Genomic DNA, 57,671 nt, shown 5'->3' on the forward strand with positions numbered 1-57,671 from the left:
GCACAGCTGGGTAGCTAAGTGCGGACGGGATAAGCGCTGAAAGCATCTAAGCGTGAAGCCCCCCTCAAGATGAGATTTCCCAATTAGTAAGACCCCTTGAAGACGACGAGGTTGATAGGCCTGAGGTGGAAGTGCAGCAATGCATGGAGCTGACAGGTACTAATCGGTCGAGGGCTTATCCAAAACTCTACCCACCAAAGTGACGTGAAGCTTCGAAGCTGAGTCCGAGTACTTTGGCGGGGCCCAAAAATATACCCCAAAAAGTGACGCGAGGCTTCGTAGGTAATTCCGATTACTTTTCGGGGACCCCGGGAACTGAATAGGGGCTAACACGCAAATCAAGTTTCGTATCCAGTTTTCAAGGATTAACCTTGAATCGTTTGGTGGCGATGGCGGAGGGGTTCCACGCGTACCCATCCCGAACACGGCCGTTAAGCCCTCCAGCGCCGATGGTACTTGGACCGAAGGGTCCTGGGAGAGTAGGACGCCGCCAAGCAATGTTCCCTGATAGCTCAGTCGGTAGAGCACTCGACTGTTAATCGAGTTGTCACAGGTTCGAGTCCTGTTCGGGGAGTTATCCCGGAAAGCAAGCGGATCGACATTCCGGTGCTTTCCGGGGAGACCAACTCTTATGGAGAGGTGTCCGAGTTGGCCGAAGGAGCACGATTGGAAATCGTGTAGGCGTCACAAGCGTCTCGAGGGTTCGAATCCCTCTCTCTCCGCCAGCTTGGATTTATATTGCGGCCCGTTGGTCAAGGGGTTAAGACACCTCCCTTTCACGGAGGTAACAGGGGTTCGAATCCCCTACGGGTCATTGCTTTCATTAATGCTTAGTGCATCAAGTAGGGAAAACTAAAGTATCCCATGGAGGCTTAGCTCAGCTGGGAGAGCATCTGCCTTACAAGCAGAGGGTCAGCGGTTCGATCCCGTTAGCCTCCACCATAAGAACATTTTTATCGACGCGGGGTGGAGCAGCCCGGTAGCTCGTCGGGCTCATAACCCGAAGGCCGCAGGTTCAAATCCTGCCCCCGCAACTTATCCCCAAAAAGTGAAGCAATGCTTTGCAGCTTATTCCGATTACTTTCCGGGGACCCCATGTTATTATCCAAGTGTGGAGCCGTGGTGTAGAGGCCTAACATGCCTGCCTGTCACGCAGGAGACCGCGGGTTCGAATCCCGTCGGCTCCGCCATTTCATCCTTGAAAAGGGATGAGAAATTTGTTTTGTACGAGCCATTAGCTCAGTTGGTAGAGCACCTGACTTTTAATCAGGGTGTCGAAGGTTCGAGTCCTTCATGGCTCACGTTAATTTGATATGCGGACGTGGCTCAGCGGTAGAGCATCGCCTTGCCAAGGCGAGGGTCGCGGGTTCGATTCCCGTCGTCCGCTCCATGATTTGCGCCCTTAGCTCAGCTGGATAGAGCGTTAGACTACGAATCTAAAGGTCAGGAGTTCGAATCTCTTAGGGCGCGTATTTTTTGCCGGTGTGGCGGAATTGGCAGACGCGCGCGACTCAAAATCGTGAGGGAAACCGTGGGGGTTCGAGTCCCTTCACCGGCATCATACTTCATCCATAATTAGTTCATTTAGAGAATTAAATTCTCTGATGAGCTTTTTTTATTTTATATTTAGTTTTCCGGCCATCGTCTGAGCGGAAGACATAGACATTTTGCGCTATACCCCAAGTAGGGGGATTTATTGGCTGTTTTTTGCGAGATGTGTCTAAAGCGTAAATTAGGATGGGGATAGATGGTTCATCCATTGCCGAAGCTGCCGAATTTTCTGTCCGAACTATTGAAGATTGACATAAGCAAGCTTACTAAATTCCGTTCCTTTGGAGCGGTTTTCTTTTTTATCAGGGATCAGTGTTCCATTCTTTCGGATTTACCCAAATTTTCAGCTTGTTGCTTATCCTCCGGCTCATCCCGTACTGCTTGCTCCTGCAATTCCTTAAACTCCAATACGGAGTTAATCTCAGACTACCGTGCTACGAATAAGACTTAGCTGATCTTCAAATTCAAAAATCTTCCCGATTTCTCTTTTCACAGTTTTGATCTGGCGGAGGGTATCTTGCTGCTGTTGTTTGGTCGGTTCATTCTTGGCAGGAGACCTGCCTAACAGAAGGACGTTGGTGGTGAAACCGAAGAAATACGCTCCCTTGGCGGGCCGATGACAATGATAACGAACCAATGAAAAACGTCTTCAGAATTTTGTCTTACGGAACACAAATGATATTGATTATCATTATCATATATGCTAATATAAATTTTGTTCAGTACTGAACAAAAAGGATAACAGTCTGGTGCTGTCACTGAACTTGGTCTGCTAACTATAAGAGAGGGGGATTGCGAAATTGGAGTTTCCAAATAATTTTAAAGGTCATCTTTACGAGCAGTATATAAAAATGCTGCATCTGAACGAGTTGTATACGGAACATGAAATTGACCTGTTTCGGCAACAAGCCAAAGAGCACCAGATCGACATGCTTTCTAACAATATTACAAGTGTACACGTTATCGATTGCATTGGTGATTATGAACCTATAAACCATACCGGAATTGTGAAGAAAATGGATTTGTCCAAAGCAAGCATTACTAATATTTGTTCAAAGCTGCTGGAAACGGACTTTATTATGAAAAGTCAACTGAACAACAATCGGAAGGAGATTTATTTTAGCTTAACGGATAAGGGAAGACGTGTTTATCATTTGCATAAAAAGCTGCATCAAGAGAAAGAAGAGGGGTTCTACCGATTTATCGAATCCTATTCTGAGACGGAGTTACAGACGATCGGAAAATTTATGAGTGATTTGCTGGCGCGTGCCGAACAACTCTACGGAAGGGAAGTTAGGGAGAATGACGACCTTAAAGATTGAGGATTTGAGATCCAAGATTGAAGGGAAAGAGATTTTAAAAGGGCTCACACTGGAGATTCATGGCGGAGAGATTCATGCGATTATGGGACCTAATGGGACGGGAAAAAGCACATTGGCTTCGGCCTTAATGGGCCATCCCAAATACGAAGTTACGGATGGCAAGGTGACGCTGGACAATGAAGACCTTCTGGAGATGGAGGTGGATGAGCGTGCCCGGGCGGGCTTGTTTCTCGCGATGCAATACCCTAGTGAAATTGCCGGCGTAACGAACTCGGACTTTCTCAGAAGCGCCATCAATGCACGGCGTGAAGAAGGCGATGAGATCTCCCTAATCCGTTTTATCCGTGAAATGGAGAGCAAAATGAAAGGGCTGGAGATGAATCCGGAATTCGCGCATCGTTATTTGAATGAGGGATTCTCCGGCGGCGAAAAAAAGCGGAATGAAATTTTGCAAATGATGCTGCTTGAACCCAAGTTTGTGATTCTGGACGAAGTGGATTCCGGGCTTGATATTGATGCTCTGCGTATTGTGGCTAATGGTGTTAATGAGATGCGCAGCCCGGATCGAGGTTTTTTAATCATTACCCACTATCAACGCCTGTTGAATTATATCACTCCGGATTTTGTGCATGTCATGATGCAAGGCCGGATTGTCAAATCCGGCGGCCCGGAGCTTGCCCATCGTCTGGAGGCTGAAGGGTACGATTGGGTCAAAGAGGAGCTTGGGATTACGGATGAGACAGTGGCAGAAGAAGTTTAAAAGCTGAGGAGGAAAAGCAAGTGGGGACACAAGCCATAAATTTAATGAACGCGAACGCTTTACGTGCTTGGTCAAGTGCTATAGGTGAGCCTCATTGGCTGCTGGAACGCCGGATTCAGGCACTCAAGCTGGCAGGGACGCTGGAGCTGCCTAAAGTGGAGAAAACGAAACTTGAGAAATGGGATCTCTACGAAACCGGAGATTACAAAGCGGAGAAGCCGTGGTCAAGTTTGGAAGAGGCGCCGGAGGTTGTTCGAGGTTTGGCTGCTTCTCCAGTGAAAGGCGGACTGATCGTTCAGGCCAATTCGGATGTAGTGTATACGGAATTGGCCGAGAGCTTAGCCGCCCGGGGAGTTATTTTAACGGACCTGCACACTGCGGCAAAAGAGCATGAGGAATTGGTTCAACGTTATCTCTATCAGGCAGTGAAGCCGGAAGAGCATCGTTTATCTGCTGCACACAGCGCCTTATGGAGTGGCGGCGTTTTCCTATATGTCCCGGACGGTGTCGAGGTTGAAGCGCCGATTCAGGCGATCTTTCTTAACGATACCAGCGGGGTGCGTTTCGCTCCTCACGTCTTAATTGTGGCCGGGAGCAACAGCAAGGTCACTTATGTGGATCATTGTTTGTCGAGCGGGGATGATGTTAAGGCGTTGCATAACGGTGTGGTTGAAGTCTTCGCGGGGGCAGGCTCAAAGGTGCAAGTCGCTTCGGTTCATCAGCTTGCTGCAGGAACAACGGATTTCACCGAGCGGCGAGCGGTTGTTCTTGCCGATGGCGCGGTGGAATGGATTATCGGCGAAATGAATAAGGGGAATACCGCCAGCGATACCAAGACATTGCTTCAAGGCAATGGGTCGGTATCCGACACGAAGGTGATTGCGATTGGCACGGGCATTCAAAAATCGAGCTACACCACGCAAGCCCAGCATTTTGGCAGAAGCTCGGTGAGCCAGATGATTACGCGTGCCGTCATGCTTGAGGAAGCTACCGCCATTATCAACGGAATTACAAAGATTGAAAAAGGCGCTACCCATTGCGATGGTCAGCAAACCGAACGCGTGCTTATGTTAAGTCCTAAAGCGCGCGGCGATGCCAATCCGATCCTGCTGATCGATGAGGATGATGTAACCGCTGGCCATGCTGCATCCGTGGGGCAGGTCAATGCGGAACAAATCTATTATCTGATGTCGCGCGGGATATCACGGAGTGAAGCTGAATATCTTGTTATTTTCGGATTCCTCGCTCCTGTCATTTCGGAAATTCCGCTGGAGGGAGTTCGCGGTCGTCTGCAAGATTTGGTGGAGAGCAAGCTTGGCAGATCCTAGCAAATCAAATGAGTCCTGAAAGGTTAAAAGGAGTGTTACTAATGGCTAAAAAAGCGCCGGATATGGGCGAATATAAGTATGGGTTTCGAGACCAGCACCAGTCTATTTTTCAATCCGGAAAAGGCCTGACTGAAGAGATTGTCCGGGAAATTTCCCGAATCAAGGAAGAGCCGGAATGGATGCTCGATTTTCGGCTGAAAGCTTTGAAACAATTCTACAAAATGCCAATGCCTGGGTGGGGAGCGGATTTGGCCGGGCTAAATCTGGATGACATCCAATATTACGTTCGCCCTTCTGAAAAACAGGGGAAGACCTGGGAGGAGGTTCCTTCCGAGATTAAAGCCACCTTTGACAAGCTGGGGATTCCTGAGGCGGAGCAAAAGTTCCTGGCGGGCGTATCCGCTCAATACGAGTCGGAAGTCATCTATCACAGTATGCGGAAGGAACTGGAGGAGCAGGGCGTTATTTTCCTTGATACGGATACTGCCTTAAAGCAATATCCTGAAGTGTTCAAGCAATATTTCGGTACGATCATCCCGCCCGCCGACAATAAATTTGCGGCGCTTAACAGTGCGGTTTGGTCGGGCGGCAGCTTTGTATACATTCCGCGGGGCGTTCAGTGTGAGGTTCCGATACAAGGGTATTTCCGTATCAATTCCGAAAATATGGGCCAATTCGAGCGGACATTAATTATTGCCGAAGAGGGGAGTTTTGTCCATTACGTTGAAGGATGTACAGCACCTATTTATAGTACCAGTTCCCTGCATAGCGGAGTTATCGAAATTATTTGCCGGAAAGATTCCCGTGTCCGTTACACAACCATCCAGAATTGGGCTCCTAATATCTACAACTTGGTAACCCAAAGGGCTGTGGCAGAGGAAAACGCCACAATGGAATGGGTGGACGGCAACATCGGCTCCAAGGCAACAATGAAGTATCCGGCTGTAATCTTGAAAGGACGGGGAGCCAAGGGGTCCATCCTTTCCATTGCCGTAGCCGGTAAAGATCAGCATCAGGATGCCGGCGCGAAGGTCATTCACCTTGCTCCCGAGACAACCTCTACGATCATATCCAAATCTATCAGCAAACAGGGCGGCAAAGTCAACTACCGGGGGTTGTCCAGCTTCAGCCGCGATTCCGCAGGGTCCAAATCCAATATTAAGTGCGATACGTTGATTTTGGATAATCTCTCAACATCAGATACCATTCCGTACAATGAAATTAAAAACGATCAGATTACTTTGGAGCACGAGGCAACCGTATCCAAAGTGTCCGAGGAGCAATTATTTTACTTAATGAGCCGAGGGCTTACAGAACAGGATGCCACACAAATGATTGTAATGGGCTTTATTGAGCCGTTTACCAAAGAATTGCCAATGGAATATGCCGTTGAAATGAATCGGCTGATTCAATTTGAGATGGAAGGAAGCATCGGTTAATTTATTCCTTACACCCATCAAGCGTTTTACTTATTAGGAGGCATGGGGTGTGTTTTAATGAAGAAAAATAACTCGGACATCTCAGAATTAGAGCAAATTACTCGCGAGAAAAAGAAAATTCAATTCTATCTGAATATGCTCCTAGGACTGAGTGCCAGTTGTGGTGTGATGATACCTACGGATCCCATTTATAAGATTTTAATGGAACTTTCAGATCAAGAGGCCTCTCTTACCAAAAAGGCAAAGGATCAATCCGACCATCCGGAACGATAAAGGCATGAATTCATGTTGTTAAAACAATGAGAGGAGCTGGCATTATGGAGGATAACGGGATTTTGTTCGACGAAGTATCGGAAGTGCTTTTCAAGCTACGTCCTTTCTTATTGCGTGACGGGGGAGACGCAGAATTGGTCGAGGTTGAGAACGGTGTAGCCAAATTAAGATTTTTGGGAGCTTGTCACGGTTGCCCAAGTGCGACGATCACATTAAAGGCTGCTATTGAACGCGCCATTCTTGAGGAAATTGATGATATTAAAGAGGTTGTACAAGTATTCTAAATTTCAATGAACGATAAGAAGGTATCGTCGAAAGAGAACTCTTCTTCATCATGAGATGACATTCAGGAGGAAAAAATGCCGAATCCAATCAAGAAAGTTAGGAAAAATCAAGCCGCTACGACATGGCTGATGGTTCTGGGGATTATTGTTATTGCAGCTAATTTACGCGCACCGTTAACCTCAGTCGGTTCTTTAGTGAGCTTTATACGGGACGACATTCAGATTTCAAATACTCTGGCAGGTTTGATTACGACGGTACCCTTACTTGCTTTTGCCTTATTATCGCCTCTAGTTCCTAAATTGGGACGGAAATTTGGAGCTGAGCTCCATCATATTGATTGCCCTCCTATTCTTAATCGTTGGCATTGTAATACGTTCTTTATCAGGGGCAGCAGACTTATATCTTGGGACAGCCATACTTGGATCTGCAATTGCAGTTTGTAATGTATTATTACCCAGCATCATCAAACGTGATTTCCCCAATCAAATCGGGGCCATCACAGGCGTATATTCGATTTCAATGAGCTTATGCGGAGCCATCGCTTCAGGAATCAGTGTGCCCTTAGCAGTTGGAGCAGGTTTGAAATGGCAAGGTGCGTTGGGAATTTGGGGGATCCTCTGTGTTGTGTCCATCCTCTGTTGGTTACCGCAGTTAAGAAATCAAACCAAGCCAACAACGATTTCCGGTGAGCACACGGTGAAGAGAGAGGTGAATGTTTGGCGTTCCTCCCTTGCTTGGCAAGTAACGATGTTTATGGGCATTCAGTCCATGATATTCTATGTGCTTATCGCGTGGTTGCCTGAAATTTTACATGGGCAGGGGATTGACTCCAGTCGATCTGGATGGTATCTCTCGATCATGCAATTATCTCCTCTTCCATTTTCCTTTATTGTGCCCGTTATTGCTGGTCGCATGTCTAACCAACGATCGTTAGTGATCATCACGGCGATTTTGCTTATAACGGGAATACTCGGGCTGCTTTACGGAAGTTCTTCTATTCTTTTGTTATGGGTCATCATGCTCGGAGTTGGCGGAGGATTCGCCTTTGGTTTGGCTATGATGTTCTTTGGCTTACGTACTGAGAATGCTCATCAGGCTGCTGAACTATCCGGTATGGCGCAATCGATCGGATATCTCTTTGCGGCAAGCGGGCCGGCCCTCATTGGTTTTTTGCATGACATAACGAAGAACTGGACCCTGCCACTCCTTATATTACTGAGTGCTTCTGTCTTCCTATTTGTGTTTGGGATAGGTTCAGCACGAAACCGATTTGTAGGTGAGCTCAATAATCACTTATAATTTCAGTAATAGTTGGAGGTGTAGAAAAATCAATGAACGTATTTTCTAAAGGAACAAAAATGGTATTTGGATTGCTCCTTTTACTAGTCACGATTACAGGATGCACCACCCCAATGCCGATATCTTCAAATGAAAATCAATCTCTATCTCATCAACCTCAAGATACGAAACCTGTAGAAAATGCTGTGCCTGAAACACCAGTTGCCGAAGTGAAGAACATCCCCCCAAACAAACCGGTTGAATATGATCCTGCCTGGCCGGATCGTTCGGTGAAGTCTTCTAACGGGCATCTTGTGAATAGTTGTGTTCCGGATGAGCTGCGCGATAAAGCAACTACCTTAACAACCAGTGATGGGGTGTATCTGTCTGCACTTGTGCTTGGCAGCGGAGATAAAGGAGTCCTGCTTGCACACGAGCAAGGCTATAACATTTGCTCTTTTCTTGACATGGGAACTGAACTGGCTGACAGCGGGTATCTGGTGGTTATTCCTGAATATCGTAATCATGGTGCCTCACAGGATTTTCCGGAGGATAATCAGAATATAGATCGTGATGCAGATGCTGCCTTAAGTGAACTCGAACGATGGGGTGCAAGAAGAGTGTTTTTGGCGGGAGCATCATGTGGCGGTAGTACAGCAATCATTGCAGGCGTTCGTCAGGCGCTGCCTATTGAGGGGCTGATTATTCTTTCTTCTCCTGCACAATGTGGGCCCCTTGATGCCATTCCGAGCGTGGAGAAGATTAAAGCACCATCCATGTTTGTTTTTTCACCTGGCGATTATGGAGGCTCAATTGAACAAGAAGTGCGCAAATTATATCAAGCATCCGGAGCAACGGATAAAGAGCTAATTGTGGATGAGAGTGGTTATCACGGAACAGATATGTACCATAGGGGAGAGCACGGTGATGCCTTGAAGTCCAAGCTTATTGACTTTGTTAAGAAGGAATTTAATTAAAGTAAATAACTTTTGTAAGGTCAAGAGAAAGCCGCTCGTTTCCCGACAGGGGAACTGAGCGGCAACATGATGCAGGGTCAGGGAAGATCATGAAGCAAACGGGTAATCCATAACCTATTAATTCTCTTGTAGTAATGCTTTTAATCCTGCCGTATTTATTACATTCCATGGTGTGTTTAATTCTGGCTGAAAGAAGAAGTCGGCATAGGCCAATTGTTCTAATGTGCATCCGGTTTGAATCGCAAGGGAGACCGTATTGATATTAGCAGTCAAATCAACTTTAGACATGATTTGTCCCCCTAAAATCTCTAAAGTTGTTGGATCGTAAACCAGCTTGAACATAACGGTCGTCCCCGGAGAAAACAGGGCTGTCCCTTGTTCCAAGTAGACGGATTTTATTTCAATGCCAAGCTTTTTTGCCGTTTTATCATTCAAACCAACTGTAGCGAAATAATAATCGAAAATATGCGCACCTGAAGAGCCTTGTACACCAGGAAGCGGATGAATGGCTTCGTATAAGTTTTTTACTGCATAATGTGCTTGACGACGCGCGTTGGTTCCTAATGAAACATTCATCCGCATTTTACCGGGATTGTACCAAACCGTTGTTGCATCCCCAATGGCGAAAATATCGGGATCACTTGTACGCATGTATTCATCTGTTTTAATTCTGCCATCCGGCAATAATTCCACTGCGCCTCGCAACCATTCCGTGTTGGGACGATTGCCGGCAGACAAGATGACCAGGTCAGCTGAATAGGTGCCTTTTTTAGTTACAACCTCGATGACTCGATCATTTTCATCACCGACAAATTCGATGATCGAGTTGCCTAGTGCCAATTCCACATCTCGATCTTTCATTTCTTTTTCAAGTACATCCGTAAATTCTTGATCTAAATAGGAGCTTAAAGGACGATTGTTGATGTCCATTAACGTAACCTTTTTCCCTGATTCGGCAAATAATGAAGCTGCTCCCGTCCCAATGTATCCTGCGCCAACAATTACAACGTTTTTAATATCTGGATCTGCAGCATGTTTTCTCATATTGAATAGATCTTGTCGACTGCTCATCGTACCGATGTTTTTTAAATGCTGTCCAGGGACAGGAAGAATAAATGGCTTTGCACCAGGACTTAAAATGATTTTGTCATAACCCTCCGTTCGCGTATCCCCTGTCATATGATTGAATATTTCCACTTGGTGTTTGCCAGGTTCTACTTTAGTTATTTCAGTGTTGCTGAAGATGGATACTCCTTGTTGTTGAATGGCTTCAAGATCCTTGGCCGAAGTGGAGGAGAAGTCTCCTTTGTCATACCATTGAACGTTCGCTTTCGGACACATCAACCGTAACGCTTCAACCGCTTCAATCCCCCCGTGCGATGCTCCTAAAACAATAACTTTCATGATTATCTCTCCCTTAAATACATGACTGTATCTTATTTTATAATTAGGATACATTAATGTATCTTAAAAAGTCAATTAGATACACGTTTGGATCTTATTTATTTAAGATACAGTTTGCTGTATAATGAACGTACAAGGAGAGAAAGAGTGATGACGAAATCAAATAAAAGCCGCCGCCGCGGCGACCAATTACAAAATGATATTTATGCAGCAACGTATCGTCTGCTGGAGACGGAAGGGTACAGTGCGATTAATTTTGCGCGTGTTGCTCGTGAGGCGAATACCAGTCGCTCGGTGGTTTATCGTTATTGGGAAACTCCGTTTGATTTAGTGTTTGCAGCTGTCCAACAACGGATGCAACAATCGGAAGGGATATTCAAGAGTCTGGATTTCGACAGGGGCAGTCTCCGTGATCATTTAGTATCTGTTGGTCAGCATTTTATTTTGGAGTCCGACAATGGACCGTTTAAATTATTTAAAATGCTGTTTTCCGAGATGATTAGCCAGCAGGAGCGAGAACGGACAAGCCAGATGTTGGCCGAAGCAACGGATTCCAATATTAAGATTATGGATTACGTTCTTCAACAGGCCGTACAACGGGGAGAAATCACAATGCTCCCACCTAAAGCGACCAAACTCATTCTTTTTGAGCAAATTCGCTATACGTTTATGCTTGAAAATGGATGGGTGTCGCATCAGAAATTGGAAGAGATTGTTGATCATGTGGCGTTGCCGGCAATTTTATATTTTTCGAAACCGTGAATTCTCATCTGGAGCATGAATGGGTTTCGTCCCAGTATGAGCTGACTGGACTGTGCTATGATTTTACGGTTTTACAATCGATCAGCTTAAGGGGCACCTTTTTTAACGGTTATTCTATTGACACGTCCCGCCTTATATTTTGATCACTTGTCTTTTATTTATGTTGAAAGTCATCTTTGGCTTTGCGGTTGACCACTATAGCCAAAAACTATAGGAACAAATGGCATGAGCGCGTCAAGAGGGAGTGAACAAATGGTAGAACGTGAAGATCTGCTTGCTCGTCAATTTCAGCTGCAAGCGGAGGCCGCTGCAGTGGCGGAAGAATTGAACCTTATCCAGTCGCTAAAAGCAGCCGGCATGCCGGTCAAAGTTGGAAGTGCGGCACTCGGTTTAATGACTTGGAGAGACCTTGATATGACGGTCGTTTGTTCCAAGTTGGACATTGCTGTAATCTCTCGAATTGCTTCGCAATTGATATTGAATCCCCAGATTCGGCGGATGAAATTTATGAACGATACCGGTAGCTGGAACACCGATCCGGCTTACCCGGACGGGTATTTTATTGGATTGGATTACTTATCTAAAAGCGAGAACCAATGGTCACTGGATATTTGGTTCGTTGATGATCCTGAGAAACAACCTGATCTGCGGCATATTCGTACGTTGCCCGGTCGTCTTCATGAAGAGGCGATTCTCTCTATCCTGCGGATCAAAACCGTCTGGGCATCGAGAGCCGAGTATGGTAAACAGGTGAAAAGCTTTGATATCTATACGGCTGTATTAGACCATAAAGTGAGCACACCCGAAGAATTCGAACAATGGTTGCAAAGCCGTAACAATATCTCACTTTGAGTGCTTTTGAAGGGGGAGGCCCGATGCCGGATTTTTCAACGTTATTGGCATATGTTATCGTTGTCATTCTTCTATTTTTAATTCCAGGACCAGCCGTTCTTCTTACCATTACTCGTACAGTTCAAAACGGGCGAAAAGGAGGCATTATGGCAGGGCTTGGCATCGCAATCGGGGATTTTCTTCACACCTTATTTGCTACTGTCGGGCTTTCCACTATACTGATGACCTCTGCTCTAGCTTTCAATATTGTTAAATATGCAGGAGCGGTATACCTACTATATTTGGGAGTTCGCGAAATGATGAGTAAGCCATCAGATCCGCAACTTCCAATGGTTAAAACGGCAGGAGCTTTAAAGTCATTCTTTTCGGCAACTGTTGCAGAAGTTCTTAATCCAAAGACGGCTCTGTTTTTTCTGGCGTTTTTGCCTCAATTTGTTCATCACGAACGAGGTCAAGTCACCACGCAGTTTTTGATCCTTGGTGTCGTCTTTGTGATCTTAAGTGCATTGTATACAACCTCAATTGTACTAAGTATCTCTGCGCTTGGAAAACTGGTTAAACGGAAGACATGGATAAGCCGGATAAGCCGGATAAGCCGGCTAAGCAGCAAATTCGTCGGAGCAATCTATATCGGACTTGGCCTAAAGGTCGCATTCCAAAGACAGTAATGATGGGATAACGTCAAGATTGAATGCCGTCCTTTAGTGATATCGTCAAGTAGACGGTGGAATAAAACAAAATGTCAGCAGCCTTAGCTCGAGTTTCTCATCGGGCTAAGGCTGTTTTAGTCTAGCATACGTCTCCCATCATTGAGAAAGGCACATCACGTCCAGCAGGATCGAGGGCGACGCAAGGCTGCCCGGATAGACAAAGCGCCCTTTGGCGTTCTCTTTATTACGTAGCTCCTCACCATTTTTTCATAGAATATATCAAAAAGATATGTTTACTTATTATATTATTTTGATATAATAAAATCGATCAAACGAATAAGGAGGAAATATAAGATGTTCAAAAGCGGCAATGTGACTGTAATGGTAGCGGATATGAAAAAGGCGGTAAAATTTTACGCCGAAACCTTGGGATTGGAGCTGCAGCACGGTGACGGGCATTTTGCGCAAATCGCGGCACCTGGATTGACGATCGGTCTCCTGCATCTTGCCGGAGAACAAGGTTCCCTTCCGGAAAAATCGGGCAGCATGTCCATAGGATTTGAGGTGGAGGACATGGAGTCAGCCATCGAAACGCTGAAATCCCGCGGCGTTCAATTCCACGATTCCGTGGAAGGCAAGGCGGCCAATGTCGTGCATTTCAACGATCCTGAAGGCAATACCCTTTACTTGGTTTGCAATCGTTAAACCAAAGGGCGGCATAAAGAAAATGTAAGGAGGCGTTTTCCGCATGGCCTCGAAAACCAACGTCAACATGGTTGTCGCCGGACTGCTGGCGGCGATGTTTATTGGCGCTTTGGATGCGACCGTCGTCGCCACCGCTACCCCGCATATGATCAAGGATTTGCACGGCGAGACGCTGTTTAGTTGGGTGTTTGCGATTTATACGTTGACCACCTGCGTGGCGACGCCCATTTTCGGCAAGCTCGCCGATTTGTTCGGGCGCAAACCCGTGTTCGCCGCCGGCATCGGTTTATTCGTGCTCGGTTCCATCTTGTGCGGAGCCGCGCAATCGATGACGGGGCTCATTGGGTTCCGGGCTTTGCAAGGATTTGGCGCCGGGGCGCTTGCGCCCGTGTGCTTTACCGTCATCGGCGATTTGTTCTCGGGCAAGCAGCGCGGCAAAATGATGGGTGTCTTTTCGTCCGTTTGGTCCGTGGCTGGCCTTCTCGGCCCGCTAATCGGAGGTTACTTCGTCGATCAAGTTTCCTGGCGATGGATTTTCTACATCAATGTGCCGATCGGCATCATCGCCCTGCTGCTGGTCGTCGTATTTTTGCACCAGCCGATCGAACGTCAGGCGAAAAAAATCGATTACCTCGGCGCGATTATGTTTACCATTGCCTTCTCCGCGCTGTTGTATGCGCTACTGAGCGGCGGGTCCCGGCATACCTGGGATTCCCCGGTGATCGTGGGGCTGTTCGCGGCATCGGCCGTATGTTTTATGTTGTTCCTCTGGATTGAAAAACGGGCGGAGGAACCGATGATCCCGTTATCGATTTTCCGGATCCGCGTATTGAACGTCACCAATGTCAGCGGTTTTCTGACGTTCAGCATTACGACGGGGTTGACGGTGTACTCGCCGATCTGGATTCAATCCGTGCTCGGCAATTCCGCGACAAGCTCGGGCCTGATCGCTATGCCGATGTCGCTGGCCTGGCCGCTCGCCTCCAACATCGCCGGCCGGCTCATGTACCGGGTCGGGGTGAAGGCATCGATCGTATTCGGCTCTTCGCTGGTCATGGCAGGCTCCATCTGGCTGATTGCGCTTCAGATGAACTCGCCCTACGTATTTTGGATCGGTATCCTCGTGCTAATCGGACTGGGAATGGGGTTCGTTGCGACGCCCTCCACCGTTGTCGTGCAATCGGTCGTCGGCTGGGAAAAACGCGGCGTCGCCAACGCTTCCAGCATGCTGGCCCGTGCGCTGGGCCAAACGGTCGGCATCGCGGTATTCGGCATGATTTACAACCAGTATGTAACCATAATCGGCTCCAAAACGGAGCTGACTGCCGGAATGCATGCCGTTTTTCTGCTCATGTTGGGGATCGCGATTGCGAACCTGCTCGCCGTATCATTCTTGCCGAAACACCGCCAAGTGATGGCGCAGCAGCATTCGGCGTAACGGCAGGGTAATAAAGCGAAATACCGGAACCGGCCGCAAACGGATGCGGCCTGGAAAAGCCGCGACCTGCGGCTTTTCTGTTTTTTCAGGCAGCCGTATGTTATACTGTTGTTTGCTTAAAAGCAGTAAACTTACAAGGGGGGGCCTTTCGTTTGTACGAATTGTTCATACTCGGCGAATTGATGAATAACCCGATGCACGGCTATTTGCTGCATCAGATTTTGAACGGGATCGTTGGTCCTACGCGAAAAGTCAGCTGGGGGGCGATTTATCCGCTGATCCACGGCATGCTTGCGGATGGGCTGATCGAACAGGTTCCCGATGAGCAACCGGAGGGTGCCAAACAAGGAAAAGGAAAAAAAATAAAGACTTATAAACTTACGGACGAAGGCAGAATACGTTTTTTTCGGTTGATGGAAGAACCGATTCCATATTCGCCGGATTACGAACTGCATTTTTATACGAAACTGAAAAATTTTGAACTGATCAGCAAGGAATTGCAGTTTTTAATTTTGCATCAATACAAAGATTACCTGCGTTATGAAATCCGCCACGAGGAAGAACGGTTGGAATATGCGAGCAAAGACGAACGGATTCCCGGCGGGGAGCAGAAATATATTCAGATCTTTTTCCGGCATCGGCTGGATAAGCTTCGATTTGATGAAACGTGGGTTATGCAGTTAATCGAGAGCCATCGCGTGGATGGACAAGGGCTTGAGCGGGAGTGAAATTGAAAGGCTTAAGGATAGCAGATCATTAATAGGGTGGGGGGCGCGAGCTAAAAAGGCTTGGCCCCTTTGTTTATTCCTCACGCAGCTTTTATTTTCTGGCTCTTCGGAAAATTTGGTTGAAAGTCATTCAATATAACATAGTGATCTAAAATCGGAATATATGATTTTCTGTCGATGACTTGTCAGTGATCTACTCGGAATGAACCGGGTGGCCTCACCCGTACGCTTAGGCTATAATCAGAAGAATTAAGGGTCTCACGGTCTCCGTGGATGAATGCAATTGGACATTGTCCTTGGAGGTCGATTACCAACTATGAACGCTCCTTCTGTAGACCGAATCAAGATTGCGCCGGATTTCTGGACCAGCCTGGGGGGAATAGGGGGAGAACCCATTGCGGTAGCGCGCCAAGCACGTCTGCCGCTAACCGTCATCACCGAACCGTTCGTCACGACCGCACAATATTATTCCATCTGGCAAGCCTATTCCGAATTAGTCGGGAACATCGCTAAGGGAACGTTAAACTTGCGACCGCGTACGAGACCGCTCAGTATCCGCCGGCTGCTTTGGCGACCTTTCACGCCCGCGACTACCGGGATGCGCTGAACCGAATGGTGCGTTATAAGCAAATGTGCCCTCCGGAAACCTTGCGGATTCAGGAAGAAGGCGAGCAATGCTCGATTGAATTGGAGTGGCGGCATGCCGAACTCCCCGGACCGCAGGTGCTTGTCGGCATTACGCTCGCTCCGGAATGAAAAAGGAATTGACTGTTGTTAAAACAATGAGAGGAGGGTGGCATAATGGAGGAGAATGGAATTTTATTCGATGAAGTCTCGGAAGTGCTTCTCAAATTACGTCCTTTCTTACTGCGTGACGGTGGAGATGCTGAACTGGTTGAGGCTGAGAACGGTGTAGCCAAATTAAGATTTTTGGGAGCTTGCCACGGTTGTCCAAGTGCTACGATTACGTTAAAGGCCGCTATTGAGCGCGCAATTCTTGAGGAAATCGATGATATTAAAGAAGTTGTACAAGTATACTAGGCTGTTATATAAATCCGCATAGAAGGTATCTTCGGAAAGGAACTCTTTAAGGGTTCCTTTTTCAATAATCATACCATTTTTCATCATGAGGATGACATCCGCAGAATTTTATCGGGGAAAGCTGATGAGCAGCATTTCGTGGCCCAATCTGTTTTTTTGTAAACTATTTAAATTTGCAAATATACAAAATGCAGTGATGGGTGTAAAATGGCATTACTTGAGGCTACTGGACGAATGGTCTATTTGTAATACTGCTTGTGAATAAAAGTGCAAGTTAGCGGGAGAGGTCTCAAGTAAAGCGGGCATATCGCTATGCCAAATCTACATAGACATATAGGGGAGATGGGACAACCATGAAGTTTGGGGCAACAAGAAAAATGATGATGTTGTTGGCGCTGGTGCTTGTCGTCAGCATAGTGGGCGTGGCGTGCGGAAGCAAGACGAAGAATGCCAACACGGGCGGCGCGGGCAACGCCGCGGCGGCGACGGGGAATACGGGAGATACAACGGCGGAGTTGCCGGAGCTGTCGCTGGGCCTCCTGCCTTCGATTGATGCGATTCCGTTTATTATTGCCCATGAGCAGGGCTTTGATCAGAAGCGTGGGGTGAACCTGAACATTCAGACGTTCAAAAGCGCCAAAGACCGCGACGTAGCTTTTCAAGCAGGGAAAGTTGACGGGCTAAGCGCCGATTTGGTCGCCATTTCGATCTACAATGAAGCAGGGCTGAACGTAAAAATCACCAGCACGACCTTCGGGGAATTCGATCTGCTGACCGGCAATAACAAGATTCAGGATGTGAAAGATCTGAAGGGGAAAACCGTGATTCTATCCAAAAACACCTCCACGCAGTACACCGTTGCCATGATGCTGAAGCAGGCCGGTCTGACGGAGAAGGATATCCATATAACGGAGGTGCCGCAAATTCCCACCCGGCTGGAGCTGCTGAAAAATAACAAAGCGGACGCCGCGATTCTGCCGGAGCCGTTCGTCACGATGGGGAAAGCGTCAGGCTTACGCGTGCTTAGCTCCACGAACCAGGCCCAGGTGAACCCGTTTGTGCTGGCTTTCCCGCAAAGCGCGATTGTTGCTAAGCCGGAAGCGATCCGCGCCATGTACGCGGCCTATGACGATGCGGTAGCGTATATGCAATCCCATGACCAGAAGGATTACATCGACCTGGTGATCAAAGAGGTCGGCTACCCGGAAACCTTGAAGGACCAAATCGAGGTGCCGGCTTACATCCCGGCCAATCAGGTCGATGTCAAAGAGGTCGAGGCGGCGTTTGCCTGGGCCCGCGAGCAGGGCCTGCTGACCAAAAACATCACCCCCGAAGAAGTGATCTCCGATGTCCAGTTCAAGAAATAATAACGGACTGTGCGTAAAGGAGCTTGAGGTTGAATACAAGAGCGGGGAGCTGGCGCTTGGCAGAGTGGATTTCACCCTGCCGGAGCATGGGATTTATACCATTCTGGGGCCATCCGGGAGCGGGAAATCCACGCTGCTGCGCGCCGTGTCCGGCCTCCTGCCGGAATACCGGGGCGAGCTGCTGTTCAATGGACAGTCCCTGCGCGGACAGGACGTTCTGATCGGTCTGGTGCCGCAAAATTACGGCCTCCTGCCCTGGAAGACGGTGAAGGCCAACATCAGGGTAGCGATGAAGATCGCTAATCCTAAGGGGCAGGACAGGCAGGCCCAAGAGGCGCAGATTGACCGCTGGTTGTCTGCGATGGGCATTCAGGAGCTGGCGGAGCGTTATCCGCTGTCGCTGAGCGGGGGCCAGCAGCAGCGGGTGGCCATTGCGCGGGCGTTTGCGATTGTGCCGTCTATTTTATTGCTGGACGAGCCGTTCTCTGCGCTGGATGCCATGACGCGGGAAACGCTGCAGCAATTGTTCCTGGAGCATTGGCAGGCGAACCCGGCCACAGCGTTGTTCGTGACGCATGATGTGGATGAGGCCATTCTGCTGGGGCAGAAAATCATCGTGCTCCCGTCAAGCAAGAGCGAGGCGCCGGAGATGATTGACAATGAGGCGGTATTTGGGCTGGAGCATGGGGAGAAGCGGGCTAGTGATGCCTTTTTTACCCAGATCAAGAGAATCAGAAAGGTAATGCAGGAGAAATGGTGAATAAACGGCGGCTCAACTATATTTTTAGAATATTGCTTGTGTTCTTGGGAATGAATGCGGTCTGGTACGCGGCGTATTTGCTGGTGCATCATCCGATGCTGCCCAGTCCGCTGGGGGTCTATCAGGCGATGGGACAACTCGGCGGAAGGGATATTGTGCTGAATGTCGGCTATAGTCTGATGCGTATTTTTGCCGGAGTCCTGCTGGCGCTGGTCGTCGGCCTGATGATCGGGCTTCTGATGGGGCGTTCGGCGCTCTGGAACAAGCTGCTGGACCCAGTGGTGTATTTGACCTATCCGGTGCCCAAGATCGCCTTGCTCCCGGTGGCGATGCTGTTCTTCGGGCTTGGCGAGACTTCTAAGATTCTCATGATTATGCTGATCCTGCTTTTCCAGATTATCATTTCCGTACGGGACGGGGTAAAAGCCATTCCGGCGAGCACCTATGATGTCCTGACAAGCATTGGCGCAGGGGCAGGTCAGAAATTTTGGCATATTACCCTGCCCGGCGCGTTGTCCGTGATCCTCAGCACGATCCGCATCTCGCTTGGCACGGCCATTTCGGTCCTGTTCTTTACTGAAATCTACGGCACCGAACATGGAATGGGCTTCTTTATTATGGATGCCTGGCTGAGGCTGGATTATCCGCAAATGTACGCCGGTATCCTGCTGTTCAGTCTGGTGGGCTTCGTCCTGTTCCTGCTGGTGGACCTGCTGGACTACCGATTCATGAAGTGGCGGACGTAGGATGAGGCGCTGATAACCCGTTGTGTTTTGATATAAAAAGTCGTGAATAGCACCTCAACCTAAAACAGGCGGGGGTGCTATTTTTTTGTTGGTTCCTGTTACGGCCGGGATCATCTGCAAGGGAGCTATGTTTTACCGGGGGCTGGGACATCGCCTTTGTGGTAGACAAGAAATAATGATTGACACTAATAATAGTAATAATTACAATTAAGTCGTTAAATCGTAATTATTACTATTATGGAGGGGGCAACAGAATTTCTGCGTCTTTGACCATGCCGGCTCTACAAAAATTTATCCCATGGAGGAAGATATGAGAATATTGGAAAGAAAGTTCCTTGGAAGAAGGGCGTTGCCTGATTTCGCGTACTTATTGATTATGTTATTGCTTGTTACTGCTTGCTCTTCCGAACCAACCGGGCATGAAAATGCGTCTGCGCGCCCCAATGATTATACGGTCAAGGAGGAATTAGTGTTAGCTGTAGGAAAAGTGGATATCGGGATGTTCGACCCGAAGAAGGGCTGGGGAACGCACGCCCAGATTCGTCTGACTCACAGTTCATTGCTGACCATTGATTCCGAGTTGAACTTCATTGGAGATCTGGCCAAATCCTATTCCGTCAGCGCGGATGGACTAACGTGGACTTTTCCGCTCCGTGAAGACGTGAAATTCTCCAATGGCGAATCCGTAACGGCCGAGGATGTCAAGTTTACGTACGAAATGCTCAAGGAAGACGGCATCAAATTCGATTTGTCTTTCGTCAAGTCGATCGAAGCCGCGGACGGGAATACCATCGTCATTCATCTGAACGAGCCGCGATCCACCTTTGTCAGCCAACTTACCGAGATCGGGATTGTTCCCAAGGCTCACTATAATGACCGATATTCCGACAATCCGATCGGTTCGGGGCCCTATAAGGTCGTTCAATATAATGACGGTCAACAAATCATTATGGACTATAACCCGTATTGGTATGGGAAAGAGCCTCAGTTCAAAAAACTGACCTTTCTGCTGCTGGAGGAAGACGCGGCTCTGGCCGCGGCAAAAGCCGGGCAAGCGGACATTGTTTATGTCCCGCCAACCTTTGCGGAACAACAGGTTCCAGGGATGACGCTTCGCACATTCGAAAGCATCGATTCCCGGGGAATCATGCTGCCCACCGTGCCAAGCGGCGGCAAGGGAAAAACGAATGACAAAGAAGTGGAAGCCGGGAATGATGTAACTTCCGATCTGGCTATCCGCCAGGCGCTGAATATCGGGCTTGACCGCCAGAAATTGCTGGATGTAGCGCTGGGCGGATACGGTCAAAAAGCATACTGCCTGTGTGATAATATGCCCTGGTTTAACGAAGAGACGGTTGTAGAAGACGGCGATATTGAAGCGGCGAAGCAAATTTTGGGCCGCGGCGGCTGGGCGGATGCCGATCAGGATGGCATTGTGGAAAAAGACGGCCTGAAGGCGGAGTTTGACATGTTCTACAGTTCCGGCGACCAGCTTCGCACCGACCTTTCGCTGGCCGTTGCCGACCAGGCCAGGGAACTGGGCATCAAGATCAATCTGATCGGCGCCACCTGGGACGAAATTTACGTTAAAGGCAAAACCGCCGCAGTAGCATGGGGAGGCGGAAGGCATCATCCTCACCAGCTGTATACCATGAATTCCTCCAAGGTCATCGACACGGGCTACAACAATATGTCCAACTACCGCAATGCCAAAGTGGATGAGTACCTGGATCATGCGCTTACGGCAACCACGCAGGAGGAGGCCAATAAATACTGGAAGCTGGCGCAATGGGACGGACAGACAGGTTTCAGCGGAATCGGGGACGCCCCGATCGTTTGGCTGCTCCGTGTAGACCACTTGTATCTGGCCGATGAAAAGCTGGATCTCGGCAAACAGCCGGTTCACTCTCATGGTCATGAATGGGCGTTGTTCGGCAATATAACCGAATGGACATGGGGGAACTAGTCCGCTGCCGATGATCATCTGTAAAGAAGGGGGATTCGCTTGATCAGAAGTATATCTATTCGTTGCATTCGTGTAGTTACCCTGCTGATTGGATTATCCATTTTGACCTTCTCGCTTGTCCAACTTTCGCCGATCGATCCCGTGAATGCTTATATCGGCGGGGACAGCTCGGCATCACCGGAGCAAATCGAGAAGTTCAAAGCTTATTGGGGCGTCGACCAAAGTCCGGTGGAGAAGTATTTCTCCTGGGCGGGGGCGTTATTGCAAGGCAATTTCGGCACTTCTTTGCTGTATCGCAGCCCGGTTTTCGATATCATTCAAAGCCGCTTTTTAACATCGCTGGCGCTGATGGGAACGGCGTGGGTACTGTCCGGAGTCATCGGATATGCTCTGGGCAGCATTGCCGCCATGAACCGAGGGAAAATGATTGACAGAGCGATCAAATGGTACAGCTATACGCTGGTGTCAACGCCCATTTTCTGGATGGGTCTGATTCTGATGATCGTTTTTGCGGTTTGGCTTCATTGGTTTCCCGTTGGTCTGGCTGTGCCGGCGGGAGTTATGGAAAGCGAGGTGCGGTTCATCGATCGGCTGCATCACTTTGTTTTGCCGGCGGTAACCTTAAGCATTTTGGGCGTAGCCAATGTCGCCATGCACACGCGTGAGAAAATGATCGACATCCTGAATTCGGAATACGTCGTGTTTGCCAGGGCCAGGGGAGAGAGCGGGTGGCAAATCTTCAAAAACCACGGCTTCCGCAACTCCATTCTTCCGGCGGTTTCGCTCCAGTTTGCCTATTTTGGCGAGCTGTTCGGAGGTTCTATGCTTGCCGAGCAGGTATTCGCCTATCCCGGGCTCGGCAGCACTTTAACGACGGCGGGTTTGAAGGGCGATCTTCCGCTGATGGTGGGCATCATTCTTATCAGCTCCTTGTTTGTTTTTGCCGGAAACCTGATTGCCGATGTACTGAACAATGTAATCGATCCCCGAACGAAGGAGGCGCGATAATGAAGTCCGTACAAGCAGGATTTAATGCTCGCAAAAAAATGATCCGGATGTTCGCCGCCTCGATCGGTTTTCTGTTTGTGCTGCTCTTGCTCAGCTTCCTGCTGAGTAACGACAATCTTCGTTTGGGCGCAGGCGGTAAAAACCTGGCTCCAAGCTTCAATCATCTGTTTGGAACCGATTGGCTGGGAAGAGACATGTTCACGCGGACGATCAAAGGCTTGCGTCTGTCGCTGACGCTCAGCGCGTTTACTTCCCTGCTCAGTGTGCTGATTGCCGTAGTCGTGGGGATTTGTGCGGCAACGTTCGGTAAAGGTGTGGATGCGGTCATTTCGTGGGTCATCGATTTGTTTATCGGCATGCCCCATCTTGTCTTTATGGTGCTAATTTGCTTTATTGCCGGCGGGGGCATGTATGGCATCGTATTGGGGATTTCGCTGACGCATTGGACGGCGCTGGCCAGAGTCGTCCGAGCGGAGGTGCTCCAAATCAAAAACGCCGAATATATTCAAATCTCCAAAAGCTACGGGAAATCCCCTTGGTATATAGCCAGAAAGCATATGCTGCCGGCGATTTTTCCGCAAATGATGATCGGCTTTCTGCTCATGTTTCCTCACGTGATCCTGCATGAAGCGGCACTGACCTTTTTGGGCTTTGGCCTGTCTCCGCAAACGCCGGCTGTAGGCATTATTCTGTCGGAAGCGATGAACCATATATCAACCGGAAAATGGTGGTTGGTCGTGTTTCCCGGCTTGCTGCTGGTCACGGTCATCAAAAGCTTTGACAGTATCGGCGAACAGTTCCGTATTTTAACGGAACCGGTCAGTTCCCACGAATGAGCCGACGCTTCCGAAGCGAGTCTTGTACGAAGTTGATCAGGGAAGTAACGCTCACAAAACTTTTAGGAGGTTATCATGGGAGGCGCTCAGAAAAATGTTTTGTTGAAAGTGGAGGATTTGTCGATTGGATTTTCACAATATTTGAAGGGGGCACAAAAGCGAATTATTCGTCCCATAGCGAATATGCATGTGGAAATTGGCGAGGGGGAAATCGTGGCCGTTGTCGGAGCTAGCGGCTCCGGCAAAAGCTTGCTGGCTCACGCCGTGTTGGGGATATTGCCCGGGAATGCGATCTGCAGCGGAACAATCTTGTACAGAGGGGAAGCATTGACGGAAGAAAGAAAGAAGCGCCTGAGGGGGAGTGAAATTTCGTTCATCCCGCAATCCGTTAATTATCTCGATCCGCTGATGCGCGTAGGGCGGCAGGTTCAGATCGGGCTCGACCGGAAAACCGCAAAGAAAAAGCAGAAGGAATTGTTCGCGCAATACGGCCTGCAAGAAAGGGACGGGCGCCTTTTTCCGTTTGAATTGTCGGGTGGCATGCTGCGCAGAGTGCTGTTTGCTACAAGCGTTCGTGAGGGAGTCAAGCTGGTGATCGCCGATGAGCCCACACCGGGAATCCATCCGCAGGCTCTCTCCGAAATCTTGCGGCAATTGAAGCAATTCGCGATCGACGGGGCGGGTGTGATGCTGATTACCCATGATATCGTGTCGGCGCTGGAAATCGCGGATCGGGTGGCGGTCTTGAGGGACGGAACGACGGTGGAAATTTCGGATGCGGCGGCATTTGCCGGTCGCGGGGAACTTCTCCAGTCCGAATATACGCGCCGGCTTTGGAGGGCTTTACCGCAGAATGATTTCGATCTGGAATGGAAGGAAAGGGGAGTTGAGCGAGCTTGGCTTTAGTTGGAGAGAATCTGGGCTATTATTATCGGAAAGATAACTGGATACTGCAGGACATAAACATCACGATTGTACCGGGTGAAATACTGGGATTGTCGGGCTACAGCGGATGCGGCAAAACCACGCTGGCCCGAATGCTCGCCGGTTATGTTCCGCCGCGCGCCGGCCGCGTAATGCTGGACGGGAAGCCGCTTGCGCGGCGCACTTTTTGCCCGGTGCAATTGATTTATCAGCATCCGGAAAAGGCGATCAATCCAAAGTGGAGGATGAAGGATGTTTTGAACGAATCCTATACCCCCTCCCCAGAAATTCTCGAGGCTTTTGAAATCCGTAAGGAGTGGCTGGACCGCTGGCCGCTTGAGCTGTCGGGAGGCGAGAAGCAGCGTTTTTGCATCGTTCGCGCGCTCCATCCTGATACCCGATATATTATTGCCGACGAGATGACCACCATGCTGGATGCCATTACACAAGCGCAAATTTGGCACGCGTTTTTGAACATTTGCCAAAGCCGGTCCATCGGCGTCGTTGTGGTCAGCCATGAGCAGAGCCTGCTTCATCGGCTGTGCGACCGCGTGTACAAAGTAGGGCTTGATTAAAATCAGGCAAATAATCTCGTTCATGTTCCCTCCAGTTTCTATTGAAGGATTCCCCCCATTTGATATAATTAAGAACAATGATGAGAATGGTTCTCATTTAAGCGGATTGTAGTAGAGAGTATGAGATAACTCGGTTGCCATGGCAACAGGAGGCGAAAAAAATGCAAAATGATTTGAGCATCAGTCAGGAGAGGGGAAGGGCGGGTTTGTTTTGAACATTCAAGTGATCACTCATAATTTGGACTCTTTGTATGAGTACCCGAACGTTCGGCGGTTGGATGAGGATCGGGTCAAAAATCAGCGATCGTATGCGCTGAAAGCTCCCTTCTGTTCCGTCAAAGCGACTCGCACAAACTTGCGCAGCGGGTTGGAGATTAGCAGCTACGAAGGCTTCTTGAGCAAACCGCTTTCCCTTCAATTCCAAACGATGTACCCTCATTTGGAAATTTCCTATACGATGTCAGGTTGCGGAAACTGGTCAGGGGACGGTTCAGCCGGATTCGAATTGGCTCCCGGCGTCTCAACGCTCGCGTACATGTCGGATCATCGGTTGAATGCGGAGTTGAGCCCGGTCGAGCCATTGTCCCATATGGAGATTCGTATCGATTTGCACCGTTTCGAAGCGTTGAAGTCGGAGCTTTCGCGCAGATCGCCCGGCGGATTTTTCAGCCGCCAACTGCCCGGCCATCCGCAAATCGTGAAGCTGTTCGAGCAGATTAGGGATTGTTCGTACGCGGGCCCGCTGCGCCATCTCTATCTTGAAGGTAAATGTTATGAACTGATTGCCACCTATCTCGATCAAGCGGAAATGAACGTTTCTTCAGGACGTTCGAGTTCCAAATTGAGTGCGGAAGATATCCGCTGCTTGCACTTTGCCCGCGGGATGCTCGCCCATAGCTGGAGAACGCCACCCAGCTTGCTGGAGCTGGCGCGGTCGGCAGGCCTCAACGATTACAAACTGAAGGCGGGATTCAAAGAGTTGTTCGGCACGACGGTGTTCGGTTATATCCGGCACTTAAGGCTGAACGAGGCCCGCCGTTTATTGGAAGGGGGGGAAGCTACGGTCAGCCAAGCGGCTTTTCGCGTTGGATACCTGAATCTGAGCCACTTTGCGGCTGCCTACCGTAGGACGTTCGGCCACAATCCAAGCGAATGTCTGAGGGGGAACGGAAAGACGGCGGCGAATAAATAAATCCGCCGACCGTTAAAGATAATCCGTCCGGGAGCGGCGGAGTCGAAGCCCGTTTCCGTACAATGAAGGTATAACGGCGACAGTAGGGCGCTTTCCGCTACATGAATGAGTATATTCGCATTCATGTAGCGGAAAACGGGGCCTTTATCGGCTCCGAAGCGTCGCCTGCCAGCCGGAATACCGGAGGTGTGAACAGATGGGGAATATTCGATTTGGCATGTTTTTTAGCGTATTCGTCGCTATGGTCGGGCTGATGATCATCGCGCCGGTGATGCCCTCGCTCGTGCGGGAGTTGGGGTTGAACGAAGTTCATTCCGGGATCATCATCTCGCTGGGCTCCGTCGCCATGGCCGTCATGTCGCCGTTATGGGGCAGATGGAGCGATAAATTCGGCAGAAGACCAGTCATTCTCGCCGGTTTCGCCGGGATGTTCATTAGCTATGTGTGCTTCACCGCCGTCATGTATGCGGGACTCCGCGATCTGTTGAACGGCGGTCTTCTTCTTGTTTTACTGATTGCGGCAAGAACGCTGATTGGCGCATTCATTCCGGCCGTACCTTCTTCCGCCCAAGCGTATATGGCGGATGTCACGGACGAACAAGGCAGATCGGCGGGGATGGCGCTGATCGGAGCGGCTAATGGGCTTGGGTTGGTGCTCGGACCTGCCATCGCAGGCGCCTTTGCGCTGCTTGGCTTGATCTGGCCGCTTTATGTCGGCGCGCTTCTGCCCGTCGTCGCATTTGCAACCGTAGTGTTCGTCGTGCCAAAGCGCAAGGCGGTTGTTCGTGCCCGTCCCCCTCGTATCAATCCGTTGCAACGAGGCCTCCGGATTTATCTGCTGTCCGGGATGGCCGTTATGGCGTGCATCGTATCTTTGCAGGTCGTCGGCGGATTTTATTTTCAAGATCAGCTGTCGCTCACAACGAAAGAAGCGGCCCGCCTCGTTTCCTTCGGGCTGATGATCTGCGGCTTTTCGATGATCGCAACGCAAGGGTTGCTGATGAAGCGTTCGAAGCTCGAACCCCGGCGGCAGATTTTGTGGGGGGCGCTGCTGCTTATGCTCAGCTTTATCGGTATGCTGTTTTTTGCGAAGTTGTCCGTGTTTTATGCGGCTTACCTTCTGTTTGGGATCGGTGCGGGACTTATCATGCCGGGTTTTATGACGGGGGCTTCGCTTGCCGTATCGCCGGAGCAACAAGGCGGCATCGCCGGACTCGTCGGCATGGTTCAAGGAATTGCCGCTGTTGCGGCCCCTTTGTTGAGTACCGGATTATACCGTATCGACAAGCATCTTCCGTACGGTTTTGCCGCTGCTTTAATGGTTCTCTTGTCCGGGGCGCTCCTAGTCATGGCTATCCGTGACCGGGGGCTTTCGCAGGAAGCTTCAAAGTACTCCTAAGCCTCGGCGAGGCGAAGCAGGAGTTAGGCGGACGTGCGTTATTGGCGCATGCGGTCAGCCGAACCCGCCGGCCCGCCATTCCGCCAATAATGCGGGTTCATCCAGTTCGTATCCGATGATGACCAGATAGCAAGGACCTTGATATTCCGCGCGTTCATGATAGGAACGCTTGCCCGCAAACTGAATCAGCGAGGCGCTCTGCGAACCCTCAAGGCAAACATAACCTTTGGCACGCAAAATATGCTTTCCCTTGGCTTTTAACCATTTTTCCAGCTTTTTCAGGGAAATGGGCGTTTGTCCGTTTATAGGAATGAAGACGCTTTGAATGCGGGAAAAAGAAGCGTTCCCCTGTCCGGCTGACGAAGCGGAATCGCCGCCATGTTGATGGGAATGCCGGACAGGCGCGATTTTAAGGCGACCGGAGGTCTTGGCTAGACGATTTAATGGTTCAAGTCCTTTAATCACGGCCTCGGGACTAAATTTCCCAAACGTGGTGTTGAAGACGGCGGCTTGCTCGTTATGTTTTTGAATCAAACGGGTCACTTTGGATAAATGCGAGTCGGAGACGAGGTCCTGCTTATTGACAAGAATCACGTCCGCCACTTCCAGTTGGCGGCGGAGCGTATGGACGAGCTGCTTATCGGAGGCGAAGATGCTGTTATACTCCAGCGCGTTTTCGGCGTCGATCACGGTGATGATCTTATGCAGGATCACCTCGTTCAGCAGCTCGGGTTCGGCCATGGCGTCGACGACCTCCTCGGGATTGGCGACGCCGGTAAGCTCGACGAGAATCACGTCGGGGGCCAAAGCGAGCAAGCCTTTAAGGGAACCGGCGATTTCGCTTTTTTTGCTGCAGCAGATGCAACCGTCAAACAGCTTTTCCAGCGGAAGTCCCTGGACGGCTTCGGACAAGATTCGGCCGTCCACGTCGGCTTTGCCCAATTCGTTCATCAAAATCGCCGGCCCCAGGTTCCGGCCGTGCAGCGTTTTGATCAGCTCAAGCAGCAGCGTGGTTTTGCCGCTGCCCAAAAAACCGCTGATAATGATTACGGGGGTTTTCATTGACGTCCCTCCTGATTCGGCTTCCTATTTTTATTCAACACTGGCGTTCAAAAAATCAAAGTTGGGATAGATGTACGGGTTGTCTGGCCTTTCGATCAGGTTTGATTCCGTCGCATCGATTTTGATAATGGCGTTTCCGTTATACTCGGTTTGGCCGATGGTGCCTTTCAGCTTGACCCAGGTGTCGTCCTTGAGCTCCGAGGCGCCGTTGAATTCGGCCAGCACCCCGTAAGGCGTCGCGTCCGCCGTGCAGCATTGGACGGCAATTCTCCCGATTACCAGTTGATTGTCCGCCAGACCTGGTTCGCGGTAGACAAAACCGGCGATTTCGATTTCCTTGCCGATGAACTGCTCCTTGAACACTACGACCGAAGACAGGATCTCCATATAGATTTCCGGTTTGACGTTGATCACCGGCAGCACGTAAATTCGTTTGGCCAGCTCGGCCAGTTCCCGTTCAAACTCGTCTTCCGCTTGAAACAGCCCGTCCAAAGAGTCGGACGATTCGGCTGGTCCGGCGGCGTTTGCAGTTCCCTCCTCCTCGGCGAGTGTGGAGGCAGGGGAGCCATCCGACGAATGGCCCGAGGAACCAGCCGGTGCGTCGGAAGAATCGGAGGACGTTGCTTTTGGCGGCGAGTAGCCCGACGCAGCATAAGGGGAGGCGGCTGCCCCCAAGATCATCCCTTTTTTGTTCGCAAAGGAGCCTCCAAGCACGGTATCGGGGAGCAAAAAGCCAAGCAACAACGGCAAGGCGAGCACACCGTAAAGGACACTTGCCTTGGTCCGGGACCTGGCCGGCGGATTGCCGCAGCAATCGCATTCGATAACGGAGCCCTTATAGCTTCTGTAGGCAATAAAGCCCTGAATGACGGCTAGCGCGTAAACGGCCAGGGCCGATGCTTTGACCAATGGCATGATGCGTACGCCGATATACAGCTGCAGGCTGTCCGTTTCGACCAAAAAAGCGATATACACGGAAAGGCCCAGCAATAAAACGGTCCTGACGATATGATGAAATAACGTGATCGACTTCCGATCCTTCATGATACTCCCCTTTCGTGAGCTATCTGAGCAACCATTGATCCAGCCCGATGCTGAAAACGAGCACCGTTGCCGGGATGGCCACGGCTAATGTCACCACAAATTTCGTTTTAAATGCCGATAACAGCATCAGCGTTCCTTTCAAGTCAAGCATCGGCCCCAGCACCAGAAAGGTGATCAGAGACCCTGCGGAAAAGGTGCCTACGAAAGAAGAAGCGACAAAGGCGTCCGAAGTCGAGCATATCGATAGAAGATAAGCGAAACCGGACATCAGCAGATGGGATGAGACGGGACCTTGTCCGTACGCCGCCAGCTGCCCCGTATTGACAAACGTATGAATTATTGCCGTTATCAAAGCCCCTATGGCAAGATACTTGCTCATTTCAAAAAACTCATTCAACGTATGTATAAAAAAAGCGGTGAATTTGCCCGTCCAGGTATCGTGTTTGATGCTTTCCGGGCCTTCATCGTACAAGGCTTCGAGATTCAAGCGGAGCGGATTGTAGCGGACAAACCGGTATACGATCAGCCCGACGACGAAAGAAACAATGATGGCGAGCCCGATTCTGGAATAAAGCACTTCCGGGCGATTGCGAAAAGCGGTATAGGTCGCGAAAAGAACGACCGGATTCAGAATCGGTCCGCTCAAGATAAAAACCGTTGCGATATAGACCGGCATTCCCTTGGCGACAAGCCGGCGCACGACCGGAACCATGCCGCATTCGCAAATGGGAAAGAGCATGCCGCCAAGACTTGCGAACAGCATGCCCAGCAAGGGATTCCGGGGGATGATGCGCGCCAAGCGTCGCTCCGAAACGAACCATTGCAGCATTGACGAGGAAATGACCCCCAGCAAAATAAACGGAAGTGCTTCCAGAAAAATGCTGATAAACATCGTTTTAAAGGTAAGAAGGTCTGCTGGAAACCTTGACTGAAGCCATGCCAATGATAAAAGCCCCTTTAATAACTAAATAATATGCATTGCTTCTATCATTTTAATCGTAATGTCTACAAATAACAAGGAGATGAGTTCACCTGCTCCCCATATATTTCCCTTATTGAACGAACGTTTCGATTCGCGATTTGATGGCATCCCGCACGTTGCGGAACTGCGTCATAATCTCTTCTTCGGTGCCGGTGGCTTTCGCCGGATCATCAAAACCCCAATGCCATTTGATAACGTTAGGATTCATGATCACCGGGCAATGCTCATGTGATGAACAATACGGGAACGGTAAGGACAATACCCGTTTTAAAATAGGCTCCCCACGAGATTTTTTACCCCCTTGCCGGACAGAACGTGCAACCATAGCAGGGTAGCCAAAGATCCGATCGGCGCAATTTTAGGTCCCAAGTCAGAGCCGATCACATTGGCATAAATGAACGCCTCCCGCAGAATGCCTGGCGGATTCGTGCCGTCGATGGCCAAGGCGTTGATCATGACCGTCGGCATGTTGTTCATCATAGAGGAGAGAACTGCCGCAACAAACCAGGAACCGACGGTCGCAAGGAACCAGTCCTTGATCGCCTATCCACTTAAATACATGCCCAAGTCCATCTGTCAGGCCCACATTTCGGAGCCCATACACAACGACGTACATGCCGATGGAAAAGACGACGACAGCCCATGGCGCTCCTTTGACGATCTTCCAGGTATGAATTTCCCGGCTTTGTCTCGCCAGAATCTGAAAGACGATCGCGGCTGCACCGGCGATGATGGATACCGGAATCCCGATCCATTCGCTCGTCAGGTAGGCGATCAGGAGAGCCGCCAAGATCATCCATGAGATCTTGAATAGGCGCCGATCCTTGATTTGGCGAGGACGATTGGCGTTAAGATAAGTGCGGCCCCGTCGTTGGCGAAGCAAAAGGCAACCGCAGCTCCCAACAGGACGACGTAGACGAACATCAGGTTGCCGTTACCTCGGGAGAAACGGACCATATGCAGCGCGGTCCATTCAAAGAACCCGATCTCATCCAGGATCAGAGAGATCAAAATCACCGCTGCAAACGCAAGCGTTGCATTCCATACGATTTAAATGGACTTGTCATATAAAATTCATTAAGATATTATATAAATCGTAACAATTACGAAAAGGGAGTACTTACAATGAAATTTGATAAAAGCATTCGGCATTACCCTGAACACTTTCTAAAGTTTGTCATCTTATTGATCTGTATCAGTTTGATCAGCGCTTGCACCCAGTCCGATCAGAGCAATAAAGCAAAGAAGCACATTCATTTTCTATATAATTTCTCAACGAATTCTTTAGATCCCCATGTGGATTCAAGTTATGTCCCGCTAAGGGCAGGGATAACGGAGACGCTGGTACGTCTGGATGAAGACAATCTGTCCATTGCACCTTGGCTGGCAGAAAGCTGGGAAGGTACGGATGGTCAGCATTGGACGATTAAAGTTCGGGAAAACGTCACGTTTCATAACGGTAAGAAAATGGATGCGGAAGCGGTGAAAGCTTCTCTTGAACGCGCATTGAAGGAGAGTGTGGCGATTCAAAATGCGCTCAAGATCGAAAAGATCGAAACGGTAGACGATTATACGCTGAAAATAAAAACCAAGACGCCCTTTCCCGAGTTCGTATCCGAGCTGGTGAATCCGAATGTCTCCATTATTGATGCAGCGGCAGAAGACATTGTCAACCATCCTGTAGGAACCGGCCCTTTCGTATTAAAGTCGTTCTCGCCGGGGAGCAAGCTTGAACTCGAGCGCTATGATGATTATTGGGATGGAGCCTCCAATCTGGATTCCGTAACGTTTGCTTTTAATGAGGATGCGAATGCTCGCACGCTCGCCTTGAAATCCGGGCAAGTGGATATCGTTTATCGTCCGGAGGTGGAAAGTCTGGAATCTTTGCAGGATCAGAATGGAATTAAGGTTGAATCCACCGCAACCTTTCGTGTACACCAAATCACCATGAATATGCAGCGTAAAAGCTTGCAGGACGTCAATGTGCGCCGGGCGGTTGATGCGCTCATCAATCGGCAGAAGATCGTCGATACCATTTTGTTAGGCTACGCTGAACCTGCGGTCGGGCCATTTTTACCGTCGCTGCCGTTCGCGCCAACGTATGAACAGAATGATACCGGAGCCGACGTGGCGATTGAATACTTGAAAAAGGCAGGATTCTCCCTTATAGACGGAAAAATGCAAAAAGACGGCGAACCGCTCAAATTTATCCTGCTAACATATAGCGCAAGAGCCGATCTGCCGTTAATCGCACAAGTTTTTCAATCGGACGCCAAACAGATCGGAATCGAAGTTGACATTCGCCAGATTGATGTCCCTGAGGAATACATGGCGTCCAACCGCGATTGGGATCTTGCGACGTATAGCAATCTAACCGCCCCGCGCGGGGATGCAGGCTATTATTTGAATGCGACGTATCACCCTACGGGCGCCCTCAACTTTAGCGGCGCTCAGGAACCCGAACTGACGGCCATGATCGACAGGCTCAATCAAACGGTCAGTCAGGAGGAACGCGCGTTGCTAGCCGAGCAAATCGCCGATTATGTCCACGAAAACCGGATTAATTCGTTTGTTCTGCATCCTTCGACCATTGTGGCCTATAACGAAAACAAAGTAAAAAATTGGGTGACAACCCGAAGCGAATATTACATGATCACAAACCGGTTGGATGTGAATTAAGTGATTCAAATTTTGGTTCGTAAGTTTCTGGAAGTCCTGCTGTTTTTGTTATTCATTACGTTTGTCAGCTTTTTGTTTATTCGGCTTGCGCCTGGCGACCCGGTTTTAACCATTTTGAATGTGGATGAATTATCCGTTAGTCAAGCGCAAGTAGAGACCCTGAGAGAGGAAATGGGATTCAACGAGCCATTGCTTGTCCAATATGGACGTTGGCTGCTTAAATTCATTCAGCTTGATTTCGGTAACTCTTATATGACCGGCCAGCCCGTCATGGATGTTATTTTCATGGGGCTGCCCGCCACCCTGGAACTGGCGGTTGGCGCGCTCATCGTCATGTTGATGGTGTCGGTTCCGCTTGGTTCGCTATCCGCTCTTTACCGGAACAGCTGGATCGATCATGTGGGCAGAATCCTCTCCATTCTTGGAGCGGCCGTCCCCAGTTTTTGGCTTGGCCTGCTGTTCATTGATTTATTCGGTGTGCGGTTAAACTGGCTTCCCACCATGGGGAGAGACGGCCTGCTCACATGGGTCCTGCCGTCTCTGACGCTGGGCCTGGCGATCTCCAGTGTATATGTTCGCTTGCTTCGTTCCAGCTTGCTTGATTCGCTCAGCCAGGAATTTATCCGAGCGGCGAGGGCGCGCGGGTTATCCGAGCGGAGAATATTTCTCGTCCATGCGTTTCGTCACAGCCTTCCCCCCGTCATTACCTTTTTCGGAGTCAGCTTGGGAAGCTTGATTGGCGGCGTGCTGGTCATTGAAGTATTGTTTGCGTATCCGGGGATCGGCAAACTTGTCGTGGATGCCATACGCGGGCGCGATTATCCGCTCATTCAGGGATACATTCTGATGATGGCAGTGATTGTTTTTATTGTGAATACGTGCGTGGATTTATCTTACCGGTATTTAAACCCTGAGATGAGACTAAAGGAAAGGGCGATGGGCGGATGAAAGGATCGTCTTTACCATGGCCAAAAGCAAAAAAGCGCGGATGGCTGGGGGTGATCGCATGGATGTGCGTACTCCTGACAGGGGTCGTCGTCATTTATGCCTTTTTTGTTTTGCGTCATGATCCAACATTAACGAATCTGGACAATCGCCTTCAGGGAATAAGCCTGCAGCATCCGCTGGGGACCGATCAGCTTGGTCGGGATGTGCTGACCAGGCTCTTGTTAGGGGGGCAGCAAACGATTGGTTACAGCTTGCTGGCCTTGATCGTTTCCCTCGTCATCGGGATCCCGTTCGGTCTGATCTCAGGATTTAGACGCGGGCTGGTGGATCGGATTTTTATGCGCATAGCCGATGGATTTTTGGCCTTTCCGGATACGATTGTGGCTATTGTCCTAAGCGGTTTGCTTGGAGCGGGGATCGGCAACCTGGTGTTGGCGATTGTCATCGTAAAGTGGGTCAGTTATGCCCGTCTTGTTCGCAGCACCGTATTAGCGGAGTCCCAAAAAGACTATGTGCTCATTGCCCGAACAAACGGGCTGTCTTCCGGCAAGATCATGCGCAAGCATTTATTTCCTCATATTGCAGGGCATGTTCTCGTACTCGCCAGTCTCGATCTTGGAAAAGTGATTTTGCTCATTTCGGCCTTTTCTTACATTGGCCTTGGAGTGCAGCCGCCGACACCTGAATGGGGGGCCATGCTGAACGATGCCCGGCCTTATTTTCAGTCCAAACCCGAATTCATGATCTATCCCGGTTTGGCGATCGTGATTGCCGTGCTGCTGACGAATATGCTGGGGGATTATTTGCGCGATCGTTTTGATGTCAAGAAGGAGGTGCAATCGTGATGTTGTCGATCAGACAGGTATCGATTCGCAGCGGAGACAAGAAACTTGTCGACAACGTGTCGCTCTCTATTCGCGAGGGAGATTGGCATGCCCTGGTCGGACAAAGCGGGAGCGGGAAAACGTTGCTCTCTCAAGCCATTGGCCGCATGCTTCCCCCTAATTTGCAGGCAGAGGGGAGCATTTTTTATAAGGAACGGGATTTATTTGCTTTATCGCCTGGACAGTTGAGAACGATTCGCGGCTCAAAACTGTCGTATGTGTTTCAGGATTATCAGGGTTCTTTTACCCCCTTTAGAACGATTGGCCAACACTTTGAAGAATACCAGAAAGCTCACGGCAACTCCGATTCCCGAGCCCGGCAACGAAGCGCATTGGACGCGCTTGATTCCGTCGGGTTGGATGAGTCCGTGTACAAGCGATATCCGTTTCAGTTAAGCGGGGGGCAGCTTCAGCGTGTCTCCATTGCAATGGCGCTGCTGCTGTCGCCGGATTTATTGATCGCCGATGAAATCACCACGGCATTGGATAGTGTCTCCGGGCACAAGATTTTGGAGTTGCTTGCAAAGAGACAGAAGGAAACCGGCTTTGCCATTCTGTTTATCACGCATGATTGGCGCCCCGTGAAACGTTATGCAAACCGCATCGCTGTCATGAAAGAAGGCCAAGTGGTTGAAGCAGGAGAGAAAGATCATGTGCTTGGCAACCCCCAGCATGCGTATACTAAACAATTAATCAACGCGGCCCCGACGATTGATCGCTTCCTTTCAACAAGTGTGCGGGAGGCGGAGATCGTATGAAGCTGCTTACGGTGAAAAACCTGACCAAATCCTATCAAGGGCAAAAAACGGCGATTCATCCGCTCTCCTTTGAACTGCATCAAGGCGAATGTCTTGGCCTTGTCGGTGAAAGCGGCTGCGGCAAAAGCACGCTCGCCCGCTGTTTGCTGCGCATCGAGGCGATCGACGGAGGTTCGATTTATTTCAAGGATGAAGCGATTGAACGCCTGAATGAGCGCCAATTGCACGCTTATCGGCAAAAGATGCAGATTGTGCTGCAAAATCCATTGGCCGCGTTGAACCCGAAGCTAAAAATAAAAGATTCTCTAATCGATCCATACGAACAGTATCGAAAACAGCTGAGTCTGCGGCATTTTTCCTATACCTCAAAGAAGGCCTTTGTGAAGCAACTTCTTGAAGCCGCCCAACTGCCGGAGAGCCTGGCGGACCGTTATCCGCATGAATTAAGCGGCGGACAGCGCCAGCGGGTGACGATTGCCCGTGCGATCAGCATCGAACCGGAACTTCTTGTATTGGATGAACCTACCGCAAGTCTGGATGTGATCTCGCAAGGGGCGATTCTTGCTTTATTGGCGGAGCTTCGCGTATCTTTGCATCTTTCTTATTTATTCATTTCGCACGATTTGGCCGCTGTCGCGCAAATGAGCGGGCGTATTCTGGTGATGAAAGAAGGGCGGCTTGTCGATCAATTCCATCGCGATCATTTGTTGTCCGATGAACGGCACCCGTATACCCAAGAGCTCATTTCAATTTTTTAGCAACCAGAGGGAGAAAAGGATGAACACGAGAATGGCTGTTTCCGTGAACGAAGTGACAAAGGAGCAAGTTCAGGCTGCGATCGATTTTATGGTGGGCATACGCAGTGAAGTGTTTCCCATGCTCCAGAATGATCCATTACCAAAAGACATGGCGGATTTTGAACAGGTTTATTTGGGACCCGAGGATGCTTCATTTTTTGTAGCTTCCGCAGAAGATGGCCGAGTGGTCGGAACCATCGGCGTGTTGCGTTACGACGATCGCATTGAAGCGATCCGCGGTCGCTATAATCAAGAAAGCGTAGCGGAGATTGTCCGGTGTTTTGTCGGTCCGGCAGCCAGAAGGGCTGGGGTCGGCTCCCTTCTCTTTCGGAAGGCAGCGAACTTTGCCATGGATGCCGGGTACCCGATGTTGTATTTGCACACTCATCATTTCTTAAGCGGCGCGGTCGCATTTTGGCAGCGTCAGGGATTTTCGATCTTCCTGGACCAACGGGACGATTGGGAAACGATTCATATGGAAAGGAGCAAGTCGTGTTCAATTGAGTGAATTGCATTTAAGGCTGGGGATGGATTTGACAAAATCCTATTGTATCCAGCTTTATATGGCCATTGTACATACTGTGGATACAGAGCACATGCAAGATTAACTCATGGAAACATCTGTATTATTGGGCATGGAAACGGTCCAGCAGATGAAAGAATATATCGAAACAACCGTCAAAAAAATCACGAATGAATACTATGATCGTTTCAAATCAAAGCAGTCTTCCGTGATTAGCCGAGTTATAGAAGTTCTAATAGAGAATCTGGGCAATCCTGATGATTTACAATAACCGAGCCGGTCAAATAAACAAAAAACAATACGATCCATTGTTCTTGACTTATGATTTGCTTATTCATTAAAGATTAGGCTGCCCCTTTCTAAGAAGCTATTTCTAAATACTTGACGATACTATGACCCAAATCTTTAAACAGCCATGCGGCAAGAAGCGGCAATCCAATTTCCCCAACATACTCAATACCAAGATAAATGGAGACAATGACGGTCACACCATATGCGATCTTGCCGTACAGGGAAGATTATAAAACGTCATTAACAAATAACTCGAAATCACAACCATCATTTTTTCAGTCACTTGTTCGTGCTTCTCCGCTAATTGTCCATGGAGAGCGGTTTAGGCGTTGCGGTTCCGCTATTTTTTATTTCAACTTTTATTTTAATGTCGGCTTGAGTATCAGCGAAACGCTCTTCCCAATTCCGCTTCCACCTTTTCTATAGGGCTGGATTTTTACGATAAATCCGGTCTCCTAATCCAATATCATCCGCAGCTTCTTTTAAATCGTTTACAAGCTTGGTAGTTTGCAAGGAGACATCGTGGTTGCCGAAAAAGCGAATTATATCTTCAGGAATAACGGAAATTGCAGGGCCTAGTTCATGGGGGATCAGGTCCTGAAGCGTTGATTTCATATAATTTAATGTTTTATGTTCAATTAACGAATCAAAATAAACGGAAAATACGGTGTGCCGGGGCTCCGGTCGGAAAATGCCACTGAAAAATGGATAAATCGCTGCAGTGTTCAAAACGCGATTCGAGCCACTTTAAATTGGATTCCAATACGGGTGAAATCGGCTGTATATCCGTATCCAATTCTGAACGGGTATCGGAAACGTTCGCTTGGTTTACACTGTACCACCGGAAGTAAGAATTATGCTAAAATTATCTCCAGCTCAATTTGGACTCATTCATGCTTTTTCGAAAGCGGGTTATTCGGGGTATAATGCTTGAAAGCACCGCTTTAGGTGCATTACAAGAGAGGTGACAACATATGGGAGAAAATAATCATCAATATTGGATGAAAACGGCGGTACGCGAAGCTTACGAAAATGTACGCCTTGCGCAGGGAGGTCCTTTTGGCGCGATTGTGGTTAAGGATGGGAAAATCATCGGGACGGGACGAAACCTTGTTACCTCGCTTAATGATCCTACAGCTCATGCCGAGGTGCAGGCCATTCGCGAAGCCTGCCGGCATTTGGGCGATTTTCAGCTTAAGGGTTGTACGATCTACACCAGCTGCGAGCCTTGTCCGATGTGTATTGGGGCGATATATTGGGCTCGTCCCGACGCCGTCTATTATGCCTGCACCAAGGAGGAGGCGGCCGGGATCGGATTTGACGATCAGTTCATTTATGAAGAAATCGCCAAACCGATGGATCAACGGTTTATTCCAATGGAGCAAATCAAAACAGCCGAAAGCCTGCTGCCGTTTAACGCTTGGAGAGCTTCCAGCAGCAAGATCGAATACTGATATGCAGGTAACCAAGAAATTAGAGTTGACTAATTAATTGCCGACGCTATAATAGAAAAAGTGGCCTGATTTCTGGGAGGCCTGAAATTTTACGGGACGTAGCTCAGCTTGGTAGAGCACCTGGTTTGGGACCAGGGGGTCGCATGTTCGAATCGTGTCGTCCCGATCCATCAACAGTCATCCGCGCGGATGGCTGTTTTTTTGAACTGAATAAATCCCCTTTCCGTCGGTCACAATAGAAAATAAACTCCGACAGAAGGGGATAACCGTGAATATCTTCCATATCAAAAAGCAACTCAAAAGAAGATGGAGAAGATGGAGACGTGCCATCTGGACGATCGGCGCCTGCAGTTTGGTTGCGATCATGGCTTGGCTCGGGATGCCCTTGTCCGAACAGATGGAAAACTTGATGACCAATGAGCCGATCGCGATGGAAACTTGGGGCAAACTTCAGAAGGCAGCGCCCGAAGCTACCGAGGAAGATTGGTTGACCGAATTGAAGAGAACGGATCGCAACCGCATCGTTCATTTGAATAAAATCTATACCTGTGGCGAAGAAAGCAGCATATTGGGCATTATGCGGCCGGACGAAATCGCGGCATTGATGAAAGCCCATCCGGAATGGGAAGGGCGGCTTGCGGCCGGCGGCGATGTGTGGATCGACGAAAGGATCAACGGGCTGTCCGAAACCTGCAGCAAGCAAGGATACATCGGCATCGACAAGGACGGAAATCTGACGTTGTTCGATGGGCCTCCCAAGAAGGAAAAGGTCATCCGGACCTTTTTTCAATTGGATGTAGAGATGATGGAGAGCGCCTTGCCGGCGGATGTTTTGAAGCAGCTGCAGCAGGGCATCCGCATTCAGGACGTAGAAGAGTACAACAGCGTTTTGTCCACTTTTAGCGATTTTGCCTTGGAGCAGACCGAAAAGGTCATGCAGCAAAATGAAGAGCGGTAGCAAACGCGGCGGGCCAAAGGAGCGCCCCCATTCCGAATTAGGGATGGGGGCGCTTTTTTAATGGACGTTGACGCTGTCCCTCAGTGTGGTACTATCGGAGAAAGAAGCTGCTTATTTTCATCGCAATGGAGGCTTTTGCGTTGACCAACCTTGTTTCGGAGTGGACGGAGTTCCGCTTTCCATTATATACGGCTGTTCAAATTCGTTCGCTATACGGTACTTCAAATTTGCCGGCACATAAAATCCATGAAGAGTTCGCGGTGCTGATCGGGCTCGCCGCCGGCAAAGCTGTCCTCAGAAGCGGCGATCAGACCTTTGAGCTTGCCGAAGGCACGGTCATACTGCTTCCGGCCGGGACCCATGCCGCGCTGATGACCGATTCCCTTGGACCGCTGCACGCCTACAAGCTTTCCATCGGCATCTCGGAGCAGACCATATCCCAGTATAGCGGCTCCGCGATGCGCGGCAGCGAGCTGATCGATGGCAAGAATGTGCGATTTTTTCCAAATGAACCTGGGATCGTGGCCATGCTGGAGGAGTTGTATCTTTATCGTTCACCGGCTTATGAGGCCCGGCATGTCCAAAATCAAATGGTGTTTTACCGGATTATTTTTGAGCTGCTGTCCGGATCCGGGGGAACCCATTCGGCCAATGGGGAGCTAAGCATGGAGCGAAGCATCGCTTATATGGAGAACCGCTTTAGAGACAAAATAACCCGTGAGCAGTTGGCCGCGATGGCGGGCGTAAGCAGTTCGCATTATTCTATTTTATTTAAGCGGATTACCGGCTTTTCGCCCCAGGAATATCTGTCGCGGCTGCGCGTTCACCGGGCCGTCGAGCTGCTGATCGGCGGTTCGGGCACGCTCAGGGAGATCGCGCAGAAGGTCGGCTACAAGGATGAGTTTTACCTTAGCCGCCGTTTCAAACGGCAGATTGGAGTATCCCCGACGGTTTATCACAGCATTTCTCCGCAGCGCGTGGCCGTCATGCTTACTCCTTATGCCAGCCATCTGCTGCTGCTGGGGCGCGAACCGGTGCTCACGATTTCGGAGAACGGCGAGTATGTCCATACCGCAGAACTGCCGCAGCCGCAAGCGATGAGATTTATCCATACGGATTGTACCTTCGAGCAATTAAAGTCGGCACTGCTGGATACCAAAGCGGATATGATTATCGCGGCGGGGGAGCATTTGCACAGACACGGTCTGAATCCCGAGCAGCTGCGGGCGGTCGCGCCTGTGGTAGAAATTCCGTGGATGGAACTTGGCTGGAAGGATCATCTTCGCCTGATTGCCCGGGCGATTCGGCAAAGCGAAAGGGCGGAAGCGTGGCTGGCGGCATTTGAACAAGAGGAGAAGTCGGCTCGTCTTTTGGTACGGCAAAGGGCGGCCGCGGACGAAACCGTGGGGATTTTGGTTGTCCGGCCGGAGGGACTGCTCGTTTACGGCGCCCGCAATGCCGGGTACGTGATATACCATTCGCTTGGGCTAAGACCCCCGGCAAAAATACAGCAGCTTAATCATAAGCTGGGCAATACATTCCATTCGATTCCCATCGAGCCGGCGGAGCTGGCCGATGTTGCGGGGAATCGCCTGCTCGTGATCGTGTTTCCCGATGCCAAAGGTTCCACCGCACACGCGGAAGCCTTGTTTCAGTCCCCGTACTGGAAAGAGCTTTCCGCCGTACAGCGGAACAAGGTGCATCATTTGGACATGGACGAATGGATTCCATACAATCCCGTGTCCATCCGCCTGCAGCTGCAACGTGCTGTGGCGTTATTTTCCAGCATCCAATAGTCCAAGCTCCTTCCCTAACAATAAGCTATGGTTAAGCGAAATAAGGCTGAATATAATTAGTTATGAAAATGAAACTCATTATCAATTAGTGTCCTCATTGACACATAGCTATTGTAAGGGAGAGAGTCATCTGATGAGAAAGCTGCTTATTCCGTTTGTTCTGTCATTAGCGGTTATGCTGAGCGCGTGCGGCGCAAGTCCAAGTCAAGGCGCAAATCAAACCGATCGCACAGGCGATAGCGGGAATTCTTCCCCCGGGTCTTCCCAGTCTTCAAACGAGCCTGACTCCGGGACCATGACTTATCAATCCGAAAACGGCCCAGTCGAGGTTCCGGCCCATCCGCAGCGCGTCGTTGTCTTGACCAGGTTCCTGACGGGCAATGTCATGCAGCTGAATGTGCCGATCGTCGGAGCGGACGAGATGTCCAAGGAAAACCCGCAATTCAAAGACCGGCTGAAAGACGTGGAAACGGTGACGGACGAAAGCTTGGAGAAGATCATCGAACTGCAGCCGGACCTCATCATCGGACAGTCTGATATTAAAAACGTAGACAAGCTCAAGCAAATTGCGCCAACGGTTACTTTTACGTACGGAAAAGTCGACTATTTGACGCAGCAGCTGGAAATCGGCAAACTGCTGAACAAGGAAAAAGAAGCCCAGGCTTGGGTGAATGATTTCAAGGCGCGGACGAAGCAGGCCGGCGAAGAGATTAAAGCGAAGGTCGGCGAAGGCGCGACGGTCTCGGTGATCGAGACGTTCAACAAGCAGCTTTACGTGTATGGCTACAATTTTGGGCGCGGCACCGAACTTTTGTATGGCGATTTGGGCTTCAGCCTGCCGGAGAAAACCAAGGAAGCAACGAAAAAGGACGGCTATTTCGCGGTATCCTCCGAAGTTTTGCAGGATTACGTGGGGGACTATATTATTTTCAGCAAAAATGCCGACGAGGACAATTCCTTCCAGAATACGCAGTCTTACAAAAATATCCCTGCCGTCAAAAACAACCGGGTTTTTGAAGCCGATGCGAAAGCTTTCTATTTCAACGACCCGCTCAGCATGGAATACCAATTGGACTTCTTTAAGAAAAGTTTCCTGGGCAAGTAACCAAGGCAGAGGTACCTATGAGAGTTAAATTACGTTCCATTCCGTTTATGTATAAGCTTCTCGGCAGCGTGCTGCTGCTCGTCGTCTGCTTCGTGATCTCGATGTTGTTCGGCGCGCAGGAAACGGCGCCGCATGAACTGTGGCTGGCGCTTACTTCGGCTGCATCCGAAGGGAATGTACTCACGCTGCAAGAGATCCGTTTGCCGCGTGAACTGGCCGCGATGCTGGTCGGCGCCGCGCTGGCCGTATCCGGCGCGATTATGCAAGGGGTTACCCGCAATCCGCTAGCGGATCCCGGCTTGCTGGGACTCACGTCCGGCGCCAACCTGGCGCTCGCCGTCATTTTTGCGTGCATCCCGGGGATCAGCTATTTCGGCATCATGCTGGCTTGTTTTATCGGCGCCGCCGCAGGCGGAGGGCTGGTCGTCGGACTTGGCGCGGTGCGCCGAAGGAACTTGTCCCCTGTTCGCATCGTGCTCGCGGGAGCGGCCATCTCCACCTTTCTGCAGGCCGCCACGGAAGGCATCAGCCTTGCGTTCAAAATCTCCAAGGATGTCTCCATGTGGACGGCCGGAGGCTTAATCGGGACAAATTGGGAGCAAATTCAGGCGGTCGCGCCGGTCATTGTTGCCGGAATTGCGGTGTCCGTCATGTATTCCGGCCATTTAACGATTCTCAGCCTGAGCGACGAGGTGGCGGTAGGCCTGGGGCAAAAGCTCGCGCGGATCAAATTTATTTTGTTTGCCCTGGTCATTCTGCTGACGGGGGCCGCGGTGGCGCTCGCCGGAAACATCGCCTTCCTCGGGCTGATGATTCCGCATATCGTCCGCAAGATCGTGGGCACCGATTACCGTTATATCCTGCCTTTTTCGGTGTTTGCGGGAGCCGCCTTCATGCTGCTGGCGGATACGCTCGCCCGGACCATCAACGCCCCTTACGAGACGCCCATGGCGGCGATTGTGGCCATGGCCGGCTTGCCGTTTTTCCTGCTTGTCGTGCGTAAAGGGGGCAAATCGCTATCATGAATCCGTCCGCTTTTGTTCGGAAACAGCGTATCATTTTGCTGATCAGCCTCGGGGCCATCGTTCTGACGGCTGTTGCCAGCATGGGGTTCGGCTATTCTTCTCTGTCCTTCGACAGGCTGCTTCCCGTGCTGCTGGGCCACGGCACGTTTAAGGAGGAGTTCGTTCTGTTTTCCGTCAGACTGCCGCGAATTCTGGTCACATTGTTGTCGGGAATGGCCTTGGCGTTATCCGGGTCGATCCTGCAAAGCGTTACCCGCAACGATTTGGCCGACCCGGGCATCGTCGGCATCAATTCCGGAGCAGGCGTGGCGATCTCCGTGTTTTTTCTGTATTTTCCGATCGAAACGGGATCGTTTGCCTATATTCTGCCTTTTGTTGCGTTTGTCGGGGCTTTGATCACGGCCATACTCGTGTATATTTTCTCGTGCAGCCGGACCCGGGGGCTTGATCCCGTTCGCCTCGTCTTGGTTGGAGTGGGCTTCTCCATGGCGCTGTCGGGGATTATGATCGTGATTATTTCCTCGGCGGAACGCGCTAAGGTGGACTTTATCGCCAAATGGATTGCCGGCAATATTTGGGGTACGGACTGGCCTTTTATCGGGGCCTTGCTTCCGTGGCTGATCCTGCTTGTGCCGTTTACTTTGTTTAAATCCCGGCAGCTTAATCTGCTCAGCTTAAGCGAGGCATCGGCGATCGGCGTGGGCGTTCATCTTGAGCGCGAGCGGCTGATCCTGATTTTGGCCGCCGTCGCGGCATCCGCATCGGCGGTTTCCGTCACCGGGGGCATCGCCTTCATCGGCCTGATGGCTCCGCACATCGCCAAAGCGCTGGTCGGACCGCGCAATCAGCTGTTCATTCCCGTCGCGGTGCTGCTGGGCGGGTGGCTGCTGCTCATCGCCGACACGATCGGCCGCAATCTGGTCGATCCCGACGGGATTCCGGCCGGTGTTATGGCCTCGCTGCTCGGGGTGCCTTATTTTGCTTATTTACTGCTTAAAAAATAGCGTCAGCATATAGGCTCAACCTCTCAACCTAGAAATCGGCGCTTGACGGTTGGCTGCTGGAACGATGAACTGAACGATGAACCGTCGGCGTTCAAAATAGCGGAACTTTATGTACTTATTATCCGGAGCTAGGCATGTTCACCCTCATTAACGGAATTTTATGGCCTTATTTTCCTAAGAGTAGTCCAGATCGCGAGTATTTGTTGCGGTTCGTAGAAAATAGCGACATAAATTCCCTCTATTTCTCTTTGAATGGGGGACATCGCCACAATAACGCCATTTTTTACCCTTATATTTTCGCGAGAGTTAAAAGTATAAGAAAAGCGCAAGCACAGAAGATGGATATCCTCTTCCTGCTTGCGCTTGTTTGTTTTTCCCCTTCATCAATCCCGGCGCTCTACAAACTTTTTCCTCAATGTGCGCGATCTTTTGTTATAATAAAGTGAATACATATGTTCGCTTCAAAAAAGGACGCGAGCTCCGCAAGCAAAACGGGAGTTCGAGCATACATTTGGGGAGAGATGAGCTTGCGTATACTTGGAATCGACCCTGGGATCGCGATCGTGGGGTTTGGATTTATCGATAAACAAGGGAGCAAACTGACTCCGGTGCAATACGGCTGCATTCAGACGGAGGCGCACACGCCGGAGGAAGAAAGGCTGCTTCATGTATATGAAGGCATGGTGCAGTTGATCGAAAAATATAACCCGGACGCGGTGGCGCTGGAGAAGCTGTTTTTTAACCGCAACGTCACGACGGCGATGTCGGTTGGACAAGCGAGGGGCGTGCTGGTGCTGGCGGCGGTCCAGAAAGGGCTGCCGGTCGCGGAATACACGCCGATGCAGGTCAAGCAGGCGATCGTCGGATACGGCAAAGCCGAAAAGCGGCAGGTGCAGGAAATGACCCGCATGTTCCTGAAGCTGCAGGCGATCCCGAAGCCGGACGATGTGGCCGATGCTTTAGCCGTCGCAATTTGCCACGCGCATTCTTACACATTAAATTCTAAATTAAACGAGGTATTGCGTTCATGATCGATTTTTTGCGGGGCCAGGTGGCCCATTTGGAAACGGAATATGTTGTACTCGACGTGCAGGGCGTAGGTTATCAGGTGTTTTGCCCGAACCCGTATGCGTTTGCCGCGAAAGGACAAGAGACGGTGACGATCTATACGCATCATCATGTCCGTGAAGACGCGATTTTGCTGTTCGGCTTTCCCACCCGCGAAGAGCAGAGGCTGTTCCGCAAGCTGATCGAGGTGTCCGGCATCGGGCCGCGCGTGGCGCTGGGCATTTTGAGCGGGGGCAGTCCGGACCATGTGGTGGCGGCGATTCACCAGGAGAATATCGGCTTTCTGACCAAACTTCCGGGCATCGGCAAAAAAACGGCGCAGCGTATGATTTTGGACCTGAAAGACAAGCTCGAAGGGATGGGCGGCCCCTCTTTATTTGATGATCCGTCCGAGGCTCTCCCTGCGGCCGAATCCGCTTATCCCGGCTGGCCGGAAGCCCGGGAAGGGCTTAAGGCGCTTGGATACACGGATGCCGAATTGGACAAGGTGTGGCATCGCATGAAGGAGGATGTCGCCCCGGATGAAGCGGTGGATTCGGTAATGAAAAAGGCGCTCAAGCTGCTGTATGCCGGCTGATGAGAGAAGGACTGGAAGGAGAGCGAACGCGCAATGATGGAAGACCGGATCATATCGGCGAATTTGATGATGGAGGATCAGGCCGTCGAGCTGAGCCTCCGTCCCCGCTACTTGGCGGAATATATCGGACAAAGCCAAATCAAGGAAAATTTAAAAATCTACATCGAAGCGGCGAAAATGCGCAATGAAGCGCTGGACCATGTTTTGCTTTACGGGCCGCCGGGACTGGGCAAAACGACGCTGGCGAACATTATCGCCAACGAGCTTGGCGTCAACATCCGCACAACGTCGGGCCCGGCGATTGAACGGCCCGGCGATTTGGCCGCCCTGCTGACGAATCTGCAGGAAGGCGATGTGCTGTTCATCGACGAAATTCACCGCCTGCACCGCACGGTTGAAGAAGTGCTGTATCCGGCGATGGAGGATTTCGCGCTGGACATCATGATCGGGAAAGGGCCAAGCGCCCGCTCGGTCCGGCTCGATTTGCCGCCGTTTACGCTGGTGGGGGCGACCACCCGGGCAGGCCTGTTGTCGGCGCCGCTGCGCGACCGCTTCGGCGTCGTCAGCCGCCTCGAGTTCTATACGATCGGCGAGCTTAGCTTCATCGTATCCCGGGGAGCCGATATTTTCGGCATCGAAATGGTCGGCGACGCCGCCGAGGAGATCGCTTTAAGATCGCGGGGGACGCCGCGGATTGCGAACCGGCTGTTAAGACGCGTCCGGGATTACGCGCAGGTGCGGGGCGACGGGATGATCACGACGGACATCGCCAAGGAGGCGCTAAAGATGCTGCAGGTCGATCCGATGGGACTCGATCTTATCGATCACAAGATGCTGCGGGCGATGATTACGAGCTTCCGGGGAGGTCCGGTCGGACTCGATACGATTGCGGCGACGATCGGCGAAGAAAGCCAAACGATCGAAGACGTGTACGAGCCATATTTGCTGCAGATCGGATTTTTGCAGCGAACCCCGCGCGGCCGTATGGTGACCCCCGCAGCTTACCAGCATTTGGGGCTGCCCATGCCGGAAAGCCCTTAATAGGAGAAATTCGCTAGCATTCGGGTAACATTACATCATAGGGAGGAGAAGCGGTTTTGAAAGGGACGAGACGGGCAATGACATTCAGCAAATGGGGAAAAGGAATCGCGGCCGCTTTGCTGTTAACTGCAGCGGTCCAATTCCCGGGGGTTGCCGGCGCCGCAGCTTCCGAACAAATTCGCGTAGCTATGTACCTGGATCTTGGCAGCACGTACAAGTCGACCGTGCCGGCGGTAACGCTGAAGACGGAAGCGGCTGCGGAAGCGGGCATCATGGCCGGCGGGGAGTTCGCGCCTTGGCTGGAAATGGCCGCAGCCGAAACCACCCGGTTTAGCGTCAGCGGCTTTAAAGTGAAGGCGCTGGAAAGCACCGACTGGGGAACGGTCGCCGCCGCGGTCAAAAAATTGCAGGGTACCGCCGACAAACCGGTGGCCTACGCGGTCGATCGGCCGGCCGGCACGGTTTACCGGATTTATACCGGCCCGTACGCCAGCGCGGCCGAGGCTCTGACAGCTGCCGGCCGGGTCAGCCAAGCCTTGTCCGGCCAGCTCCTGGGCCAAAAGCCAAGCGTACGGGGACCTTATTACATATCGGCCGGCCTTTTCGGTTCACGAAATGAAGCCGAATCGCTAGCCAAAACGTTGAGCGGGCAGGACGTCGAGGCGTTTGTGGCCATGACCGGCCCGCAAAAGTATGCGGTGTGGGTCGGGGGGATGTCCAGCGTGGCCGAACAAGCGACATTGCAGGCCGAACTGGCCCTAACCGCGCCGCAGCTGTTTTTAACCCCTGTGGATTTGGCAACGCCAGCCCTTCTGCTGCATAATGATGTTTCACCCGCTTTGGGCGCTCCGAATGGGGCCGCACATTACGAACTGTACGGAGAAGGGGCCAAGCTGATGGTCCGTGACAATAAAGACAGCTCGGCCATAAAGGTTGTCGAGCGTTCCGAACGCCGGTACCGGGGCGATTTTGAAATCAGTAAAGTGAACGGGCAGTTGGCGCTGGTCAATGTGTTGCCGCTAGAGCAATATTTATATTCGGTCGTATCCGCCGAAGTACCGCCTTCATGGCCGCAGGAGGCGCTTAAGGCGCAGGCTGTCGCCGCCCGCAGCTACGCGCTGTATAACGCGCAATTGAACAAGTATAAAGTTGCGGGCTTGGTGGATACAACATTAAGCCAAGTCTACAATGGTGTAAATCAGGAGGCGGACAGCGTCGTGAAGGCGGTCGAAAGCACCGCCGGCGAAGTGCTGAAGGTAAGCGGCAAAGTGATTGAGGGCCTGTTCTCGTCCAACAGCGGCGGCGTCACCGCAGATTCCGCGGAAGTGTGGAGCAACGTCAATCCGATTTACGCCAGCGTCCCGAGCGAAGGCGACGAATCGGCCCAGGCTTCATTAAAAACGTGGTACCAGGTTCTGCTCGACAACGGCAAAACCGGGTATGTCCGGGAAGATAACGCCAAGCTTGCGGAAACGAACGCGGCCGGGCTGCCGCTAATGACCGTGACGGCCAACAATGTAAACGTACGTCCGCTTCCCTTGATTCAATCCGACGTCAACCCGGTGGCGAAACTAAACCCGGGAGATAAGGCCATCGTGCTCAGCAAGGTGGCGGAGTCCACCGCTTATGCCTGGATTCGGGGGCCTTACACCTCCGATCAGCTGTTAAAATCGCTCAAAGGCAAAACGGCGACCGAGCCGCCTGCGCCGATTACGAGTCTGGAGGTTGCGCAAAGAGGACCGTCCGGAAGGGTGACGCAAATCAAGGCGAACGGCCAAATTTTGGACGTTAAATACCCGGATTCGTTCAGATCCGCATTAAACGGCCTGCCGAGCACCTTGTTTGAAATTGTGCCTACCGGAAGGTATACTGTTCAAGGTGCCGAAGGCGCAGCCGGTACGGCAGCTTCGGATGCTACGATTTTATCGGCTTCCGGAAAAACGACCTTAAGCGGCGGAAATATGGTGGTGCTGGGCGCGGATCAAACGGCCCGGGTTATTGACAAGAGCAGTGCCTTTCTGTTTGTCGGCCGCGGAAACGGCCACGGGCTCGGATTATCCCAATGGGGAGCCAAAGGATTGGCCGACGCCGGGTATGATTACCGGAAAATATTGCAACACTACTACCAAAATGTAACTATCGTTAAGGAATGAGCAGAGTTATGAATGTGGATATGTACGATTTCGAGCTCCCGGAGGAGCTGATTGCCCAAACTCCGCTTCCGGAGCGAAGCGCTTCGCGATTGCTGACGTTGAATAAGGAAACCGGGGAAATTCGCCATCATGTTTTTCCCGATATTTTGGATTATCTTCATCCCGGCGATACGCTTGTGCTGAACGATACCCGCGTCATCCCGGCCCGGTTGTTCGGGGTCAAGCAGGATACCGGCGCCAAAGCGGAAGTGCTGCTGCTGAAGAACCTTGGGGAAGACCGCTGGGAAGCCTTGGTCAAGCCGGGGAAAAAACTGAAGGCAGGCGCGGTGATCGTTTTTGGCGACGAGCTGCGGGCGACGGTGGAATCGGAAGCGGACATGGGCGAGCGGGTGCTTCGTTTTTCTTACAAGGGTATTTTCAACGAAATTTTGGATCGTTTGGGCCAAATGCCGCTGCCCCCTTATATCAAAGAAAAATTGGACGACCGCGAGCGGTATCAAACCGTGTATTCCAAACATGAAGGCTCGGCGGCGGCGCCTACGGCCGGGCTTCATTTTACCGAGGAGCTATTGGAGCAGGTACGGGCCAAAGGGGTTAACATCGCATTTGTGACGCTGCATGTCGGTCTCGGCACATTCCGCCCGATGGCGGTGGAGCGGGTCGAGGATCATGTCATGCACGAGGAATATTACGTGCTGCCTCAGGAGACGGCCGATATTATCAACCAAACTAAAGCCAAAGGCGGCAGAGTTATCGCCGTCGGAACGACGTCCGCCCGCACGCTGGAGACGGTCGCTCAAGCATGCAAAGGCGGTCCGATCGTCCGCAGCAGCGGATGGACCGGGATTTTCATTTACCCGGGTTATGAATTCGGGCTGGTGGATGCTATGCTGACGAATTTCCATCTTCCAAAATCGACACTCGTCATGCTGGTTAGCGCGTTGGCCGGCCGGGACCATATTATGGCCGCCTACAAAGAAGCGATCGCGATGAAATACCGCTTTTTCAGCTTTGGCGACGCCATGTTTATTTATTAAGAATGAAGAGGACGGTTGATTAGAGTGGCACCAGCAATCACGTATGAGCATATTAAAACCTGCAAGCAGTCCGGAGCAAGACTAGGCCGCGTGCATACGCCGCACGGAACGTTCGACACTCCGACATTTATGCCGGTCGGCACCCAAGCCACGGTTAAAACGATGAGTCCCGAGGAATTGAAGGAGATGGATGCGCGGATTATTCTCAGCAATACGTACCATCTCTTTTTGCGGCCGGGCCACGAGATTATCCGCGAAGCGGGCGGACTGCACAAGTTCATGAATTGGGACCGGGCGATTCTGACCGACAGCGGAGGCTTTCAGGTGTTTTCGCTGGCCGAAATGCGCAAAATCACGGAAGAAGGCGTGCATTTCCGCTCCCATTTAAACGGCGACAAGCTGTTCTTGTCCCCCGAAGTCGCCATGGAAATCCAAAACGCGCTCGGATCGGATATCATGATGGCCTTTGACGAGTGCCCCCCTTACCCGGCGGAATACGATTACGTGAAAAGTTCGACGGAACGTACGTCGAGATGGGCCGAGCGCTGTCTCAAAAGCCACTCCCGTCCGCACGATCAAGGCCTGTTTGCCATCGTGCAGGGCGGCATGCACGAAGATTTGCGCAAACAAAGCGCGCGGGATTTGACTTCCCTGGATTTTCCGGGGTATGCTATTGGTGGACTAAGTGTAGGCGAGCCCAAGCAATTAATGTATGAGGTGCTGGAATATACCGTGCCCCTTCTTCCTGCGGACAAACCGCGGTATTTGATGGGCGTCGGTTCGCCTGATGCGTTGATCGAAGGCGCGATTCGCGGCGTCGATATGTTTGACTGCGTCCTGCCGACCCGCATCGCCCGCAATGGCACGACGATGACCAGCCAAGGCAGACTGGTGGTGCGAAATGCCCAGTATGCCAATGATTTCGGACCGCTTGACCCCGAATGCGATTGCTACACGTGCCGAAATTATTCCAGGGCTTATCTTCGCCATTTGATCAAAGCGGACGAAACGTTCGGGCTTCGGCTAACTACATACCATAACCTGCATTTCCTGATCACCCTCATGAAAAATGTCCGCCAAGCTATTATGGAAGACAGGTTGCTTAGTTTCCGGGATGAGTTTTTTGAAAAGTACGGTTTGTTTGGCAACGACAAGGGATTTTAAGCGTCCGCAGTAGTTTTGCAGTGTGAAAGGGGGGAACACGCATGTTTCATTTTGCAGCAGCAGGAGGAGCCGGCGGAGCCGGAGGCACAGGCTCCCTGATCCAGATGATCATTCCGTTCGTTATCATGATCGCCGTATTTTACTTTTTGCTGATCCGTCCTCAGAAGAAAAAGCAGCAGCAGCGCAACACCATGCTGAATTCGCTGAAAAAAGGCGATAAGATCGTGACGATCGGCGGCCTGCACGGTACGATTATGGAGATGACGGACGATACGGTCGTTCTTCGCGTGAACGACGTCACCAAGCTGACGTTCGACCGCAGCGCCATCAGCCACAGTATCAATTCGGGAGCCGACGGCAAATAATCGCACAAAAAAGGGTCCAAGCCATTTTTCGGCTTAGGCCCTTTTTTTCATTCACTTCCGGTTTAAATTCACCCCGATCATTCCTCCAAAAGCCCCGATGACAAGCCCCGGCGCCAGCAGAATGCAATCGCGCAGCGTCAGCGATGTGTCGAGCGCGAGAAAGCTGATGAGCAACAGCAGCACCACGTACAGCAGACCGGTCAGACCACCCTGGTACCAGCCTCTCTGCTTCGCCCTTTTGCCGGAGACGATGCCGCCGAACAAAACGGCGATGCCGTGAACGAGATAGGTGTACAGCGCAAGCTCGGGCTCATCCAGCATCTCCCCCTGCAATAACAGCGACAATATCAGGGCGCCGATCATCATCCATAAAAAAGCGTACCAAAGTCCCGAGACGGTAGGCTGCGAAATCCGAAACCCGAATAAATTGCGGATGAAGTGCATAAGGTCATCCTCCTGTCCTCTTATTACCACCATTTTATGGTCAAGCCCATGCAGTTATTACCGCGGCGCCGATTTTTTTGGAGTGGTGATCAAAAGCGGACTTTTTGAACTGCCTATAAGGAAGATCCTTGCAAGAAACCCGCTTTTTAATCCGATATTTACCGCATGGAATGGATAAGCGACGGTCAGAATACCAGTACTATGTTCTGTTCGACCTTTTCATGAGGAGGGATCGCTGCCGTGGTCGATCATATGCTCGCCCATGTTTTTAGAACCGTTCTGATGTATATTGTCGTGTTTGTGGTGATGCGGATCATGGGTAAAAGAGAGATAGGCGAACTGTCGATTTTTGATCTGGTCATCTCGATCATGATTGCGGAAATCGCCGTATTTGCCTTGGAAGATGTCAAAAAACCGCTGTATGAAGGATTGATTCCCATGTTCACGCTCGTGATCATTCAAATCGGCATAGCCATGCTGTCGCTTCGCTTCCGCAAACTGAGATTATGGTTTGACGGCAAGCCGAGCGTCATCATTCATAACGGCAAAATCAACCGCGAGGAAATGAGGAAGCAGCGTTACAATTTGGACGATCTGCTCATGCAGCTGCGTTCCAAAAAAGTCGACAGTGTGGCCGACGTGGAGTTCGCCGTTCTGGAAACGAGCGGACAACTGAGCGTATTCCCCAAGGACAAGTCCGGCAAAACCGGCAATAGCGGCAACAGCGGCGGGCGCAAAAACAAGGAGAACGCGTCCATTGCCTCCAAAATCAAATACGAAGAGCTGCCGCTGCCGCTGATTATGGATGGAAAAGTGAACGAAGAAAATTTGCAAAAGATCGGGAAAACCAGGTTTTGGCTGAAAAATCAAATTCAGTCCAAGGGGTTGAGCGATTTTAAACAGGTGTTCTTCTGCAGCATGGATCATAATGGCAAATTGTATATCAACCCCATGGATGAGACTTGAATAGTTTTGCAACGTATCAGCGGCGGAACCACTTGCCGAGAACCGGCAGCCGCTTAAGGTCATGCAGGTCGAACAGGCCCATGACGCCGGCCAGCGCGAGATACAGGATTCCGGAGGCCGTAGCCGCGGCGATAAATTGGATTTCCAGAACGGAACCAAACGGCAGGCGGTTCATCGCGTATTGGGCGGCGGCCGCCATAATGACCATAGCGGCGCATACCTTGGCGAAATCCAGATAAGGCAGCGAATAGCGGAGAAAGCGGGCGACGCTGTAACCGTGCAGGAGCGTCACGACGATAAAGTTGACAACGATGGCGATGACGGCCCCGTAAATGCCCAGAGACGGATTGGATGCGAGATAAAAGATCAGCGATATTTTGATGACGGCTCCGATCAGGGTATTGACCAGGGCCCGCCCCGGCTTGTCTAGGGCTTGAAGCGTCGCCTGCAGCGGCGCCTGGGCATAGAGGAAAAGCGCAAAAGGAGCCATCGCCTTCAGCATGCCGGCGATTTCGGCGTTGTTGTAGATGATCAGGCAGAGCGGTTCGGCCATCACGAACATGACCGCGGCAAACGGGGCGCCGGTAACCAGCGCAAGCCGCAGCGATTGATGCAGCCGCAGCTGGATCGACCGCATATCCCCGCGAGCCTGGGCTTCGGCCAGCGAAGGAACAAGCGAGACGGCCAGCGAAGACGTCAGCGCGCCGGGCAGCAGCAGCAGCGGAATGACCATGCCCTGCAGCGCCCCGTATTGGGAGGTGGCCACGGCGACGCTGATTCCGGCCATCGCCAGGCTTCGCGCCGTGGTGATGGATTCCAGCAAGTAGGACAGCGAGCCGACGAGCTTGCCGCCGGTTACCGGAATCGCAATACGCAAAATCGGGCGAAGCAATTTACCGATCAAGGGCTGTTTTTCCGTGGCCGGCTTGACCGATGTTTCTTGGACCGCGGCTTCCTGCCGCTCCCGCCGCTGCAGCTGGCGGTATTGCCATAACAGCACGCCAAGCCCGACGATTTCCCCGGCAACGACGCCAAGCATCGCCCCCGCCGCGGCGTACGCCATCCCCATCGGCAGCAGCAAATACGCGAACCACAGCGTGCAGACGATACGGGCTACCGTCTCCAAAATCGAGGAGACGGCGGACGGGATCATGTCCTGCTTGCCCTGAAAATAACCGCGAAACACGGAGGAAACGGCGACGACGACGATCATCGGGCTCATCGCCACAAATGTATGGTAAACGCGGGCATCCGTAAGGATATAGCGGCTTACCCAGGGCGCCCCGAACAAGCATAAAAAGGTGAACAGGAAGCCCGCCGCTGTCGTAAATACCAGGCTCGTCCGCAAAATAGCACGGGAACGCCCCGGATTCCCCGAGGACTCGGCTTCGGCCACCAGTTTGGCGACGGCTAAAGGAATACCTCCGGTAATGATCGTTACGATCACGAGGAAGAAAGGATATCCAAGCTGATAAAGACCTACCCCTTCCGCCCCGATCACGCGGGGCAGCATAATGCGCGGAATGAAACCAAGGAGCCGGTTGACGATGCCCGCCACCAGCAAAATCATCGTTCCTTGGATGAAGGTTTGTTTGCTCAAAGTGCTTCCCTCTCTCCCGGAAAATAGCTTTATCGATCGTTTTTTCTTGGGGTTATTCTATGAATATGTCTTACCTGTACAAGTTCATGACTTGTCTTTTTGGAGGCTTCTAAAATTGGAAAAAGTCAGTAGAAGCAGGAATCGGGAAATTGGGGTAGAATGTATTAAAACGGGGGTTGAAGGAGGCAGAAAATCGTGGCTGAAGAGGGATTGACGGAACAAGAGTTGAACGAGGCGATCGAAAGCCTTTGCCGCAGCAAAGCGGAGGAATTCAGATTGATCGGTTACGAGCACGTAACCGGCCCTGAGATTTGGGAATGCGTGAGTCAAAAATATGAAAAGGAAGGCATTCCGCCAATGCATCAACTTGTCAATGATATACTTTCCTTAAAAGTGACCCAATTTATGAATTATATGACGATTTCCGCATATCGTGGATCCCGTCTTATATGAGGCCGGGGTCTTTTTTGTCGGCAAATTTTGATAAATTGACTCGCTTTTTCTGCATCGCTATAATAGGAATATTGAGAATTTGAAAGGGGAACGAAGTACGGAATGAAAAGAATCATCGCATTCATAACCGTCGTGGTTGTCTCGCTCGGGATTATGGGCTGGACAAGCCCCGACCTGTTGAAAAACGTACGTCTCGGCCTGGATTTGAAAGGCGGCTTTGAAATTTTGTATGAAGCATCGCCTTTGGAAGGCGGAGGAGCGGTGACGAGGGAATCCCTCCTCAAGACGGCGCAAAGCCTGGAGGATCGGGCGAACAAACTGGGGACAAGCGAACCGGAAGTTACGACCGAAGGCACCAACCGGATTCGCTTGAAGCTGGCCGGCGTCACCGACGAGGCAACGGTACGCAAAACGATGAAAGAGCCTGCCTCCCTTACATTCCGAAGCAAGGACGGTACGGAGAAGAACCCTAACGATTACAACAAAATCGAAATGGTGGGTACGGATTTTGTCGAGAACGGGGCAAAACTGGAATATACCCAGATGAACGAACCGGTTGTCAGCATTAAAGTGAAAGATAAAGAAAAGTTCGCGGAAGTTACCAAACGTTTGCTTGGAAAGCCGCTGGCGATTTACATGAACGACCAACTGATCTCTGCTCCCGTGGTTCAGGCTGTGCTGACCGACGGATCGGCGCAAATCAGCGTTGGCGGAGATTTGAACGAAGCCAAGGAGCTGCGCGACCAGATCAATCTCGGCGCCCTTCCGCTGAAATTGACCGAGAAATACTCGCAAAGCGTAGGCGCTACGCTGGGCATGCAATCGCTGCAACAGACGATTGAAGCCGGATTGATCGCTTCGGCGTTCATTTTGCTGTTTATGATCGGTATGTACCGGGTTCCCGGGCTAATCGCCTCCCTTACGCTTATCATTCATACATGGCTGCTTATTCTGGTGTTCGTGTGGGCAGACTTTACGCTTACCCTGCCGGGGATCGCGGCTTTGATTCTCGGGGTCGGGATGGCGGTCGACGCCAATATCATTACCAATGAACGGATTCATGAAGAAATACGTACCGGCAAGAGCATCATGTCCGCCGTAAAAGCAGGCGACAAACATTCCCTGCGCACGGTTCTCGATTCGAATATTACAACCATTATCGTTGCGGCGGTAATGTACTGGTTCGGCACCGGCGCGGTAAAAGGCTTTGCGCTCGTGCTGATCGTGGAAATCGTGCTCAGCATCGCTACGAATGTGTATCTCTCCCGCTTCCTGCTGAATCTGCTGCTTAAGGCGGGCAAGCTGTCGAAACCGAAGTATTTCGGCGTAAAGGAGCGTGATATTCGTGCGCTTTAATAAAAACCTGGACTATGTGCATCTCAGCAAGTACTTTTATATTTTGTCGATCGTCCTGACGATCGCCGGCCTCATCTGCCTCTCGGTTTTCGGCTTGAATTACAGCGTCGATTTTAAAGCGGGCTCCAATGTGGACATCTCGCTTACGAAACCGCTGACGGCGGAGCAAGTGAAGCCGATCTTGGACAAGCTCGGCATTGCGGAAGGCACGACGGTCAGCCCGGGCGAAGACCGGATGAATATCCGCTTTACGCAAGTGCTTAGTGAAGATAACGATGCGCAGTTGAAAAGCGAAATCTCGAAGCTGGACGACAAAGCCTCGTTCGAAGTCAACACGGTCGATCCGGAAATGGCCCGGGAACTGGCCCGCAACGCGATTTATGCCGTGCTGATTTCCTGTATAGGGATCATCATTTACGTCAGCATCCGTTTTGAATGGCGGTTTGCCCTGGCCGCGATCGTCGCCTTGCTGCACGATGCGTTTATGGTCATCGCGGTTTTCTCCATTTTCCGCTTGGAGGTCGACCTGACCTTTATCGTCGCGGTATTGACGATCATCGGTTATTCGATC

Annotated in this window: 54 protein-coding genes, 11 tRNA genes, 2 rRNA genes and 4 pseudogenes (2 of these 71 only partly in view); 62 read left to right on the forward strand and 9 right to left on the reverse strand. The window is 51.0% G+C overall.

Translation table 11 applies throughout. The annotated features are described in order from the left end of the window. From NYE74_RS11775 to NYE74_RS11870, 20 genes and pseudogenes are all read left to right on the forward strand, one after another. Window positions 1–183 (forward strand): 23S ribosomal RNA (locus NYE74_RS11775); it begins 2,747 nt to the left of the window's first position. Window positions 184–379: 196 nt separating this feature from the next. Continuing rightward, window positions 380–496, forward strand: a 5S ribosomal RNA gene (gene rrf, locus NYE74_RS11780). A gap of 5 nt (window positions 497–501) precedes the next feature. Beyond that, window positions 502–574 (forward strand) — tRNA-Asn (locus NYE74_RS11785). A gap of 59 nt (window positions 575–633) precedes the next feature. After that, window positions 634–725 (forward strand) — tRNA-Ser (locus tag NYE74_RS11790). 17 nt (window positions 726–742) lie between these two features. Further along, a tRNA-Glu gene (locus tag NYE74_RS11795) sits at window positions 743–814 on the forward strand. A 52-nt stretch (window positions 815–866) separates the two neighbouring features. Beyond that, window positions 867–942 (forward strand) — tRNA-Val (locus tag NYE74_RS11800). Between the two features lie 18 nt (window positions 943–960). Continuing rightward, window positions 961–1,034: transfer RNA gene (locus tag NYE74_RS11805), tRNA-Met, on the forward strand. A 79-nt stretch (window positions 1,035–1,113) separates the two neighbouring features. After that, window positions 1,114–1,190 (forward strand) — tRNA-Asp (locus NYE74_RS11810). 38 nt (window positions 1,191–1,228) lie between these two features. Further along, window positions 1,229–1,301, forward strand: a tRNA-Lys gene (locus tag NYE74_RS11815). Between the two features lie 14 nt (window positions 1,302–1,315). Next, window positions 1,316–1,390 (forward strand) — tRNA-Gly (locus NYE74_RS11820). 6 nt (window positions 1,391–1,396) lie between these two features. Continuing rightward, window positions 1,397–1,470 (forward strand) — tRNA-Arg (locus NYE74_RS11825). Between the two features lie 8 nt (window positions 1,471–1,478). Next, window positions 1,479–1,558, forward strand: a tRNA-Leu gene (locus NYE74_RS11830). Window positions 1,559–2,351: 793 nt separating this feature from the next. Further along, window positions 2,352–2,873 (forward strand): MarR family transcriptional regulator, encoded by a 522-nt coding sequence (locus NYE74_RS11835; RefSeq protein WP_124333728.1) that lies wholly within the window; start codon window positions 2,352–2,354, stop codon window positions 2,871–2,873. Beyond that, entirely contained in the window at window positions 2,854–3,633 is a 780-nt protein-coding gene (gene sufC, locus NYE74_RS11840; RefSeq protein ID WP_036620541.1) for a Fe-S cluster assembly ATPase SufC, read from the forward strand. The genes NYE74_RS11835 and sufC overlap by 20 nt, the downstream gene beginning before the upstream one ends. Before the next feature lie 44 nt (window positions 3,634–3,677). Beyond that, window positions 3,678–4,961, forward strand: coding sequence for a Fe-S cluster assembly protein SufD (gene sufD, locus NYE74_RS11845; protein ID WP_082207701.1), 1,284 nt, complete (start codon window positions 3,678–3,680; stop codon window positions 4,959–4,961). 41 nt (window positions 4,962–5,002) lie between these two features. Beyond that, on the forward strand, window positions 5,003–6,400 hold the full coding sequence (sufB, locus tag NYE74_RS11850) for a Fe-S cluster assembly protein SufB (protein WP_036620544.1): 1,398 nt from the start codon (window positions 5,003–5,005) through the stop codon (window positions 6,398–6,400). Between the two features lie 57 nt (window positions 6,401–6,457). Then, the gene (locus tag NYE74_RS11855; RefSeq protein ID WP_036620545.1) at window positions 6,458–6,673 is read left to right on the forward strand and encodes a hypothetical protein; all 216 of its coding nucleotides are present in this window, start codon (window positions 6,458–6,460) and stop codon (window positions 6,671–6,673) included. A gap of 44 nt (window positions 6,674–6,717) precedes the next feature. Beyond that, complete coding sequence (locus tag NYE74_RS11860) at window positions 6,718–6,957, forward strand: NifU family protein (protein ID WP_036620548.1); 240 nt, start codon at window positions 6,718–6,720, stop codon at window positions 6,955–6,957. A gap of 75 nt (window positions 6,958–7,032) precedes the next feature. Then, window positions 7,033–8,257: pseudogene (locus NYE74_RS11865) on the forward strand (CynX/NimT family MFS transporter). A 32-nt stretch (window positions 8,258–8,289) separates the two neighbouring features. Continuing rightward, window positions 8,290–9,213 (forward strand): alpha/beta hydrolase, encoded by a 924-nt coding sequence (locus tag NYE74_RS11870; RefSeq protein WP_316560616.1) that lies wholly within the window; start codon window positions 8,290–8,292, stop codon window positions 9,211–9,213. A 117-nt stretch (window positions 9,214–9,330) separates the two neighbouring features. Here the strand turns inward: NYE74_RS11870 and NYE74_RS11875 are convergent, their stop codons facing one another. Further along, on the reverse strand, window positions 9,331–10,617 hold the full coding sequence (locus tag NYE74_RS11875) for an FAD-dependent oxidoreductase (RefSeq protein WP_036620552.1): 1,287 nt from the start codon (window positions 10,615–10,617) through the stop codon (window positions 9,331–9,333). 150 nt (window positions 10,618–10,767) lie between these two features. On the opposite strand from NYE74_RS11875, the gene NYE74_RS11880 reads away from it, so the two are divergent. The 18 genes and pseudogenes from NYE74_RS11880 (at window position 10,768) to NYE74_RS11965 (ending at window position 27,566) form a co-directional block, all read left to right on the forward strand. Continuing rightward, the gene (locus NYE74_RS11880) at window positions 10,768–11,379 is read left to right on the forward strand and encodes a TetR/AcrR family transcriptional regulator (protein WP_036620553.1); all 612 of its coding nucleotides are present in this window, start codon (window positions 10,768–10,770) and stop codon (window positions 11,377–11,379) included. Window positions 11,380–11,631: 252 nt separating this feature from the next. After that, on the forward strand, window positions 11,632–12,231 hold the full coding sequence (locus NYE74_RS11885) for a hypothetical protein (protein WP_036620555.1): 600 nt from the start codon (window positions 11,632–11,634) through the stop codon (window positions 12,229–12,231). A 23-nt stretch (window positions 12,232–12,254) separates the two neighbouring features. Then, the gene (locus tag NYE74_RS11890) at window positions 12,255–12,899 is read left to right on the forward strand and encodes a LysE family translocator (RefSeq protein WP_036620557.1); all 645 of its coding nucleotides are present in this window, start codon (window positions 12,255–12,257) and stop codon (window positions 12,897–12,899) included. A 336-nt stretch (window positions 12,900–13,235) separates the two neighbouring features. Then, on the forward strand, window positions 13,236–13,586 hold the full coding sequence (locus tag NYE74_RS11895) for a VOC family protein (RefSeq protein WP_036620559.1): 351 nt from the start codon (window positions 13,236–13,238) through the stop codon (window positions 13,584–13,586). 43 nt (window positions 13,587–13,629) lie between these two features. Beyond that, window positions 13,630–15,024, forward strand: a complete 1,395-nt coding sequence (locus NYE74_RS11900) for an MDR family MFS transporter (RefSeq protein WP_036620560.1) — start codon at window positions 13,630–13,632, stop codon at window positions 15,022–15,024. A gap of 152 nt (window positions 15,025–15,176) precedes the next feature. Then, entirely contained in the window at window positions 15,177–15,752 is a 576-nt protein-coding gene (locus NYE74_RS11905) for a PadR family transcriptional regulator (RefSeq protein ID WP_036620563.1), read from the forward strand. A 316-nt stretch (window positions 15,753–16,068) separates the two neighbouring features. After that, a pseudogene (locus NYE74_RS11910) lies at window positions 16,069–16,499 on the forward strand (AraC family transcriptional regulator ligand-binding domain-containing protein); the annotation flags it as partial. Window positions 16,500–16,553: 54 nt separating this feature from the next. Continuing rightward, the gene (locus NYE74_RS11915; RefSeq protein ID WP_036620565.1) at window positions 16,554–16,793 is read left to right on the forward strand and encodes a NifU family protein; all 240 of its coding nucleotides are present in this window, start codon (window positions 16,554–16,556) and stop codon (window positions 16,791–16,793) included. 353 nt (window positions 16,794–17,146) lie between these two features. Then, complete coding sequence (locus tag NYE74_RS11920) at window positions 17,147–18,160, forward strand: ABC transporter substrate-binding protein (RefSeq protein WP_036620568.1); 1,014 nt, start codon at window positions 17,147–17,149, stop codon at window positions 18,158–18,160. Beyond that, window positions 18,141–18,920, forward strand: coding sequence for an ABC transporter ATP-binding protein (locus tag NYE74_RS11925; RefSeq protein WP_036620570.1), 780 nt, complete (start codon window positions 18,141–18,143; stop codon window positions 18,918–18,920). Before NYE74_RS11920 ends, NYE74_RS11925 begins: the two co-directional genes overlap by 20 nt. Next, a complete protein-coding gene (locus NYE74_RS11930) occupies window positions 18,914–19,666 on the forward strand; it encodes an ABC transporter permease (RefSeq protein ID WP_036620572.1) in 753 nt (250 codons plus the stop codon). Before NYE74_RS11925 ends, NYE74_RS11930 begins: the two co-directional genes overlap by 7 nt. 469 nt (window positions 19,667–20,135) lie before the next feature. After that, on the forward strand, window positions 20,136–21,632 hold the full coding sequence (locus NYE74_RS11935) for an ABC transporter substrate-binding protein (RefSeq protein WP_218032591.1): 1,497 nt from the start codon (window positions 20,136–20,138) through the stop codon (window positions 21,630–21,632). Between the two features lie 33 nt (window positions 21,633–21,665). Then, window positions 21,666–22,640: an ABC transporter permease gene (locus NYE74_RS11940; RefSeq protein ID WP_227872847.1), complete on the forward strand. Its 975-nt coding sequence runs from the start codon at window positions 21,666–21,668 to the stop codon at window positions 22,638–22,640. Further along, entirely contained in the window at window positions 22,640–23,476 is an 837-nt protein-coding gene (locus NYE74_RS11945; protein WP_316560618.1) for an ABC transporter permease, read from the forward strand. The genes NYE74_RS11940 and NYE74_RS11945 overlap by 1 nt, the downstream gene beginning before the upstream one ends. Before the next feature lie 75 nt (window positions 23,477–23,551). Then, the gene (locus tag NYE74_RS11950) at window positions 23,552–24,382 is read left to right on the forward strand and encodes an ATP-binding cassette domain-containing protein (protein WP_124332604.1); all 831 of its coding nucleotides are present in this window, start codon (window positions 23,552–23,554) and stop codon (window positions 24,380–24,382) included. Continuing rightward, complete coding sequence (locus tag NYE74_RS11955) at window positions 24,373–24,975, forward strand: ABC transporter ATP-binding protein (RefSeq protein WP_124332603.1); 603 nt, start codon at window positions 24,373–24,375, stop codon at window positions 24,973–24,975. The genes NYE74_RS11950 and NYE74_RS11955 overlap by 10 nt, the downstream gene beginning before the upstream one ends. Window positions 24,976–25,186: 211 nt before the next feature. After that, entirely contained in the window at window positions 25,187–26,167 is a 981-nt protein-coding gene (locus tag NYE74_RS11960) for a helix-turn-helix transcriptional regulator (protein WP_036620585.1), read from the forward strand. 196 nt (window positions 26,168–26,363) lie between these two features. Beyond that, window positions 26,364–27,566 carry an MFS transporter gene (locus tag NYE74_RS11965; RefSeq protein WP_036620587.1) on the forward strand — a complete coding sequence of 401 codons (1,203 nt, stop codon included), beginning with the start codon at window positions 26,364–26,366 and terminating at the stop codon, window positions 27,564–27,566. A 54-nt stretch (window positions 27,567–27,620) separates the two neighbouring features. Here NYE74_RS11965 and NYE74_RS11970 read toward each other — a convergent pair whose 3' ends face one another. The 5 genes and pseudogenes from NYE74_RS11970 to NYE74_RS11990 form a co-directional block, all read right to left on the reverse strand. Then, window positions 27,621–28,628 carry a CobW family GTP-binding protein gene (locus NYE74_RS11970; RefSeq protein WP_316560619.1) on the reverse strand — a complete coding sequence of 336 codons (1,008 nt, stop codon included), beginning with the start codon at window positions 28,626–28,628 and terminating at the stop codon, window positions 27,621–27,623. A gap of 30 nt (window positions 28,629–28,658) precedes the next feature. Continuing rightward, window positions 28,659–29,672: a TIGR03943 family putative permease subunit gene (locus tag NYE74_RS11975; RefSeq protein ID WP_036620591.1), complete on the reverse strand. Its 1,014-nt coding sequence runs from the start codon at window positions 29,670–29,672 to the stop codon at window positions 28,659–28,661. Window positions 29,673–29,691: 19 nt separating this feature from the next. After that, window positions 29,692–30,615 carry a permease gene (locus NYE74_RS11980; protein ID WP_036620593.1) on the reverse strand — a complete coding sequence of 308 codons (924 nt, stop codon included), beginning with the start codon at window positions 30,613–30,615 and terminating at the stop codon, window positions 29,692–29,694. Between the two features lie 109 nt (window positions 30,616–30,724). Beyond that, window positions 30,725–30,880: pseudogene (locus tag NYE74_RS11985) on the reverse strand (arsenate reductase); the annotation flags it as partial. Further along, window positions 30,879–31,704, reverse strand: a pseudogene (locus NYE74_RS11990) (ArsB/NhaD family transporter); the annotation flags it as partial. The pseudogenes NYE74_RS11985 and NYE74_RS11990, both read right to left, overlap by 2 nt. Window positions 31,705–31,779: 75 nt before the next feature. Here NYE74_RS11990 and nikA point away from each other — a divergent pair. The 6 genes from nikA to NYE74_RS12020 are packed head-to-tail and all read left to right on the forward strand — an operon-like array spanning window position 31,780 to window position 37,228. After that, a complete protein-coding gene (gene nikA / locus NYE74_RS11995) occupies window positions 31,780–33,333 on the forward strand; it encodes a nickel ABC transporter substrate-binding protein (RefSeq protein WP_051985318.1) in 1,554 nt (517 codons plus the stop codon). After that, window positions 33,334–34,281 (forward strand): nickel ABC transporter permease, encoded by a 948-nt coding sequence (gene nikB, locus NYE74_RS12000; RefSeq protein ID WP_036620594.1) that lies wholly within the window; start codon window positions 33,334–33,336, stop codon window positions 34,279–34,281. After that, window positions 34,278–35,126: a nickel transporter permease gene (gene nikC / locus NYE74_RS12005; protein WP_036620596.1), complete on the forward strand. Its 849-nt coding sequence runs from the start codon at window positions 34,278–34,280 to the stop codon at window positions 35,124–35,126. The genes nikB and nikC overlap by 4 nt, the downstream gene beginning before the upstream one ends. Next, window positions 35,126–35,923, forward strand: a complete 798-nt coding sequence (locus tag NYE74_RS12010) for an ABC transporter ATP-binding protein (RefSeq protein ID WP_036620599.1) — start codon at window positions 35,126–35,128, stop codon at window positions 35,921–35,923. The genes nikC and NYE74_RS12010 overlap by 1 nt, the downstream gene beginning before the upstream one ends. After that, on the forward strand, window positions 35,920–36,681 hold the full coding sequence (locus NYE74_RS12015; protein ID WP_124332600.1) for an ABC transporter ATP-binding protein: 762 nt from the start codon (window positions 35,920–35,922) through the stop codon (window positions 36,679–36,681). The genes NYE74_RS12010 and NYE74_RS12015 overlap by 4 nt, the downstream gene beginning before the upstream one ends. A gap of 19 nt (window positions 36,682–36,700) precedes the next feature. Beyond that, window positions 36,701–37,228, forward strand: a complete 528-nt coding sequence (locus tag NYE74_RS12020; protein WP_036620603.1) for a GNAT family N-acetyltransferase — start codon at window positions 36,701–36,703, stop codon at window positions 37,226–37,228. A 726-nt stretch (window positions 37,229–37,954) separates the two neighbouring features. On the opposite strand, the gene NYE74_RS12025 is transcribed toward NYE74_RS12020, so the two are convergent. Further along, window positions 37,955–38,263, reverse strand: coding sequence for a hypothetical protein (locus NYE74_RS12025; RefSeq protein ID WP_124332599.1), 309 nt, complete (start codon window positions 38,261–38,263; stop codon window positions 37,955–37,957). Window positions 38,264–38,508: 245 nt separating this feature from the next. On the opposite strand from NYE74_RS12025, the gene NYE74_RS12030 reads away from it, so the two are divergent. The 14 genes from NYE74_RS12030 (at window position 38,509) to yajC (ending at window position 52,281) form a co-directional block, all read left to right on the forward strand. Continuing rightward, on the forward strand, window positions 38,509–38,988 hold the full coding sequence (locus tag NYE74_RS12030; protein ID WP_036620605.1) for a nucleoside deaminase: 480 nt from the start codon (window positions 38,509–38,511) through the stop codon (window positions 38,986–38,988). Window positions 38,989–39,080: 92 nt separating this feature from the next. After that, window positions 39,081–39,154 (forward strand) — tRNA-Pro (locus NYE74_RS12035). A 102-nt stretch (window positions 39,155–39,256) separates the two neighbouring features. Then, the gene (locus NYE74_RS12040; RefSeq protein ID WP_278739303.1) at window positions 39,257–39,946 is read left to right on the forward strand and encodes a BofC C-terminal domain-containing protein; all 690 of its coding nucleotides are present in this window, start codon (window positions 39,257–39,259) and stop codon (window positions 39,944–39,946) included. Between the two features lie 140 nt (window positions 39,947–40,086). Further along, the gene (locus tag NYE74_RS12045; protein ID WP_316560620.1) at window positions 40,087–41,742 is read left to right on the forward strand and encodes an AraC family transcriptional regulator; all 1,656 of its coding nucleotides are present in this window, start codon (window positions 40,087–40,089) and stop codon (window positions 41,740–41,742) included. A gap of 133 nt (window positions 41,743–41,875) precedes the next feature. Beyond that, the gene (locus tag NYE74_RS12050; protein WP_124332596.1) at window positions 41,876–42,847 is read left to right on the forward strand and encodes an iron-hydroxamate ABC transporter substrate-binding protein; all 972 of its coding nucleotides are present in this window, start codon (window positions 41,876–41,878) and stop codon (window positions 42,845–42,847) included. A 17-nt stretch (window positions 42,848–42,864) separates the two neighbouring features. Beyond that, entirely contained in the window at window positions 42,865–43,872 is a 1,008-nt protein-coding gene (locus tag NYE74_RS12055; protein ID WP_316560621.1) for a FecCD family ABC transporter permease, read from the forward strand. After that, window positions 43,869–44,876, forward strand: a complete 1,008-nt coding sequence (locus tag NYE74_RS12060) for a FecCD family ABC transporter permease (protein WP_036620611.1) — start codon at window positions 43,869–43,871, stop codon at window positions 44,874–44,876. Before NYE74_RS12055 ends, NYE74_RS12060 begins: the two co-directional genes overlap by 4 nt. Window positions 44,877–45,403: 527 nt before the next feature. Continuing rightward, window positions 45,404–45,907, forward strand: a complete 504-nt coding sequence (gene ruvC / locus NYE74_RS12065; protein WP_036620612.1) for a crossover junction endodeoxyribonuclease RuvC — start codon at window positions 45,404–45,406, stop codon at window positions 45,905–45,907. Further along, window positions 45,904–46,521 (forward strand): Holliday junction branch migration protein RuvA, encoded by a 618-nt coding sequence (ruvA, locus tag NYE74_RS12070; RefSeq protein ID WP_036620615.1) that lies wholly within the window; start codon window positions 45,904–45,906, stop codon window positions 46,519–46,521. Before ruvC ends, ruvA begins: the two co-directional genes overlap by 4 nt. Before the next feature lie 36 nt (window positions 46,522–46,557). Then, entirely contained in the window at window positions 46,558–47,562 is a 1,005-nt protein-coding gene (gene ruvB, locus NYE74_RS12075; protein ID WP_036627707.1) for a Holliday junction branch migration DNA helicase RuvB, read from the forward strand. Between the two features lie 56 nt (window positions 47,563–47,618). Further along, the gene (locus tag NYE74_RS12080; RefSeq protein ID WP_316560622.1) at window positions 47,619–49,715 is read left to right on the forward strand and encodes a SpoIID/LytB domain-containing protein; all 2,097 of its coding nucleotides are present in this window, start codon (window positions 47,619–47,621) and stop codon (window positions 49,713–49,715) included. A gap of 8 nt (window positions 49,716–49,723) precedes the next feature. Then, complete coding sequence (gene queA / locus NYE74_RS12085) at window positions 49,724–50,752, forward strand: tRNA preQ1(34) S-adenosylmethionine ribosyltransferase-isomerase QueA (RefSeq protein WP_316560623.1); 1,029 nt, start codon at window positions 49,724–49,726, stop codon at window positions 50,750–50,752. Window positions 50,753–50,776: 24 nt separating this feature from the next. Then, window positions 50,777–51,916, forward strand: a complete 1,140-nt coding sequence (gene tgt, locus NYE74_RS12090) for a tRNA guanosine(34) transglycosylase Tgt (protein WP_240752021.1) — start codon at window positions 50,777–50,779, stop codon at window positions 51,914–51,916. Between the two features lie 41 nt (window positions 51,917–51,957). Then, a complete protein-coding gene (gene yajC / locus NYE74_RS12095; protein ID WP_155621441.1) occupies window positions 51,958–52,281 on the forward strand; it encodes a preprotein translocase subunit YajC in 324 nt (107 codons plus the stop codon). Window positions 52,282–52,332: 51 nt separating this feature from the next. Here yajC and NYE74_RS12100 read toward each other — a convergent pair whose 3' ends face one another. Further along, window positions 52,333–52,725: a TIGR04086 family membrane protein gene (locus tag NYE74_RS12100; protein ID WP_036620621.1), complete on the reverse strand. Its 393-nt coding sequence runs from the start codon at window positions 52,723–52,725 to the stop codon at window positions 52,333–52,335. Window positions 52,726–52,977: 252 nt separating this feature from the next. On the opposite strand from NYE74_RS12100, the gene NYE74_RS12105 reads away from it, so the two are divergent. Then, window positions 52,978–53,691 (forward strand): DUF421 domain-containing protein, encoded by a 714-nt coding sequence (locus tag NYE74_RS12105; RefSeq protein ID WP_213510653.1) that lies wholly within the window; start codon window positions 52,978–52,980, stop codon window positions 53,689–53,691. Window positions 53,692–53,707: 16 nt separating this feature from the next. Here the strand turns inward: NYE74_RS12105 and spoVB are convergent, their stop codons facing one another. Beyond that, complete coding sequence (gene spoVB / locus NYE74_RS12110) at window positions 53,708–55,291, reverse strand: stage V sporulation protein B (RefSeq protein WP_036620623.1); 1,584 nt, start codon at window positions 55,289–55,291, stop codon at window positions 53,708–53,710. 195 nt (window positions 55,292–55,486) lie between these two features. On the opposite strand from spoVB, the gene NYE74_RS12115 reads away from it, so the two are divergent. From NYE74_RS12115 to secF, 3 genes are all read left to right on the forward strand, one after another. Further along, window positions 55,487–55,744 (forward strand): post-transcriptional regulator, encoded by a 258-nt coding sequence (locus NYE74_RS12115; protein ID WP_036620625.1) that lies wholly within the window; start codon window positions 55,487–55,489, stop codon window positions 55,742–55,744. A gap of 102 nt (window positions 55,745–55,846) precedes the next feature. Next, on the forward strand, window positions 55,847–57,100 hold the full coding sequence (gene secD / locus NYE74_RS12120; protein WP_036620628.1) for a protein translocase subunit SecD: 1,254 nt from the start codon (window positions 55,847–55,849) through the stop codon (window positions 57,098–57,100). Then, on the forward strand, window positions 57,090–57,671 hold the 5' portion of the coding sequence (secF, locus tag NYE74_RS12125; protein ID WP_240752019.1) for a protein translocase subunit SecF. 312 nt of this gene lie beyond the right edge of the window; the window shows 582 of its 894 coding nt (coding positions 1–582); the start codon lies at window positions 57,090–57,092; the stop codon falls past the right edge of the window. Before secD ends, secF begins: the two co-directional genes overlap by 11 nt.

This window comes from Paenibacillus sp. FSL P4-0127, assembly GCF_038007325.1.
Classification (GTDB): domain Bacteria; phylum Bacillota; class Bacilli; order Paenibacillales; family Paenibacillaceae; genus Fontibacillus; species Fontibacillus macerans.

Excerpts from the sequence above, each read along its gene's own strand:
- sufD (WP_082207701.1), top strand. The coding sequence starts at position 3,678 with ATGAACGCGAACGCTTTACGTGCTTGGTCAAGTGCTATAGGTGAGCCT.
- NYE74_RS11875 (WP_036620552.1), bottom strand. The coding sequence starts at position 10,617 with ATGAAAGTTATTGTTTTAGGAGCATCGCACGGGGGGATTGAAGCGGTT.
- secD (WP_036620628.1), top strand. The coding sequence starts at position 55,847 with ATGAAAAGAATCATCGCATTCATAACCGTCGTGGTTGTCTCGCTCGGG.
- NYE74_RS11965 (WP_036620587.1), top strand. The coding sequence starts at position 26,364 with ATGGGGAATATTCGATTTGGCATGTTTTTTAGCGTATTCGTCGCTATG.
- NYE74_RS12020 (WP_036620603.1), top strand. The coding sequence starts at position 36,701 with ATGAACACGAGAATGGCTGTTTCCGTGAACGAAGTGACAAAGGAGCAA.
- NYE74_RS12030 (WP_036620605.1), top strand. The coding sequence starts at position 38,509 with ATGGGAGAAAATAATCATCAATATTGGATGAAAACGGCGGTACGCGAA.
- NYE74_RS11900 (WP_036620560.1), top strand. The coding sequence starts at position 13,630 with ATGGCCTCGAAAACCAACGTCAACATGGTTGTCGCCGGACTGCTGGCG.
- NYE74_RS11950 (WP_124332604.1), top strand. The coding sequence starts at position 23,552 with ATGGGAGGCGCTCAGAAAAATGTTTTGTTGAAAGTGGAGGATTTGTCG.
- NYE74_RS11920 (WP_036620568.1), top strand. The coding sequence starts at position 17,147 with ATGAAGTTTGGGGCAACAAGAAAAATGATGATGTTGTTGGCGCTGGTG.
- NYE74_RS11975 (WP_036620591.1), bottom strand. The coding sequence starts at position 29,672 with ATGAAGGATCGGAAGTCGATCACGTTATTTCATCATATCGTCAGGACC.
- NYE74_RS12055 (WP_316560621.1), top strand. The coding sequence starts at position 42,865 with ATGAGAGTTAAATTACGTTCCATTCCGTTTATGTATAAGCTTCTCGGC.
- sufB (WP_036620544.1), top strand. The coding sequence starts at position 5,003 with ATGGCTAAAAAAGCGCCGGATATGGGCGAATATAAGTATGGGTTTCGA.
- queA (WP_316560623.1), top strand. The coding sequence starts at position 49,724 with ATGAATGTGGATATGTACGATTTCGAGCTCCCGGAGGAGCTGATTGCC.
- nikC (WP_036620596.1), top strand. The coding sequence starts at position 34,278 with ATGAAAGGATCGTCTTTACCATGGCCAAAAGCAAAAAAGCGCGGATGG.
- NYE74_RS11970 (WP_316560619.1), bottom strand. The coding sequence starts at position 28,628 with ATGAAAACCCCCGTAATCATTATCAGCGGTTTTTTGGGCAGCGGCAAA.
- NYE74_RS11930 (WP_036620572.1), top strand. The coding sequence starts at position 18,914 with ATGGTGAATAAACGGCGGCTCAACTATATTTTTAGAATATTGCTTGTG.
- NYE74_RS11945 (WP_316560618.1), top strand. The coding sequence starts at position 22,640 with ATGAAGTCCGTACAAGCAGGATTTAATGCTCGCAAAAAAATGATCCGG.
- NYE74_RS12060 (WP_036620611.1), top strand. The coding sequence starts at position 43,869 with ATGAATCCGTCCGCTTTTGTTCGGAAACAGCGTATCATTTTGCTGATC.
- NYE74_RS11925 (WP_036620570.1), top strand. The coding sequence starts at position 18,141 with ATGTCCAGTTCAAGAAATAATAACGGACTGTGCGTAAAGGAGCTTGAG.
- ruvB (WP_036627707.1), top strand. The coding sequence starts at position 46,558 with ATGGAAGACCGGATCATATCGGCGAATTTGATGATGGAGGATCAGGCC.
- NYE74_RS11890 (WP_036620557.1), top strand. The coding sequence starts at position 12,255 with ATGCCGGATTTTTCAACGTTATTGGCATATGTTATCGTTGTCATTCTT.
- NYE74_RS12100 (WP_036620621.1), bottom strand. The coding sequence starts at position 52,725 with ATGCACTTCATCCGCAATTTATTCGGGTTTCGGATTTCGCAGCCTACC.
- NYE74_RS12105 (WP_213510653.1), top strand. The coding sequence starts at position 52,978 with ATGCTCGCCCATGTTTTTAGAACCGTTCTGATGTATATTGTCGTGTTT.
- sufC (WP_036620541.1), top strand. The coding sequence starts at position 2,854 with ATGACGACCTTAAAGATTGAGGATTTGAGATCCAAGATTGAAGGGAAA.
- NYE74_RS12050 (WP_124332596.1), top strand. The coding sequence starts at position 41,876 with ATGAGAAAGCTGCTTATTCCGTTTGTTCTGTCATTAGCGGTTATGCTG.
- NYE74_RS12010 (WP_036620599.1), top strand. The coding sequence starts at position 35,126 with ATGTTGTCGATCAGACAGGTATCGATTCGCAGCGGAGACAAGAAACTT.
- yajC (WP_155621441.1), top strand. The coding sequence starts at position 51,958 with ATGTTTCATTTTGCAGCAGCAGGAGGAGCCGGCGGAGCCGGAGGCACA.
- nikA (WP_051985318.1), top strand. The coding sequence starts at position 31,780 with ATGAAATTTGATAAAAGCATTCGGCATTACCCTGAACACTTTCTAAAG.
- NYE74_RS11885 (WP_036620555.1), top strand. The coding sequence starts at position 11,632 with ATGGTAGAACGTGAAGATCTGCTTGCTCGTCAATTTCAGCTGCAAGCG.
- NYE74_RS11915 (WP_036620565.1), top strand. The coding sequence starts at position 16,554 with ATGGAGGAGAATGGAATTTTATTCGATGAAGTCTCGGAAGTGCTTCTC.
- ruvA (WP_036620615.1), top strand. The coding sequence starts at position 45,904 with ATGATCGATTTTTTGCGGGGCCAGGTGGCCCATTTGGAAACGGAATAT.
- NYE74_RS11860 (WP_036620548.1), top strand. The coding sequence starts at position 6,718 with ATGGAGGATAACGGGATTTTGTTCGACGAAGTATCGGAAGTGCTTTTC.
- NYE74_RS11855 (WP_036620545.1), top strand. The coding sequence starts at position 6,458 with ATGAAGAAAAATAACTCGGACATCTCAGAATTAGAGCAAATTACTCGC.
- NYE74_RS11880 (WP_036620553.1), top strand. The coding sequence starts at position 10,768 with ATGACGAAATCAAATAAAAGCCGCCGCCGCGGCGACCAATTACAAAAT.
- NYE74_RS12015 (WP_124332600.1), top strand. The coding sequence starts at position 35,920 with ATGAAGCTGCTTACGGTGAAAAACCTGACCAAATCCTATCAAGGGCAA.
- NYE74_RS11870 (WP_316560616.1), top strand. The coding sequence starts at position 8,290 with ATGAACGTATTTTCTAAAGGAACAAAAATGGTATTTGGATTGCTCCTT.
- NYE74_RS11895 (WP_036620559.1), top strand. The coding sequence starts at position 13,236 with ATGTTCAAAAGCGGCAATGTGACTGTAATGGTAGCGGATATGAAAAAG.